This window comes from Pseudomonas sp. Pse79 (genome assembly GCF_024519615.1).
In the GTDB taxonomy this organism is placed as follows: Bacteria; Pseudomonadota; Gammaproteobacteria; order Pseudomonadales; family Pseudomonadaceae; genus Aquipseudomonas; species Aquipseudomonas veronii.
The window spans coordinates 57,672-115,342 of sequence record NZ_JALJRR010000016.1; the positions used below are offsets into that span (position 1 = coordinate 57,672).

General features: G+C 61.4%; 50 protein-coding genes and 1 pseudogene (1 of these 51 only partly in view). 19 read left to right on the forward strand and 32 right to left on the reverse strand.

The features are described from left to right. Positions 1-244 precede the first annotated feature (244 nt). From tcyN to NR164_RS20150, 4 genes are all read right to left on the reverse strand, one after another. Positions 245-991 (reverse strand): L-cystine ABC transporter ATP-binding protein TcyN, encoded by a 747-nt coding sequence (gene tcyN / locus NR164_RS20135; protein WP_046385059.1) that lies wholly within the window; start codon positions 989-991, stop codon positions 245-247. A gap of 3 nt (positions 992-994) precedes the next feature. Continuing rightward, on the reverse strand, positions 995-1,660 hold the full coding sequence (gene tcyL / locus NR164_RS20140; protein ID WP_017848588.1) for a cystine ABC transporter permease: 666 nt from the start codon (positions 1,658-1,660) through the stop codon (positions 995-997). Next, on the reverse strand, positions 1,660-2,454 hold the full coding sequence (tcyJ, locus tag NR164_RS20145; protein WP_017848587.1) for a cystine ABC transporter substrate-binding protein: 795 nt from the start codon (positions 2,452-2,454) through the stop codon (positions 1,660-1,662). Before tcyJ ends, tcyL begins: the two co-directional genes overlap by 1 nt. 280 nt (positions 2,455-2,734) lie before the next feature. Continuing rightward, positions 2,735-3,730, reverse strand: a complete 996-nt coding sequence (locus NR164_RS20150) for a D-cysteine desulfhydrase (RefSeq protein WP_177033071.1) — start codon at positions 3,728-3,730, stop codon at positions 2,735-2,737. 166 nt (positions 3,731-3,896) lie between these two features. Here NR164_RS20150 and epsC point away from each other — a divergent pair, with 166 nt between their 5' ends. The 4 genes from epsC to mgrA all read left to right on the forward strand — a co-directional run bounded on the left by epsC (position 3,897) and on the right by mgrA (position 10,572). After that, complete coding sequence (gene epsC / locus NR164_RS20155) at positions 3,897-4,823, forward strand: serine O-acetyltransferase EpsC (RefSeq protein ID WP_079442627.1); 927 nt, start codon at positions 3,897-3,899, stop codon at positions 4,821-4,823. 1,100 nt (positions 4,824-5,923) lie between these two features. Next, positions 5,924-7,885, forward strand: a complete 1,962-nt coding sequence (gene betT / locus NR164_RS20160; protein ID WP_017848584.1) for a choline transporter BetT — start codon at positions 5,924-5,926, stop codon at positions 7,883-7,885. A gap of 212 nt (positions 7,886-8,097) precedes the next feature. After that, positions 8,098-9,426 carry an OprD family outer membrane porin gene (locus NR164_RS20165; RefSeq protein WP_082107807.1) on the forward strand — a complete coding sequence of 443 codons (1,329 nt, stop codon included), beginning with the start codon at positions 8,098-8,100 and terminating at the stop codon, positions 9,424-9,426. 108 nt (positions 9,427-9,534) lie between these two features. Continuing rightward, positions 9,535-10,572: an L-glyceraldehyde 3-phosphate reductase gene (mgrA, locus tag NR164_RS20170; protein ID WP_017848582.1), complete on the forward strand. Its 1,038-nt coding sequence runs from the start codon at positions 9,535-9,537 to the stop codon at positions 10,570-10,572. A gap of 133 nt (positions 10,573-10,705) precedes the next feature. Here the strand turns inward: mgrA and tauD are convergent, their stop codons facing one another. The 7 genes from tauD to NR164_RS20205 all read right to left on the reverse strand — a co-directional run bounded on the left by tauD (position 10,706) and on the right by NR164_RS20205 (position 18,931). After that, positions 10,706-11,542: a taurine dioxygenase gene (tauD, locus tag NR164_RS20175; RefSeq protein WP_079442629.1), complete on the reverse strand. Its 837-nt coding sequence runs from the start codon at positions 11,540-11,542 to the stop codon at positions 10,706-10,708. Positions 11,543-11,556: 14 nt separating this feature from the next. Then, positions 11,557-12,393: a taurine ABC transporter permease TauC gene (gene tauC, locus NR164_RS20180; RefSeq protein WP_017848580.1), complete on the reverse strand. Its 837-nt coding sequence runs from the start codon at positions 12,391-12,393 to the stop codon at positions 11,557-11,559. Beyond that, the gene (tauB, locus tag NR164_RS20185; RefSeq protein ID WP_017848579.1) at positions 12,390-13,169 is read right to left on the reverse strand and encodes a taurine ABC transporter ATP-binding subunit; all 780 of its coding nucleotides are present in this window, start codon (positions 13,167-13,169) and stop codon (positions 12,390-12,392) included. The genes tauC and tauB overlap by 4 nt, the downstream gene beginning before the upstream one ends. A gap of 16 nt (positions 13,170-13,185) precedes the next feature. Further along, positions 13,186-14,163 (reverse strand): taurine ABC transporter substrate-binding protein, encoded by a 978-nt coding sequence (gene tauA / locus NR164_RS20190; protein WP_079442631.1) that lies wholly within the window; start codon positions 14,161-14,163, stop codon positions 13,186-13,188. A gap of 262 nt (positions 14,164-14,425) precedes the next feature. Continuing rightward, on the reverse strand, positions 14,426-16,009 hold the full coding sequence (gene gshA / locus NR164_RS20195; protein WP_256823178.1) for a glutamate--cysteine ligase: 1,584 nt from the start codon (positions 16,007-16,009) through the stop codon (positions 14,426-14,428). 214 nt (positions 16,010-16,223) lie between these two features. Then, positions 16,224-16,607 carry a PaaI family thioesterase gene (locus tag NR164_RS20200; protein WP_017848576.1) on the reverse strand — a complete coding sequence of 128 codons (384 nt, stop codon included), beginning with the start codon at positions 16,605-16,607 and terminating at the stop codon, positions 16,224-16,226. Continuing rightward, positions 16,607-18,931 carry a Tex family protein gene (locus tag NR164_RS20205; RefSeq protein ID WP_046385051.1) on the reverse strand — a complete coding sequence of 775 codons (2,325 nt, stop codon included), beginning with the start codon at positions 18,929-18,931 and terminating at the stop codon, positions 16,607-16,609. The genes NR164_RS20200 and NR164_RS20205 overlap by 1 nt, the downstream gene beginning before the upstream one ends. Positions 18,932-19,288: 357 nt before the next feature. Between NR164_RS20205 and ompR the strand changes: the two genes are divergently transcribed. Both ompR and NR164_RS20215 read left to right on the forward strand, forming a co-directional pair. Continuing rightward, positions 19,289-20,029 carry a two-component system response regulator OmpR gene (gene ompR, locus NR164_RS20210; protein ID WP_003213175.1) on the forward strand — a complete coding sequence of 247 codons (741 nt, stop codon included), beginning with the start codon at positions 19,289-19,291 and terminating at the stop codon, positions 20,027-20,029. 117 nt (positions 20,030-20,146) lie between these two features. After that, positions 20,147-21,460 carry an ATP-binding protein gene (locus tag NR164_RS20215; RefSeq protein WP_017848574.1) on the forward strand — a complete coding sequence of 438 codons (1,314 nt, stop codon included), beginning with the start codon at positions 20,147-20,149 and terminating at the stop codon, positions 21,458-21,460. Between the two features lie 97 nt (positions 21,461-21,557). On the opposite strand, the gene rimK is transcribed toward NR164_RS20215, so the two are convergent. From rimK to NR164_RS20230, 3 genes are read right to left on the reverse strand one after another with little or no spacing between them, the layout of a single operon-like run. Continuing rightward, the gene (gene rimK / locus NR164_RS20220) at positions 21,558-22,463 is read right to left on the reverse strand and encodes a 30S ribosomal protein S6--L-glutamate ligase (RefSeq protein WP_003213178.1); all 906 of its coding nucleotides are present in this window, start codon (positions 22,461-22,463) and stop codon (positions 21,558-21,560) included. Next, complete coding sequence (locus NR164_RS20225) at positions 22,460-22,924, reverse strand: ATP-dependent zinc protease (RefSeq protein WP_372340295.1); 465 nt, start codon at positions 22,922-22,924, stop codon at positions 22,460-22,462. The genes rimK and NR164_RS20225 overlap by 4 nt, the downstream gene beginning before the upstream one ends. Before the next feature lie 31 nt (positions 22,925-22,955). After that, complete coding sequence (locus NR164_RS20230) at positions 22,956-23,735, reverse strand: EAL domain-containing protein (RefSeq protein WP_017848572.1); 780 nt, start codon at positions 23,733-23,735, stop codon at positions 22,956-22,958. 116 nt (positions 23,736-23,851) lie between these two features. Here NR164_RS20230 and NR164_RS20235 point away from each other — a divergent pair, with 116 nt between their 5' ends. Further along, complete coding sequence (locus tag NR164_RS20235) at positions 23,852-24,259, forward strand: RNA-binding S4 domain-containing protein (RefSeq protein WP_017848571.1); 408 nt, start codon at positions 23,852-23,854, stop codon at positions 24,257-24,259. 45 nt (positions 24,260-24,304) lie between these two features. On the opposite strand, the gene NR164_RS20240 is transcribed toward NR164_RS20235, so the two are convergent. After that, on the reverse strand, positions 24,305-25,108 hold the full coding sequence (locus NR164_RS20240; protein ID WP_017848570.1) for a phosphatase PAP2 family protein: 804 nt from the start codon (positions 25,106-25,108) through the stop codon (positions 24,305-24,307). 126 nt (positions 25,109-25,234) lie between these two features. On the opposite strand from NR164_RS20240, the gene hslO reads away from it, so the two are divergent. Next, complete coding sequence (hslO, locus tag NR164_RS20245) at positions 25,235-26,137, forward strand: Hsp33 family molecular chaperone HslO (protein ID WP_017848569.1); 903 nt, start codon at positions 25,235-25,237, stop codon at positions 26,135-26,137. A 179-nt stretch (positions 26,138-26,316) separates the two neighbouring features. After that, positions 26,317-27,858 (forward strand): phosphoenolpyruvate carboxykinase, encoded by a 1,542-nt coding sequence (locus tag NR164_RS20250; protein WP_017848568.1) that lies wholly within the window; start codon positions 26,317-26,319, stop codon positions 27,856-27,858. Between the two features lie 86 nt (positions 27,859-27,944). Here NR164_RS20250 and NR164_RS20255 read toward each other — a convergent pair whose 3' ends face one another. The 4 genes and pseudogenes from NR164_RS20255 to NR164_RS20270 all read right to left on the reverse strand — a co-directional run. After that, positions 27,945-28,301 (reverse strand): DUF1493 family protein, encoded by a 357-nt coding sequence (locus tag NR164_RS20255; protein ID WP_017848567.1) that lies wholly within the window; start codon positions 28,299-28,301, stop codon positions 27,945-27,947. Between the two features lie 269 nt (positions 28,302-28,570). Then, positions 28,571-28,999 (reverse strand): DUF1493 family protein, encoded by a 429-nt coding sequence (locus NR164_RS20260; protein ID WP_231590006.1) that lies wholly within the window; start codon positions 28,997-28,999, stop codon positions 28,571-28,573. Positions 29,000-29,211: 212 nt separating this feature from the next. Continuing rightward, complete coding sequence (locus tag NR164_RS20265; protein WP_079442635.1) at positions 29,212-29,694, reverse strand: hypothetical protein; 483 nt, start codon at positions 29,692-29,694, stop codon at positions 29,212-29,214. Positions 29,695-30,059: 365 nt separating this feature from the next. Continuing rightward, positions 30,060-30,218: pseudogene (locus tag NR164_RS20270) on the reverse strand (Fic family protein); the annotation flags it as partial. A 160-nt stretch (positions 30,219-30,378) separates the two neighbouring features. Here NR164_RS20270 and NR164_RS20275 point away from each other — a divergent pair. From NR164_RS20275 to NR164_RS20285, 3 genes are all read left to right on the forward strand, one after another. Further along, positions 30,379-31,554, forward strand: coding sequence for a tetratricopeptide repeat protein (locus NR164_RS20275; RefSeq protein WP_017848566.1), 1,176 nt, complete (start codon positions 30,379-30,381; stop codon positions 31,552-31,554). Between the two features lie 286 nt (positions 31,555-31,840). Continuing rightward, positions 31,841-33,778 (forward strand): ATP-dependent DNA helicase RecQ, encoded by a 1,938-nt coding sequence (locus tag NR164_RS20280; RefSeq protein ID WP_256823179.1) that lies wholly within the window; start codon positions 31,841-31,843, stop codon positions 33,776-33,778. A gap of 23 nt (positions 33,779-33,801) precedes the next feature. Continuing rightward, positions 33,802-34,233 carry a thioesterase family protein gene (locus tag NR164_RS20285; RefSeq protein WP_102617764.1) on the forward strand — a complete coding sequence of 144 codons (432 nt, stop codon included), beginning with the start codon at positions 33,802-33,804 and terminating at the stop codon, positions 34,231-34,233. Positions 34,234-34,351: 118 nt separating this feature from the next. On the opposite strand, the gene NR164_RS20290 is transcribed toward NR164_RS20285, so the two are convergent. From NR164_RS20290 to NR164_RS20305, 4 genes are all read right to left on the reverse strand, one after another. Next, entirely contained in the window at positions 34,352-34,828 is a 477-nt protein-coding gene (locus NR164_RS20290; protein WP_017848563.1) for a glycine zipper domain-containing protein, read from the reverse strand. 199 nt (positions 34,829-35,027) lie between these two features. After that, positions 35,028-37,376, reverse strand: coding sequence for an FdhF/YdeP family oxidoreductase (locus NR164_RS20295; protein ID WP_256823180.1), 2,349 nt, complete (start codon positions 37,374-37,376; stop codon positions 35,028-35,030). Continuing rightward, positions 37,373-38,212: a formate dehydrogenase accessory sulfurtransferase FdhD gene (gene fdhD / locus NR164_RS20300; RefSeq protein WP_046385046.1), complete on the reverse strand. Its 840-nt coding sequence runs from the start codon at positions 38,210-38,212 to the stop codon at positions 37,373-37,375. Before fdhD ends, NR164_RS20295 begins: the two co-directional genes overlap by 4 nt. A 97-nt stretch (positions 38,213-38,309) precedes the next feature. Beyond that, positions 38,310-39,197 (reverse strand): LysR family transcriptional regulator, encoded by an 888-nt coding sequence (locus tag NR164_RS20305; RefSeq protein WP_017848560.1) that lies wholly within the window; start codon positions 39,195-39,197, stop codon positions 38,310-38,312. A 131-nt stretch (positions 39,198-39,328) separates the two neighbouring features. Here NR164_RS20305 and lysM point away from each other — a divergent pair, with 131 nt between their 5' ends. Beyond that, positions 39,329-39,772: a peptidoglycan-binding protein LysM gene (gene lysM, locus NR164_RS20310; RefSeq protein WP_046385045.1), complete on the forward strand. Its 444-nt coding sequence runs from the start codon at positions 39,329-39,331 to the stop codon at positions 39,770-39,772. A 42-nt stretch (positions 39,773-39,814) separates the two neighbouring features. Here the strand turns inward: lysM and yrfG are convergent, their stop codons facing one another. Beyond that, a complete protein-coding gene (yrfG, locus tag NR164_RS20315; RefSeq protein WP_046385044.1) occupies positions 39,815-40,477 on the reverse strand; it encodes a GMP/IMP nucleotidase in 663 nt (220 codons plus the stop codon). Between the two features lie 87 nt (positions 40,478-40,564). Between yrfG and nudE the strand changes: the two genes are divergently transcribed. Together nudE and cysQ are read left to right on the forward strand one after the other, a co-directional pair. Further along, positions 40,565-41,131: an ADP compounds hydrolase NudE gene (gene nudE / locus NR164_RS20320; RefSeq protein WP_017848557.1), complete on the forward strand. Its 567-nt coding sequence runs from the start codon at positions 40,565-40,567 to the stop codon at positions 41,129-41,131. Further along, positions 41,128-41,964 carry a 3'(2'),5'-bisphosphate nucleotidase CysQ gene (gene cysQ / locus NR164_RS20325; RefSeq protein WP_256823181.1) on the forward strand — a complete coding sequence of 279 codons (837 nt, stop codon included), beginning with the start codon at positions 41,128-41,130 and terminating at the stop codon, positions 41,962-41,964. Before nudE ends, cysQ begins: the two co-directional genes overlap by 4 nt. Before the next feature lie 60 nt (positions 41,965-42,024). On the opposite strand, the gene NR164_RS20330 is transcribed toward cysQ, so the two are convergent. From NR164_RS20330 to rfbB, 7 genes are read right to left on the reverse strand one after another with little or no spacing between them, the layout of a single operon-like run. Further along, positions 42,025-42,480 (reverse strand): thioesterase domain-containing protein, encoded by a 456-nt coding sequence (locus NR164_RS20330; RefSeq protein ID WP_079442638.1) that lies wholly within the window; start codon positions 42,478-42,480, stop codon positions 42,025-42,027. A 26-nt stretch (positions 42,481-42,506) separates the two neighbouring features. Then, positions 42,507-43,892, reverse strand: coding sequence for a sigma-54 dependent transcriptional regulator (locus NR164_RS20335; RefSeq protein WP_046385041.1), 1,386 nt, complete (start codon positions 43,890-43,892; stop codon positions 42,507-42,509). Next, positions 43,889-45,697 carry an ATP-binding protein gene (locus NR164_RS20340; protein ID WP_046385040.1) on the reverse strand — a complete coding sequence of 603 codons (1,809 nt, stop codon included), beginning with the start codon at positions 45,695-45,697 and terminating at the stop codon, positions 43,889-43,891. The genes NR164_RS20335 and NR164_RS20340 overlap by 4 nt, the downstream gene beginning before the upstream one ends. Positions 45,698-45,733: 36 nt before the next feature. Next, positions 45,734-46,603: a dTDP-4-dehydrorhamnose reductase gene (gene rfbD / locus NR164_RS20345; RefSeq protein ID WP_079442639.1), complete on the reverse strand. Its 870-nt coding sequence runs from the start codon at positions 46,601-46,603 to the stop codon at positions 45,734-45,736. Beyond that, on the reverse strand, positions 46,600-47,145 hold the full coding sequence (rfbC, locus tag NR164_RS20350; protein ID WP_046385038.1) for a dTDP-4-dehydrorhamnose 3,5-epimerase: 546 nt from the start codon (positions 47,143-47,145) through the stop codon (positions 46,600-46,602). The genes rfbD and rfbC overlap by 4 nt, the downstream gene beginning before the upstream one ends. After that, positions 47,142-48,017, reverse strand: a complete 876-nt coding sequence (rfbA, locus tag NR164_RS20355; RefSeq protein ID WP_256823182.1) for a glucose-1-phosphate thymidylyltransferase RfbA — start codon at positions 48,015-48,017, stop codon at positions 47,142-47,144. The genes rfbC and rfbA overlap by 4 nt, the downstream gene beginning before the upstream one ends. After that, positions 48,014-49,096: a dTDP-glucose 4,6-dehydratase gene (gene rfbB, locus NR164_RS20360; RefSeq protein WP_046488737.1), complete on the reverse strand. Its 1,083-nt coding sequence runs from the start codon at positions 49,094-49,096 to the stop codon at positions 48,014-48,016. Before rfbB ends, rfbA begins: the two co-directional genes overlap by 4 nt. Positions 49,097-49,250: 154 nt before the next feature. Here rfbB and NR164_RS20365 point away from each other — a divergent pair, with 154 nt between their 5' ends. From NR164_RS20365 to NR164_RS20380, 4 genes are all read left to right on the forward strand, one after another. Beyond that, a complete protein-coding gene (locus tag NR164_RS20365; protein WP_256823183.1) occupies positions 49,251-52,160 on the forward strand; it encodes an aminotransferase in 2,910 nt (969 codons plus the stop codon). Between the two features lie 120 nt (positions 52,161-52,280). Next, entirely contained in the window at positions 52,281-53,387 is a 1,107-nt protein-coding gene (gene aguA / locus NR164_RS20370; RefSeq protein WP_079442641.1) for an agmatine deiminase, read from the forward strand. A 234-nt stretch (positions 53,388-53,621) separates the two neighbouring features. After that, positions 53,622-53,837, forward strand: coding sequence for a hypothetical protein (locus NR164_RS20375; RefSeq protein ID WP_017848546.1), 216 nt, complete (start codon positions 53,622-53,624; stop codon positions 53,835-53,837). A 587-nt stretch (positions 53,838-54,424) separates the two neighbouring features. Then, positions 54,425-55,711 carry an OprD family porin gene (locus NR164_RS20380; RefSeq protein WP_256823184.1) on the forward strand — a complete coding sequence of 429 codons (1,287 nt, stop codon included), beginning with the start codon at positions 54,425-54,427 and terminating at the stop codon, positions 55,709-55,711. Between the two features lie 73 nt (positions 55,712-55,784). Here NR164_RS20380 and NR164_RS20385 read toward each other — a convergent pair whose 3' ends face one another. Further along, positions 55,785-57,671 carry the 3' portion of a M48 family metallopeptidase gene (locus NR164_RS20385; protein ID WP_256823185.1) on the reverse strand. The gene runs 243 nt beyond the window's last position, so the window shows 1,887 of its 2,130 coding nt (coding positions 244-2,130); the start codon falls outside the window, past its right edge — the gene reads right to left on this strand; it ends in the stop codon at positions 55,785-55,787.

Genomic DNA, 57,671 nt, shown 5'->3' on the forward strand with positions numbered 1-57,671 from the left:
GGGCCGAAAGGAACGATTCAGTGAAAAGCCGGGATAGGATCCAATCCTCTGGGCGCTAGATAAGAGCGTTGGCCGGAGGGCGTCAATGGCGGCAAAAGGCTAAACGGCGGGTTTTGGACGATTCAGAACGGTCTGACTGGGCGCGGGAATTTCGGGGGTGGCGCGGGGGCTGTTTTACTCAGGCAGGCCGGGCGTGTGCGGGAGCGGGCTCCCCCACACGCGTTGTGCTGCCGGTGGGCGCGCGTCAATGCGCGAGAAACTTGCTCAGGAACTGTTTCGTGCGTTCTTCCCTGGGGTTGGCGAACAACGCCTTGGCCTCGCCTTGCTCAACGATCACCCCTTTGTCGAAGAAGATCACCCGGTTGGCGACATCCCGGGCAAAGCTCATTTCGTGGGTGACGATCACCATGGTGCGGTTTTCTTCGGCCAGGCTGCGAATGGTCGCCAGCACTTCGCCCACCAGTTCCGGGTCGAGGGCCGAGGTGGGTTCGTCGAACAGGATCACCTCCGGCTCCATGGCCAACGCCCGGGCAATCGCCACGCGCTGTTGCTGGCCGCCGGAGAGGCGCCGAGGGTAGGCGTCTTCCTTGCCGGCCAGGCCGACCCGCGCCAACAGCGTGCGGCCCAGGGCGGTCGCGGCCTCACGGGGCATCTTCTTGACCACGGTCGGGCCTTCGATGACGTTTTCCAGCGCGGTGCGGTGCGGGAACAGGTTGAAGTTCTGGAACACAAAACCCACGTGCTGGCGCAGGCGCCGCACCAGGCCCTGTTGCTGGTTGAGCGGTTTGCTGCTGTCGATCTCGATGTCACCGACCTTGATGCGACCGCTGGTGGGGGTTTCGAGGAAGTTCAGGCAGCGCAGGAACGTGGTCTTGCCGGAGCCGCTGGGGCCGATGATGGCGACGACTTCGCCTTCCTTGACCTCCAGGTCGATGCCGTTGAGCACCACCTGGCCGTTGAATTGTTTGGTCAGTTTTTCAACCACGATCATGCTTCAAGACTCCAGGTCATGCCGGTTGACCCGGTCTTCCAGACGATTTTGAAAATGCGCCAGGATGCTTGCCAGGACCCAGTAGATCAGGGCGGCGGACAGATACATGGTGAAGATTTCGAAGGTGCGCGCCGACACCAGTTGCGCCTGGCGGAACAGCTCGGGCACCTGGATGGTGGCCGCCAGCGCGGTGTCCTTGACCAGCGAAATAAAGCTGTTGCCCAGCGGCGGCAACGCGGTACGCATCGCTTGCGGCAGGATGGCCCGACGCAGGGTCTGCGCGCGGGTCATGCCGATACTGGCCGCGGCTTCCCACTGGCCGCGCTCGATGGACGCGATGGCGGCACGCAGGATTTCACAGGCGTAGGCGGCCATGTTCAGCGAGAAGCCGATCATGGCGGCCGGGATCGGGTCCAGCTCGATGCCCACTTGCGGCAAGCCGTAGTAGATCAGGAACAGTTGCACCAGCAGGGGCGTGCCGCGAAAGAACGACACGTAGACGCGAGCGACCCCGCGCAGCAGCATGAAGCGCGACAGGCGCATCAAGGCCAGGCCGAAGCCCAGCAGCAAGCCGAAAAACATCCCGCCGAGGCTGAGGATTACCGTGAAATACGCGCCCTTGAGCAGAAAGGGCGCGGAGTCCAGCGCGAGTTGGAAACCTGCTTCCATTATTGAGTGACGTCAGCGTTGAAGTACTTCTCGGACAGCTTCTTCAAGGTGCCGTCGGCGCGCAGTTTGTCGAGCGCCTTGTTCACGGCCTCGAGCAATTCCGGCTCGCCTTTGCGCAGGGCAATACCGGCTTCCTGGCGGGAGAAGGCGTCGCCGGCGGCGGCAGTGTCCTTGGCTTTCTTGGCGTATTCGAGTGCGGCGAGGCGGTCGATCAGAATCGCGTCGATGCGGCCGATGCGCAGGTCCTGGAACTTGGTAGGGTCATCGTTGTAGGTCTTGATGATGGCTTTGGGCTGATTGTCCTTGAGCCATTGTTCGTAGTTGGTGCCCAGGCCCACGCCGACTTTCTTGCCGGCCAGGTCATCGGCGGTCTTGATGGTGTCGACGTTTTTGGCCAGGGTCAGGGCCTGGATGCCGGAGACGGTATAAGGCTTGGAGAAGTCGTACTTCTTCTTGCGCTCTTCGGAGATGGTCACTTGGTTGACGACCGCATCCAGGCGCTTGGATTCCAGGGCGGCGAGGATGCCGTCCCATGGCGTGGCCTGCAGTTTGACCTTGACGCCCAGCTCCTTGGCCAGCGCCTCCGACAGCTCGACCTCGAAACCGCTGAGCTTGCCGCTTTCGTCGACAAAGCTGAACGGTGGGTAAGTGCCTTCGAGACCGATCTTGATCTCACCGGCTTTCTTGATGTTGCCCAACTGTTCGCCGGCCACGGCCTGGCCCAACCAACCAGCGCCGAGGGCCAGGCCCAGAGTGCCGACCAGCAATGTGCGACGGAATACAGAAATAGTCATGAAGAGCCCCTGTGTTGTTATGTTGAGCGAAGCAGGTGACGCGGTAGACGTATCCTGCCTTAAAGCGCGTAGCGCGTCTTCGCCTACGGCGCGATGATAAAGCCGGTTTTTAAGACTTGAAAATAATATAAATCTAAATTGATATTCTATTTTTGAACATGCACTCAATCCAATTGTGGGAGGGGGCTTGCCCCCGATAGGGCCGTGTCAGCTTATGCATGTATCACTGACCCACCGCTATCGTGGGCAAGCCCCCTCCCACATGTTGATCCCTGTTTATTCAGTTAAATACGGCGTTGTAAGCAAACAACGCCGGCGCCCCACCGGTATGCAGGAAAATGATCGGGCCATCCTCAAAGCGCTGACGCCCGATACCGTCCAGCAAGCCGGCCATGGCCTTGCCAGTGTAGACCGGGTCCAGCAGCAAGCCTTCCTGGCTCGCCAATAGCTTGACCGCTGAAAGGGTGCCGGCGTTCGGTTCACCATAACGCGGGCCGAAGTATTCGTCCCACAGGATCACCTTGAAGGCCTCGGGGATGTCCACACCGAGCAACGCGGCGGTGCGTTCGGCCAGACCCTGCACTTTCGGGCGTTGGGCTTCGTCGGTGCGCGACACGGTAACGCCGACGACCGGCAAGTTCGGCAGCCCTTCGCTCAACGCCAGGGCCAGGCCACTGTGGGTGCCCGCACTGCCCGAGGCCAAGACCACGGCGGCGAATTCCAGACCGCTGTCTTCGATCTGCGCGGCCAGTTCCAGCCCGGCCCGCACATAACCCAGGGCGCCGAGCGCGTTGGAGCCGCCGATGGGCACCAGGTACGGCTTCTTGCCGTTGCTGCGCAGGCGATCGGCGAGGGCGTTGAGCTGGTCGTCGGCGTTGTCGAGGTTCTCTACCAACTCGACCTTGGCGTCGAACAGGTCCAGCAGCAGACGGTTGCCGTTGCCGAGGTAGTTGGGGTCTTCGGTGCCGGTGGGGTTCTCCAGCAGGGCGACGCAGCCCAGGCCCAGCTTGGCGGCCAGCGCGGCGGTCTGGCGCACGTGGTTGGACTGGATGGCCCCGGCGGTCACCAGGGTATCGGCACCCTGGGCGATGGCATCGGCCGCCAGGTATTCGAGTTTGCGCAGCTTGTTGCCACCCATGGCCAGCGGTGTGGTGTCGTCGCGCTTGACGTAGATGTCCCTGCCCAGCCAGGTCGACAGCCGCTCGAGTTTTTCCAGGGCAGTGGCGCCGCCCAGCAGTTCCAGGCGGTTAAAACGGTCGAGCTGTTGTTTGATCATGGCTACGCACGGTTGCTAAGTGATGGGGCGACTATAGGCAGGCACTTTTCATCGGGCAACCGCCAATCGTTTATGCTTGATGGTTCTTAGCATTGCACCATTGGTTCTTAAGAGCAGCCGGGGTGCCTATCGTAAAGTGATGGCCATTTTGTCAGGAGTGAATACCGTGAGTGAGCGTTCCAGTCATTGGCAATTACCCACCATTGTCAGCCAACTGCGCAGCGCGCGGGACCAGTGGCGAGCACGCAATGGCCGCATGAGTGGCGAGCATGGCGGTCGCGAGCTGCCTTCGCGCGAGGCCGTGGCGCAGATCCTCGAAGCGCTGTGCGGCGCGCTGTTTCCGATGCGCCTGGGGCCGGTGGACTTGCGTGAGGAAAGTGAAGATTTCTACGTCGGCCACACCCTCGACGTCGCCTTGAATGCCTTGCTCGGCCAAGCGCGCCTGGAACTGCGCTACGCCGCGCGCCAGAGCGGCCAGGATGACAGTGATGTCGACGCCCGCGCCATCCGCCTGATCCAGGATTTCGCCCTGGCCTTGCCGTCCCTGCGCAGCCTGTTGGACACCGATGTGCTGGCCGCCTACCACGGCGACCCGGCTGCGCGCAGTGTGGATGAAGTGCTGCTGTGCTATCCGGGGATACTGGCGGTGATTCACCATCGCCTGGCCCACCATCTGTACCGCGCCGGCCTGCCGTTGTTGGCGCGTATCAGCGCGGAGATCGCCCACTCGGCCACCGGCATCGACATACACCCCGGCGCGCAGATCGGCCCGAGTTTCTTTATCGATCACGGCACGGGTGTGGTGATTGGCGAAACCGCGATCATCGGCGAGCGCGTGCGTATCTACCAGGCGGTGACGTTGGGCGCCAAGCGCTTCCCGGCGGATGAGGACGGGCAGTTGCAGAAAGGCCATCCACGCCATCCGATCGTCGAGGACGACGTGGTGATCTATGCCGGGGCGACGATCCTCGGGCGGATCACCATCGGCAAGGGCTCGACCATTGGCGGCAACGTGTGGCTGACCCGCAGCGTACCGGTGGGGGCGAACATCACGCAGGCGAATCTGCAGCATGACGACGGCACCCAAAAGTAGCGCACGCCCTTAAACATCACACACAAACCTGTGGGAGGGAGCTTGCTCCCGATAGCGGTGGGCCGCTCAATGCATGTGCTGGCTGACCCACCGCAATCGGGGGCAAGCCCCCTCCCACAGGTTGACTGTATTTCAAATGTGAGCAGTATTTCAGTCGGCAACCGCTGGATGATTTGCCTCGTTCAATCATCTACCCCTCAGCCTTGCGGCCAATCGATCACACAAAACCCTGTGGGAGGGAGCTTGCTCCCGATAGCGGTGGGCCGCCCAATGCATGTGCTGGCTGACCCACCGCAATCGGGGGTAAGCCCCCTCCCACAGGTTGACTGGGTTTCAAATGTGAACCGTATTTGAGCCTGCAACCGCTGGATGATTTGCCTCGTTCAATCACCTACCCCTCAGCCTGCGGCCTATCCATGTTCAATTTATCAGCATGACGACGGCACCCAAAAGATCACACAAAACCCTGTGGGAGGGAGCTTGCTCCCGATAGCGGTGGGCCGCTCAATGCCTGTGCTGGCTGACCCACCGTAATCGGGGGCAAGCCCCCTCCCACAGGTTGACTGCGTTTCAAATGTGAGCGGTGTTTGAGTCGGCAACCGCTGGATGATTTGCCTCGTTCAATCACCTACCCCTCAGCCTTGCGGCTCATCCATGTTCAATTTATCAGCATGACGACGGCACCCAAAAGATCACACAAAACCCTGTGGGAGGGAGCTTGCTCCCGATAGCGGTGGGCCGCTCAATGCCTGTGCTGGCTGACCCACCGCAATCGGGGGCAAGCCCCCTCCCACAGGGTGACTGTATTTCAAATGTGAGCGGTATTTCAGTCGGCAACCGCTGAACGATTTGCCTCGCCCAGGCGTCATACCAGTCCTTGAGCTAGTGTAGGAATCACCTACCACTCAGCCCTGCGATTAGTCCAAAACCGCCTATCCATGTTTAACTTGAACGTTCGTTCAAGTTAAATCGGTGGTTCGCTGCCCGCTCACAACAGGAGGCTTACCTTTGCTGAGTCCGTTATTCACAGCCACATCTCACACCTCAGGGGTGCATCGTTCATGAGTGCATCGACCACCCCACCCAGCGGTCTGGTGCGTATGAATGCGCCCGTGTTCTATTTCGCCGCAAGCTTCATCCTGCTGTTTGGCATCACCGTCATCGCCATCCCGCAACAGGCCGGTGCCTGGTTGCTGGCGGCGCAAAACTGGGCGGCCAATACGGTCGGCTGGTACTACATGCTCGCGATGACTCTGTATCTGGTCTTCGTGGTGGTCACCGCGCTATCGGGCTACGGCAAGATAAAACTCGGTGCCGACCACGACGAGCCCGAGTTCAGTTACCTGTCCTGGGCCGGCATGCTGTTCGCCGCAGGGATCAGCATCACGCTGTTTTTCTTTTGCGTCTCCGAGCCGCTGACGCACCTGGTGCAACCGCCCCAGGGCGCGGCGATGAACGCCGATGCCGCGCGCCAGGCCATGCAGATCCTGTTTCTGCACTGGGGCCTGCATGGCTGGGGCGTGTTCGCCTTTGTCGGCATGGCCCTCGCGTACTTCGCCTACCGGCATAACCTGCCGCTGGCGTTGCGTTCGGCGCTGTACCCGCTGATCGGCAAGCGCATCAACGGCCCGATCGGCTACGCGGTGGACGGCTTCGGCATCATCGCCACGGTGTTCGGCCTCGGTGCCGACATGGGCTTCGGTGTGCTGCACCTCAACGCCGGGTTGGATTACCTGTTTGGCATTGCCCACACCCAGTGGATCCAGGTCGGCCTGATCACCCTGATGATGGGTGCGGCGATCCTGGTGGCGGTGGCTGGCGTGGACAAGGGCGTGCGCGTGATGTCCGACATCAACATGCTGCTGGCCTGTGCGCTGCTGCTGTTCGTGTTGTTCGCCGGGCCCACCCAGCACTTGCTCAACACCCTGATCCAGAACATCGGCGACTACCTCGGCGCACTGCCGACCAAGAGTTTCGACGTCTACGCCTACGACAAGCCAAGCGACTGGCTGGGTGGCTGGACCGTGTTCTACTGGGCCTGGTGGATTGCCTGGTCGCCGTTCGTGGGCCTGTTTATCGCGCGTATTTCCCGTGGCCGCACCATCCGCGAATTCGTGTTTGGCGTGCTGCTGATCCCGCTGGGTTTCACCCTGGCGTGGATGTCGATCTTCGGCAACAGCGCCATCGACCAGGTGCTCAATCACGGGATGACGGCGCTCGGCCAGTCGGCCATCGATGACCCGTCGATGAGCCTCTACCTGCTGCTGGAAACCTACCCGTGGAGCAAGACGGTGATCGCGGTCACGGTGTTTATCAGCTTCGTGTTCTTCGTCACCTCCGCCGACTCCGGCACCGTGGTGCTGTCCACGCTGTCATCCAAAGGCGGCAACGCCGATGAAGACGGGCCGAAGTGGCTGCGGGTGTTCTGGGGCGCGATGACCGCGCTGGTGACCAGTGCCTTGCTGTTTGCCGGCAGTATCGATTCGCTGAAATCGGCGGTGGTACTGACCTCGTTGCCGTTCTCGTTGATCCTGCTGCTGATGATGTGGGGGCTGCACAAAGCCTTCTACCTCGAATCGCAGAAGCAGATCGCCCAACTGCATTCGTTGGCCCCGGTGTCCGCGGCGCGCAAGGGCCGTGGCGGTTGGCGCCAGCGTTTGAGCCAGGCGGTGCATTTCCCGTCGCGCGACGAGGTGTACCGCTTCCTTGAGTCGACGGTACGCCCGGCGATTGAAGAAGTGACCGCTGTGTTCGTCGAGAAGGGCCTGAATGTGGTGACCCAGCCTGACCCGTCCAACGACAGCGTCAGCCTGGAAATCGGCCATGGCGAAGAGCATCCGTTCGTTTATCAGGTACAAATGCGCGGGTACTTCACACCGTCGTTTGCCCGTGGCGGCATGGGTTCCAAGGAGCTCAACAACCGTCGCTACTACCGGGCCGAAGTCCACTTGAGCGAGGGCAGCCAGGACTACGATCTGGTGGGCTATACCAAGGAGCAGGTCATCAACGATATTCTCGACCAGTACGAGCGCCACCTGCAGTTCCTGCACTTGGTGCGTTGATGTTCCAGGCCCTGCTCCCGCGTGGGCAGGGCGCGCTTTACCCCCACGCAAGGCCTCTATTACGGGGCTTTCTTAAACTTAATTTCATGTGCCCCCGCCGCGTTTTGACGCGCAACTGTCATCTAGCCACTGCGTAATTGTGTGAAGCGTTTGACGCTTTCATTTCAGAACAGTGACGGAGACCGGTAACAATGAAGACGTTATTAAGCCCCATGGTCGGTGTCGCCATGGCGAGCTTTATGCTGTCCGCCCATGCCGATTTTATCGATGACAGCCACGCCGATGTGACCCTGCTCAACCGCTATCTCAACCAGCAGGGGCGTGACGTGGTCGGCAGCAATGCCAAGGCCCACAGCATTCGCGATTGGGGCCAGGGTTTCGAGTTCAACTTCAAGTCCGGCTACACCGAAGGCCCCGTGGGTTTCGGCCTCGACTTGCAGGCGTTCTACGGTTTGAAACTGGACTCCGGCGGCGACCTCAATGACAAGAATCACCAGGGCCGCTACCCCGGCAGCATGTTCCCGCTGGACGACGGTAAATCCGCTGACCAGTTCGGCGTGCTGAGCCCAACGTTCAAAATGCGCTTCGCCAAGGATGAACTGCGGGTCGGTACGCTGTATGGCAACAACCCGGTGCTGGCCAACACCGACGGCCGCCTGTACCAGCAGACCAACACCGGTGTGCAACTGGTCTCCAAGGACCTCAGCGACTTCACCTTCACCGGTGGCGATATCTTCAAGACCAAGATCCGCAATGAAACCGGCGACCAGGGCATGATCACCGCGGGCGGCACCAAGGAAAGCGACCGCTTCCTCTTCGGCGGTGCCGACTACACCGGCTTGCCGGGCACCACCGTCAGCCTGTGGTATTCCAACCTTGAGGATTACTACCAACAGTTCTTCCTCGGTGCCAAGCGCCATGACGCGTTGTCGGTCGGTGCGATCGACACCGATGTGCGTATGTTCCGCAGCCTGGGGGTGGGCGGTAACGCCGATGGCGACAAGGATTATGCCGCGGCAGGGGTCTATGGCGATGGCGTGAACAAGGGCCGCATCAACCAGTCCACCGTCAGCCTGTTGGAAAGCTACAGCCTGGAAGGTCATACCGTCGGCCTCGGCATCCAGAAAAACAGCGGCAGCAGCGACTTCCCCTACCTGGATTCCGGCCTGAACAGCGGCGACAGCCGCCAGGGCCCCGGCTCGGGTGCCGACACCCCGGCGCTGACCAACATGCAGTTGAACAAATTCCAGCACGCCGGCGAACGCACCTGGCTGGCGCAATACAAATATGACTTCGGCAAACTGGGCCTCAACGGCCTGACGTTCTCCGCCGCCTATGCCCACGGCGATGACATCCGCACCGCACAGGGCACTACCAGCGAATGGGAACGCAACGTTGCCGTGGCCTACCAAGTGCCGACCGGCACCCTCAAGGGCCTGGGCGTGACCTGGAAAAACGCCCACGCCAGCCCAGACATTACCGGTGCCACTGTGCAGGATGAAAACCGCTTTTATGTCAGCTATGTCGTTCCACTCTGGTAGGAGTTTGCTGTAAAACGGAAAGGCAACGTTAAGCGATTCAGCTGCTTAAAAGGCCTGGGAATAGGCTTATTCCCAGGCCTTATTTGCCCCCGTCCAAGAGAGGATTCGATGACTTATATCGCTGCCGAAAACCGCTACGAATCTATTCCGTATCGCCGCGTCGGCCGCAGTGGCTTGGTGCTGCCGGCACTGTCCCTGGGGCTGTGGCACAACTTTGGCGACAGCACCCCGATCGACACCCAGCGCGCCCTGCTGCGCACTGCGTTCGACCTGGGGATCAACCACTTCGACCTGGCCAACAACTACGGCCCACCCTATGGCAGCGCCGAGATCAACTTCGGGCGTTTGCTGCGCGAAGACTTCAAGCATTACCGCGACGAATTGATCATCTCCAGCAAGGCCGGTTGGGACATGTGGCCCGGCCCTTATGGCCAGGGCGGCGGTTCGCGCAAATACATCCTGGCGAGCCTGGACCAGAGCCTGCAGCGCCTGGGCGTCGACTATGTGGATATTTTCTACTCGCACCGCTTCGACGCCGACACTCCCCTGGAAGAAACCGCCAGCGCCCTCGCCACCGCCGTGCAGCAAGGCAAGGCGTTGTACATCGGTATTTCTTCCTACTCCGGGGTGAAAACCCGCGAAATCGCCGCCTTGCTCAACGAGTGGAAAGTCCCGCTGCTGATCCATCAGCCGGCCTACAACCTGCTCAACCGCTGGGTGGAAAAAGACCTGCTCGACACCACCGAAGCCCTCGGCGCCGGGGTGATCGCGTTCACGCCGTTGGCCCAGGGGCTGCTGACCGACAAGTACCTCAATGGCGTGCCGGCCGATGCACGGGTCAATCGCCCCGGTGGCGGTTCGTTGCAGGCCAAGCACTTGTCCGAAGCCAACCTCGCTCACGTGCGCGCGCTGAATGAAATCGCCAAGCGCCGTGGCCAAAGCCTGGCCCAACTGGCGCTGGCCTGGACCCTGCGTGACCCACGGGTAACCAGTGCGCTGATCGGCGCGAGCCGGCCGGAGCAGATCATTGAAAACGTCGGGGCGCTGAAGAACTTGAGCTTTACCGCCGAAGAACTGGCGGAGATCGATCGGTTTGCGCTGGAAGGCGGGATCAACTTGTGGGAAAAGCCATCGACGGCTGAATAATCCGGTCAATGTGGGAGGGGGCTTGCCCCCGATGGCGGTGGGTCAGTCAGTACATGCATTGACTGATACAGCGCAATCGGGGGCAAGCCCCCTCCCACATTTTGTCTTCAGTGTGGCGACTGTCGTGTTCGGCTCAGAACGGCACATCGCCAAGAATCGTCGCCCGATGCATCACCCGCCGCTGTGGCCGGTAGTCGTCCACCGCGTAATGCTGGGTGACGCGGTTATCCCAGAAGGCCACGTCATTCTCCTGCCAGCGCCAGCGAATCGTGAACTCCGGGCGTGTCGCGTGGGCGAACAGCAGTTTCAAGATCGCCTCGCTCTCCGCCGCTTCCAGCTCGTTGATTCTGGTGGTGAAGCCCTCGCTGACAAACAGCGACTTGCGCCCACTCACCGGGTGGGTGCGTACCACCGGGTGCGACAGCGGCGGGTTCTTCTTGCGGGTTTCTTCCCAGCGCGCCAGATCTTCGGCAGTGTTGCCAAAACGCTCCAGCGGGAAGGACTTGGTGAAGTCGTGCGTGGCGGTGAGCCCGTCGAGCAGCCTCTTCAGCGGCTCGGACAGGGCCGCATACGCAGCAATCCCGCTGGCCCACAGCGTGTCGCCGCCAAACGCCGGCAGTTGCTTGGCACTCAGCACCGCGCCGAGGGCCGGGGTGGGCAGGAAGGTCACGTCGGTGTGCCACACGGCGTTGTCGCGCACGTCGGTGACGGCGGTGTCGAGGATCAGCACTTCAGGCTGTTCCGGTACGTTGGGGTAGATCGGATGAATGTGCAGATCGCCGAAGTTCGCCGCGAAGCGTGCTTGTTGCTGCGGGGTGAGCGGCTGGTCGCGGAAAAACACCACCGAATGAGTGAGCAACGCCTGTTCGATGGCGTCGCGCTGTTCGGGGCTCAGCGGTTGAGTGATATCGACGCCACTGATCTGCGCGCCGAGGGCGGTGCTTAATGGGGTAACGGTCAGGCTGCTCATTGGGTTCTCATCACTCAGTGTGCCTGGCCATGCCACGGCACCCATTTACGCTGCAGGGCCCGCAGGCCCATTTCCATGGCGAAGGCGATCAGTGCGATCACCAGAATCCCCAGCACCACGACATCGGTGACCAGGAACTGCGCCGCCGACTGCACCATGAAGCCCAGGCCGCTGGTGGCGGCGATCAGCTCGGCGGCGACCAAGGTCGACCAGCCAACTCCCAGCCCGATACGCACGCCGGTGAGGATGTCGGGCAGCGCGCTCGGCAGGATCACGTGGCGAATCAACTGGGCGCGCGTGGCCCCCAGCGACTGCGCGGCACGCAGCTTGGCCGGGTCGACGGTACGCACGCCGGTCGCGGTCGCGATGGCAATCGGGGCAAAGATCGCCAGGTAGATCAGCAGCACTTTGGACAGCTCACCGATGCCGCACCAGATCACGATCAGCGGCAGGTAGGCCAGGGGTGGAATCGGCCGGTAGAACTCGATCAGCGGGTCGAGAATGCCCCGCGCGATACGGTTCGAGCCGATGGCAATCCCCACCGGGACCGCGGTCAGCACCGCAAAGCCCAGGCCCAGGCCGATGCGTTCGAGGCTCGCGCCGAGGTGCTGCCACAAGGTGGAATCCATATAGCCCGTGGTCGCCAGCAACCAGCCTTTTTGCAGCACGGCGGACGGTGGCGGCAGGAACAATGGTTCGATCAGTCCGCTGGCGGTCACCGCCCACCAGATCACCAGCAAGGCAACCAGCGTCAACAGGCTGATCCAACGCGTACTCAGGCTGCGCCGCAGCGGGATAACGGTGCGCGCCACCGGCTTGGCGACCGTGGCGGGAAGTTCGTAGCTGCTCATGCGGACACCTGCCGTTGGGAGAACACTTTGCCCAGCACGTGTTCGCGGGTTTCGATAAAGCGCGGGTCGGATTTGATCGCTCGCGCCGACTCGCCGGCCGCATAACGTTGACCGAAATCCAGGTGCAGGCGCTCGACGATCTGACCGGGGTTGGGCGCCAGCAGGATCAGATCGGTGGCAAGGAACACCGCTTCTTCGATGTCATGGGTAATCAGGAATACCGGCTTGGCCGTGCGCCGCCAGACTTGCAGCAGCAGCTCCTGCATCTGTTCGCGGGTGAATGCATCGAGGGCGCCGAAGGGTTCGTCCATCAGCAGTACACGCGGGTCCGCCGCCAGGGCGCGGGCCAGGCCGACGCGTTGCTTCTGGCCGCCGGACAGTTGCCAGATGCGCCGGCTGTCGAAACCGGCCAGGTCCACCAGCGCGAGCATTTCCCGGGCGCGCACTTCGCGTTGCGCTTTGCTCACGCCGGCCAGCTCCAGGCCGAAGCCGACATTGGCCAGCACGTCCTGCCAGGGCAGCAGGGCATCGTCCTGGAACACCACGCCGCGTTCGGCGCTCGGGCCTTTGACTGGCACGCCATCGAGGCTGATGCGCCCGGCAGAGGGCTCGACAAAACCGGCAATCAGGTTCAACAGCGAAGTCTTGCCACTGCCGGACGGGCCGAGGGCCACCAGCAATTGCCGGGGCCCAAGTTCGAGTGAAATATCAGACAGTACCGGTTCTGTGGCGCCTGGGTACCGTGCGCTGATGCGCTCCAGTTGTAGCAAGGCCATCGCGATGAACTCCTGATCAGTGGGTGATGAACTTGGCGCTGATGTAAGGGGCGTAATCCGGCAGCACCGCCTCGACCTTGCCTTGTTCCTTGAGGAATGCGGCGGTGTCGGTCACCGCCTTGATGGTCGGCGCGCCCAGCAGGGTCACCTGCTCAGCGGCCAGCGGGTAGACGTTGCCTTGCAGCAGCGCGGGGATGTCGCTGGCCTTGGCCCCGGAGAGTTTCACCAGCTTGTCGACGTTGCTTTTGTCGGCGAGCCAGGCTTGTGGGTCTTTGCGGTACGCGGCGTAGGCATCCAGGGTGACTTTGGCGAAAGCGCTGACGATTTCCGGGTGCTTCTCGGCGAAGTCCTTACGCACGATCCACGCGTCGAAGGTCGGCGCGCCGAACGTGGCCAGCTCGCCGGAAGTGATCAGCACCTTGCCGTTTTCCTTGGCCACGCCCAGGGCCGGGTCCCATACGTAGGTGGCGTCGATATCGCCGCGCTTCCAGGCGGCGATGATGGCCGGCGGCGCGAGGTTGAGGATGGTCACTTTCGCCGGGTCGATGTTCCAGTGCTTCAGCGCGGCCAGCAGGCTGTAGTGGCCGGTGGATACGAAGGGCACGGCGACTTTTTTGCCGATCAGGTCCTGCGGGCCGTTGATCCCCGAACCGTTGCGCGCCACCAGGGCTTCGGCACCGCCGATCTGGGTGGCGACGAGGAAGGTCTGCACCGGCACTTTACGGGTGATGGCGGCGGTCAGCGGGCTGGAACCGAGGTAGCCGATCTGCACATCGCCGGACGCGATGGCGGCGATGATGTCGGAACCGTTGTCGAATTTGCGCCAGTCGATCTTGGCGTTCGTGGCTTTTTCATACGCGCCGTCGGCCTGGGCGACTTTCGCCGGGTCCACGGTGGTCTGGTAGGCGATGGTCACATCCGCCGCCTGGGCGAACAGGCTGGCACCGGCCAGGGACAATGCCGCCAAGAGGCGGAGAGGGGAATGCAGTTTCAAGGGGAAGCTCCTCAATCAGGCGGCCGAGTGTCGGCGTGTGAGGAGACTAAATGATCTAAGAATACGAAAATAAATAACTTTTTCGAATTAGCTTATGAGAAGAAGGGTGGGCGGGATTCTTCATCCCAGTGAAGGCAAATGTGGGAGGGAGCTTGCTCCCGATAGCGGTGGTTCAGTCACTGATCAGTTAACTGAGGACCGCCATCGGGGGCAAGCCCCCTCCCACATGAAGCTCATTTCCCTGGGGGAGTGAGTTCGGTTTTTAGTTGCTGATGGCCAGGATGCTAGCCTGGTACGAGCCGACGAACACATCGAAATCGCCCACTTCGTTCTGCTCCAGCTCCACCTGTTGCGCCAGCGACTTGCGTGCCAGTTCTTCAAAGTGCACCTGCTCTTCGGCGGGCAACGGTTCGCTGCGGAAATACTCGGCATGCACCTCGCTCTGGTGCAGGGAGAACTGGGCGAAACTTTCCTTGCGCTCGGCCATCGCGGCCAGCACCTGGGCCGATGGCGTCAGGGACGGGTCGTTGACCTTGGCCAACTGGGCGTCCAGTGCCTGGCGGTGTTCCTCGATGCCGTGGCTCTGATCGAGCAGGGCCGCCAGCGGCGCGATCTGCTCCAGCAGCTCGGTGGCCCATTCCTTCATGTCCACCGCCTGGCCCTTGCGCTGCAGTTGCAGGCCCGGACGCCGGCCTTCCTTGACCACGCTGAGGAAGTTCGAGGTGGCGTTGCCGCACTCGTTGTCGGCGAACAGCGGGCTGTCGTTCATCGCGCAATACAGCAGGAACGCATCGAGGAAGCGCGACTCTTGCAGGTCGATGCCCATCGGCAGGAACGGGTTGATGTCCAGGCAGCGCACTTCGATGTACTGGATGCCACGGGCCATCAGCGCCTGGATCGGCCGCTCGCCGGTGTAGGTCACGCGCTTGGGGCGGATGTTGGAGTAGTACTCGTTTTCGATCTGCAGGATGTTGGTGTTGAGCTGCACCCACTCTCCATCCTTGTGGGTGCCAACTTCGACATAAGGCGCGTAGGGCGTTGCTACCGCTTCGCGCAGGCTGTCGGTGTAGCTGGCCAAATCGTTGTAGCACGGCGTCAGGCCGGCCTGGGCGTTGCTCTGGTAACCCAGGTCGCTCATGCGCAGGCTGGTGGCATACGGCAGGTACAAGGTGTCGGCATCCAGCACGTCCAACTGGTGCGAACGGCCGCGCAGGAAGCCTGCGTCCAGCGCTGGCGAGGCACCGAACAGGTACATCAGCAGCCAGCTGTTGCGGCGGAAGTTACGGATCAGGGCGATATAGGCGTCGGACTGATAGTCGCGGTCGGTGCCGACGAAGCCTTCGCTTTCCTTGAGCAGCGGCCACAATTTTTCCGGCAGGGAAAAGTTGTAGTGGATGCCGGCAATGCACTGCATGGTCTTGCCGTAACGCAGGGCCAGGCCCTTGCGATACACGTACTTGAGCTGTCCGATATTGGAGGTGCCGTAGTAGGCAATCGGAATGTCTTCCTCGGCCGGCAACGGGCACGGCATCGAGGGGCTCCACAGGTATTCGCTGCCGAGCTTGCTGTAGGCAAAGCGATGGATCTTGTCCAGGCTGCTCAGGGTATCGGCCGGGTTGGGCAGGGCTGGGGTGATGAACTCCAGCAACGATTCCGAGTAGTCGGTGGTGATCTGTTCGTGGGTCAGCGCGGCGCCCAGGGCTTCGGGATGCGGCGTCTGCGCCAGGCGACCTTCATGGGTGACACGCAGGCATTCGCGCTCGATGCCGTGCAAGCAATGCTCCAGCAGGGAGAGGTGTTCGCGCTTGCCGAGCAGGGCCAGGCGGCGGTTGAGAAGTTCGCTCAAGTTGGATTCCTTCACGCGTCAGTCGCCCCAATATGGGGGTGGGCAGGACGGTCTACAAGGGTGAAGTTAAAACTGGCGTGATCGCCTGGTTTTGAGTCGATTTGACCCGCTTTGAAAAAGCCTACATCACTCCATGAATTGGGCTGTAGCGCAGCAAGAAAATTCCGACGCTGTTATCGCAGCGCCGAAATTAACCCAAATCGAGGGCGGGGAGCTATAGGACAGCGAAGGTGCCCTGCGCTTTTGCGACAAGTCTTTCACCCTGGTACACGTCGGCTTCGACCACCAACGTGCGCCGCCCGGGGTGAATCACTCGCGCGGTACACAGCACCTCGCCGTTTTCCACCGCGCGGATGTAGTTGATTTTGCATTCGATGGTCGCGCTCTGCTGGTCGAACCCGTGGGCGCTGGAACAGGCCAGCCCCATGGTGATGTCGACCAGGCTGAAAATCGCCCCGCCATGCAGCTTGCCTGCGCGGTTACGCAGTTGCGGCTCCAGGCTCAGGGCCACCTCGGCAACGCCCTGCTCCAGGCGTTGCAGGCGGCAGCCGATCAGTTCGCTGAACGCGCTTTGGGTCAAGCCGGCCGGAATCTCCATCAGCGTTTCTTCAACTGTTTGGCGTTGGCGAACAGCGAGGCCATGGCGTTGTTGCTCGGCGCTGCGGTCGCGGTTTCCTTGCGCGGCGCGTTGTTTTGCGACTGACGCGGCGCCGAGCCTGGGCGGGCGCCACGGGCACCGTCGATTTTCTCGCCGGGAGTGTCGCTCATACGCATCGACAGGCCGACGCGCTTGCGCGGGATGTCGACTTCCATGACCTTGACCTTGACCACATCACCGGCCTTCACCGCTTCGCGCGGGTCTTTGATGAACTTCTCCGAAAGCGCGGAGATATGCACCAAACCGTCCTGATGCACGCCGATGTCCACAAAGGCGCCGAAGTTGGTCACGTTGGTCACCACGCCTTCGAGGATCATGCCCAGTTGCAGGTCCTTGAGGTCTTCGACGCCGTCCTGGAACTCGGCGGTCTTGAACTCGGGACGCGGGTCGCGCCCGGGTTTTTCCAGCTCTTGCAGGATGTCGGTGATGGTCGGCACGCCGAAGGTCTCGTCGGTGTACTTCTTCGGGTCCAGGCGCTTGAGGAACGCGGCGTCGCCGATCAGCGAGCGGATGTCGCGGTCGGTCTCGGCGGCGATGCGTTGCACCAGCGGGTAGGCTTCCGGGTGGACCGCCGAGGCGTCCAGCGGGTTGTCGCCGTTCATCACACGCAGGAAGCCGGCGGCCTGTTCGAAGGTTTTTTCACCCAGGCGTGCGACTTTTTTCAGCGCGGCGCGGGTCTTGAACGCACCGTTTTCGTCGCGGTGGGTCACGATGTTCTGCGCCAGGGTCGCGTTGAGGCCGGAGATCCGCGCCAGCAGCGCGACGGAGGCGGTGTTCACGTCCACGCCCACGGCGTTCACGCAGTCTTCCACCACCGCATCCAGGCCGCGTGCCAGTTTCAGCTGCGACACATCGTGCTGGTATTGGCCGACGCCGATGGATTTCGGGTCGATTTTCACCAGTTCGGCCAGCGGGTCTTGCAGGCGACGGGCGATGGACACCGCGCCACGGATCGACACGTCGAGGTCCGGGAATTCCTTGGAAGCCAGTTCCGACGCCGAGTACACCGAAGCGCCCGCCTCGGAGACCATGACCTTGGTCATCTTCATGGCTGGGTATTTTTTGATCAGTTCGGCGGCCAGTTTGTCGGTTTCACGGCTGGCGGTGCCGTTGCCGATGGCGATCAGGTCCACCGCGTGCTTGGCGCACAGGGCCGCGAGGATCGCGAGGGTCTGGTCCCACTTGTTGTGGGGCACGTGCGGATACACGGTGGCGTGGTCCAGCAGCTTGCCGGTCGAGTCGACCACGGCGACCTTGCAGCCGGTGCGCAGGCCCGGGTCGAGGCCCAGGGTGGCACGCGGGCCGGCCGGTGCGGCCAGCAGCAGGTCGTGCAGGTTGTGGGCGAAGACGTTGATTGCTTCGGTTTCGGCGCCGTCGCGCAACTCGCCGAGCAGGTCGGTTTCCAGGTGGGTGTAGAGCTTGACCTTCCAGGTCCAGCGCACGACTTCACCGAGCCACTTGTCCGCAGGACGGTTCTGATTCTGGATGCCGAATTGTTGACCGATCATGCCTTCGCACGGGTGCATGGTGCCCGGCAGTTCGTCGCCGACTTTCAGCGCGGAGCTGAGAATACCTTCGTTGCGGCCGCGGAAAATCGCCAGGGCGCGGTGGGACGGCATGCTCTTGAGCGGTTCGTCGTGTTCGAAGTAGTCGCGGAACTTGGCGCCTTCTTCCTCTTTGCCGGCGATCACGCGGGCGCTGAGGATGGCTTCCTGCTTCAGGTAGGTGCGCAGCTTTTCCAGCAGGCTGGCGTCTTCGGCGAAGCGTTCCATCAGGATGTATTTGGCGCCTTCGAGGGCGGCCTTGACGTCGGCGACGCCTTTTTCAGCGTTGATGAAGCGCGCGGCTTCGGTATCCGGGTTCAGCGATGGGTCGTTGAACAGGCCGTCGGCCAGGTCGCCGAGGCCGGCTTCCAGGGCGATCTGGCCCTTGGTGCGGCGCTTCTGTTTGTACGGCAGGTAGAGGTCTTCGAGACGGGTCTTGGTATCGGCGAGTTTGATGTCGCGTTCCAATTGTGGGGTCAGCTTGCCCTGTTCCGCGATGCTGGCGAGGATGCTGATGCGCCGTTCGTCGAGTTCTCGCAGGTAGCGCAGGCGCTCTTCCAGGTGCCGCAGTTGAATGTCGTCGAGGCTGCCGGTCACTTCTTTTCGGTAACGGGCGATGAAGGGCACCGTGGAGCCCTCATCCAGTAGAGCGACGGCCGCTTCGACCTGTTGGGGGCGTACGCCGAGTTCCTCGGCGATGCGGCTGTTGATGCTGTCCATAAAACCACCTGAAATTCTTAAAAGCAGCTCGCAAGCCCGGAAAACAAGGCCCGACGAGGCTGGTTGAGCGGCCCGACTGGCGCCGCTGCCTGGGTCAAGAGGCTGCCTATTGACCCTCGAAATCGTAAAAAACACGACAAGCGGGTGAAAAAAAGCCCGGCAGTAAACGGTAACGATCTGACGTTGCCCTGCACGAAGGCGCCGCATTATAACCAGCGTTCTGTCCTTGGGGGGGACTGCGCCACAGGTTGTAGGGCGTGGGTTCGCTGGCAGTAGAGGAAAAATCTGCTAACAATGCACACGGTGCGTATAACGGCAGCTAGGCCATAATGCGCGCCGAGATAAGAGGAGCATCCAATGAGCAGCACTGCACAAACTGCTGAAGGCGAAAAAATTCTCATCGTTGATGACGATCCGGGGCTGAGCAGCCTGCTGGAGCGTTTTTTCAACTCCAAGGGTTATCGTGCCCGCGCGGTGCCGAACACCGAGCAGATGGACCGCCTGTTGGGGCGGGAAGTGTTCAACCTGGTCGTGCTCGACCTGATGCTACCCGGCGAAGACGGCCTCACCGCCTGCAAACGCCTGCGCGGCGCGAACAACCAGATTCCGATCATCATGCTCACCGCCAAGGGCGATGAGCTGAGCCGCATCAAGGGCCTCGAACTGGGCGCTGATGATTACCTGGCCAAGCCGTTCAACCCGGACGAGCTGATGGCGCGGGTCAAGGCCGTATTGCGTCGCCAGGCGGCGCCGGTGCCGGGCGCACCGGGCAGTGAAGACGAAAGCGTCACCTTCGGCGATTACGAACTGTCATTGGCCACCCGTGAGCTCAAGCGTGGCGATGAAGTCCACATGCTCACCACCGGCGAGTTCGCCGTGCTCAAGGCGCTGGTGATGAACGCGCGCCAGCCGCTGACCCGCGACAAACTGATGAACCTGGCCCGTGGTCGGGAATGGGACGCTCTGGAGCGCTCCATCGACGTGCAGATTTCCCGTCTGCGCCGAATGATCGAGCCGGACCCGTCCAAGCCGCGTTATATCCAGACGGTGTGGGGCGTGGGGTATGTGTTTGTGCCGGATGGCACTGCAACCAAGTGACCGATGATTTGCAGGGGCGGGCATCCTGGCGTTTGGCTCCATGAGGGGCGACGGGATGTCCGGCGTCTGCAATTCTGCGAGCGCCGCTCGTTCCTGCAAGGTGTCTAGCTGTCTCCTATGAAAACCCCGCTGTGGTTCCCGCAAAGTTTCTTCTCCCGCACCCTTTGGCTGGTGCTCATCGTCGTTCTGTTTTCCAAGGCACTCACGCTGGTTTATCTGTTGATGAACGAAGACGTGCTGGTGGATCGACAGTACAGCCACGGTGTCGCCCTGACCTTGCGCGCCTATTGGGCGGCCGACCCCGAGAACCGCGAGAAAATCGCCAAGGCGGCGACACTGGTGCGCGTGGCGGGTGCAGGTGTGCCGGAAGGCGAGCAGCATTGGCCCTACAGTGAGATTTACCAGCGCCAGATGCAGGCGGAACTGGGCGACGACACCGAAGTTCGGCTGCGTATGCATGTGTCACCCGCGCTGTGGGTGCGCGCGCCGAGCCTGGGGGAAGATTGGCTGAAGGTGCCGCTGTATCCGCACCCTTTGCGAGGGCAGAAGATCTGGAATGTACTGGGCTGGTTCCTGGCTATCGGCTTGCTTTCGACGGCGTCCGCGTGGATTTTCGTGCGCCAGCTCAATCAACCGCTTAAACGCCTGGTGTTCGCCGCCCGCCAGCTGGGACAGGGGCGCAGTGTGCGCCTGCCGGTCAGCGACACGCCCAGCGAGATGACCGAGGTCTACAGCGCGTTCAACCAGATGGCCGAGGACGTCGAACAGGCCGGGCGCGAGCGCGAGCTGATGCTTGCGGGCGTGTCCCATGACTTGCGCACGCCATTGACGCGTTTGCGGCTGTCCCTGGAGCTGATGGGCAACCATACCGATCTCACGGACGACATGGTGCGTGATATCGAGGACATGGACGCGATTCTCGACCAGTTCCTGGCCTTTATCCGCGATGGTCGCGACGAGGTGGTGGAAGTCGTCGACCTGACGGACCTGGTGCGCGAGGTGGTAGCGCCCTACAACCAGAATGGCGAGCAGGTGCGGATGCGCCTGGAGCCGATCCAGCCGTTTGCGTTGCGTCGGGTCTCGATGAAGCGCCTGCTGAACAACCTGATCGGCAACGCCTTGCACCACGCCGGTTCGGATGTGGAAGTGGCGGCGTATGTTTCCGGTGACAGTGCTGCGCCCTATGTGGTGCTGAGCGTGATGGATCGCGGGGCCGGTATCGACCCGGCCGAGCTGGAAGGCATCTTCAACCCCTTCACCCGTGGCGACCGTGCTCGGGGTGGCAAGGGCACCGGTTTGGGGCTGGCGATTGTGCGGCGGATTGCCTCGATGCATGGCGGCAATGTTGAGCTGCGCAACCGCGAGGGCGGTGGGCTGGAAGCGCGGGTGCGCTTGCCGTTGGGTTTGATGTTGCCCCGAGACGCGGTGTAGCTGCAGCGGCAAGCTGCACGTTTAGAGCTGCAAGAGAAAAGCAAACGGCTTCTGCCCGTCTCTTGCAGCCTGAAGCTTCAAGCTGAAGACTGCTCCTCTAGCCCTTGCCCTTGGTCCGGGTCATGTTCGGCCCGCCACTCTTTTCCAGATGTTGAATGATGATCCCCGCCACATCCTTGCCGGTGGTGGTCTCGATGCCTTCCAGGCCAGGTGATGAATTGACTTCCATCACCAGCGGGCCATGGTTGGAACGCAGGATGTCCACGCCCGCGACGCTCAACCCCATGACCTTGGCCGCCCGTAGCGCGGTCATGCGCTCTTCGGGGGTGATCTTGATCAGGCTGGCACTGCCGCCACGGTGCAGGTTGGAGCGGAATTCCCCAGGCTTGGCCTGGCGTTTCATCGCGGCAATCACCTTGTCGCCGACCACGAAGCAGCGGATATCCGCACCGCCGGCTTCCTTGATGTATTCCTGCACCATGATGTTCTGCTTGAGGCCCATGAATGCCTCGATCACCGACTCCGCCGCCGTGGCGGTTTCGCACAGCACCACGCCGATGCCCTGGGTGCCTTCCAGCACCTTGATCACCAGCGGCGCGCCGTTGACCATTTCGATCAGGTCGGGAATGTCGTCGGGGGAGTGGGCAAAGCCGGTGACCGGCAGGCCGATACCCCGGCGCGACAGCAATTGCAGCGAGCGCAGCTTGTCCCGCGAGCGCGCGATCGCGACGGATTCATTCAGCGGGGAGACGCCCATCATTTCAAACTGGCGCAACACCGCGCAGCCATAAAAGGTCACCGAGGCGCCGATACGCGGGATCACCGCATCAAAGCCTTCCAGTGGTTTGCCGCGGTAATGGATCTGCGGCTTATGGCTGGCAATGTTCATATAGGCACGCAACGTGTCGATCACCACCATTTCGTGGCCACGTTCGGTGCCGGCCTCGACCAGGCGGCGGGTGGAATACAGACGCGGGTTTCGCGACAGCACAGCAATCTTCATGCAGCACCTGGGGCAGAAATAGTGGAGACCGGGAACACCGGCTTGTCTTGAACGTACTTGACGCCGGGATTGACCACCAACTGGCCGTCAATCAGCGCCTTGGAACCGAGGAGCAGGCGGTAGCGCATGGCCTTGCGGCAGGCGAGGGTGAATTCCCCCCGCCATACCCGGTCGCCCAGCGCCAGGGTGGTGCTGATCACATAGCGCACCTGCGCATGACCATTGGAGCTCTTGATGGTTTTCATCGCCACCAGCGGCGCTTCGCAGCGGCGGTGACGCAACTGCACAACGCTGCCCAGGTGTGCGGTAAAGCGCACCCATTTCTCACCGTCGCGCTCAAAGGGTTCGATATCGGTGGCGTGCAGGCTCGAAGTGCTGGCACCGGTGTCGATCTTCGCGCGCAGGCCTGCCACTCCCAAGTCGGGAAGTGCCACCCACTCACGCAGACCGACAACGGTCAAATGGTCAAATGTCTTCAATATGGGTAACCGGTCAATTCGCCCAGGCTTGAGGGGAAACCTCGGCCAGCGCGTTGAATGCGGGCTTGGCGAACCAGTAGCCCTGCATCAGAAATATTCCACAGTCGGACAGGAAGTCGCGCTCACCGGCACTTTCAATGCCTTCAGCGATGACAGTAACGCCCAACTGCTCACAGATTGTGACAATCCCCTGGACGATGACCTGGCGGACACGATCCTGGTCGACATCGCGAATCAGCGCCATGTCGAGTTTGATCAAGTCAGGTTGGAAATCGGCCAGCAGGTTCAGCCCCGAATAGCCCGCGCCGAAATCGTCGATGGCAGTTTTGAAGCCGAATTCGCGGTATTCACGCAGAATATTCGTCAAATGGCGATGGTTATCTATGTGTTCGCTTTCCAGCGTCTCGAAAATCAGCTGGTCAAGCGGAAAATTGTGCGTGCGGGCGGCCTCCAGGGTGCTGCGAATGCACAGCTCGGGTCGATACACCGCGTTGGGCATGAAATTGATGGAAAGACAGGTTTGCATCCCCAGGGCCGCGGCGCCGGCGATTGCCTGGGTACGGCAACGCTGGTCGAAACGGTAGCGGTTGCTATCGTTGACCTGGGCCAGCACCGACAACGCCCCTTCGCCCTGTGAACCCCGCACCAAGGCTTCGTGGGCAAAAACCGAATGGTCGCGAAGGTCTACGATCGGTTGGTAGGCGAATGCAAAATCAAAACCCAAGGGCTCGCTTTGCTGGCAGCCCACGCAATGCTGGTTGGGCGAGGTGAGTGAAGTCGGGAAGTCGGTCACAGGGTATCCTCGCGAAAACAGGGGGCTACCTGGCGTATCTTAGGTGAGCCTTGGGGTTTATGCGTCGAAGGGTTTCAACAGTAAAGTTGCGACATTTTTCAGAACGAGGAATTCAAGTGGCTCAGAAGCAGGCAGAGGAAGAAAAAATCCGTTTGGACAAGTGGCTGTGGGCGGCGCGTTTCTATAAGACCCGTGCCTTGGCCAAGGCCGCTATCGAGAGTGGCAAGGTGCATCATCGCGGCGAACGCTGCAAGCCGGGCAAAGAGCCGCGCGTGGGTGATGAGTTGCAGATTCGCATAGGGTTTGACGAAAAAACTGTCGTGGTCCAGGCGCTTTCCAGCGTGCGCCGTGGCGCGCCCGAAGCGCAGGCGCTGTATGCCGAGACCGAAGCCAGCGTCGCCAAGCGCGAAAACGCAGCGGCGATGCGTAAGGCCGGCGCCACAGGCATGACCACCGATGGCAAACCGAGCAAGAAGCAGCGCCGCGACCTGTTCAAGTTTCGCGGCAGCGGTAATGACGATTGACCGCGCACATCGTCAGCGCAAAGCAGATCGATAGATGTGGGAGCGTCAGCAGGATGCGCGCATGACGCTCAATCGCCCGATCACCGGCAGCTTGGCGAGTAACCCGAACACCGGCGCGGTCAGCCGTAGCAACACCTGCGACACCTTTGCCGCAAACGGTGTGTAATAGCCCCATCCCAATGCCAGCAGTGCCAGCAACACTCCGCCGATATAATCGTCCTGCGCCCAATGTGCGCCCGCCACCAGCCGCGGCATCATGAACAACAACGCCAGGCCCCAGATCACCAGCACCTGGCCCAGCCGCTGGGCGAATACCGTCATGAACATTCCCCAGATCAGCAGCACCGAAGCATGATCCCCAGGGAAACTCTGGCTCGAACGGTCTTTCAACTCCCAGGTTTTCTCCAGCCCCGGGAAATAGTCGCTCATCTGAATCGCGCCGCTGAGCACCATCGAAGGGCTGCTGTGTTGCCAACCCATCTGCGCCGCGAGTTTGGAAAACAGCATGCGGATAAACAGCAACAGCAGCAGAATCCCGAAGAAGCCAAGAAACGCCTGGCGCACCTGCGCCGCCTTGAACACCCAATCGCCGCGAATCAACAGCGTCAGCAGAATCACGCCGACCACCGCATCAAACGGCCGCAGGCTGGCCGCGGCCCACACATGCAGCCAGGTCGGATTGCTCGCCAGGGGGGCATTGAACAGGTGAAACAGCCACTCGTCGAAAAACACGCATAGCATCTGGCCTGCGGGCCACAGCCAAAAACACAGCAGCCCGAATGCGAGTAGATTGCAAAAAGCCCATCGCCGGAGGTTCCACTTGGCTTGGAACAAACCCGGATTGTTCATAAACTGTCCCTCTTTGCTCTATATAAGCTCTCTGTTTCCTGGAGAAAGTTGCACTAAAATGGTGCGCAAGCGTTCAATCTTATAAATATTGTAATAATTTTGTCATCAATTCAGATACCCAGACCTATGACTGATTTACCGGATACCGACTTCACCCAACGCTTTATCTTCGACGAGAACGACGCCCGCGGCGAACTGGTCTCGTTGGAGCGCAGCTATGCCGAAGTCCTCGCCAAGCACCCCTATCCGGAGCCGGTCGCGCAACTGCTCGGTGAATTGATGGCGGCGGCGGCGCTGTTGGTCGGCACCATGAAATTCGACGGGTTGCTGATCCTGCAGGCGCGGTCCGAAGGTCCGGTCCCGTTGCTGATGATCGAGTGCTCCAGCGAGCGTGAGATCCGTGGCCTGGCCCGGTATGAGGCTGACCTGATCGCCCCGGACGCGACCCTGGCCGACCTGATGCCCAACGGCGTGCTGGCGCTCACCGTCGACCCGACCGACGGCCAGCGTTACCAGGGCATCGTCGACCTCGACGGCGAAAACCTGTCGGACTGCTTCACCAACTATTTCGTTATGTCCCAGCAGATCGGCACGCGCTTCTGGCTCAACGCCGACGGCAAGCGCGCCCGTGGCCTGTTGCTGCAACAGCTGCCCGCCGACCGCATCAAGGACGACGACGAACGCGCCGAAAGCTGGCGCAACCTCACCGCCCTGGCTGGCACCCTGACCGCCGAAGAATTGCTGGCCCTGGACAACGAAACCATCCTGCATCGCCTGTACCACGAAGAGACTGTGCGCCTGTTCGACGCGCAGGGTTTGCGCTTCCATTGCAGTTGCTCTCGCGAGCGTTCGGCGAACGCGCTGGTCAGTCTCGGCCTGGAAGATGCGCAAAATCTGGTGGTGGAACATGGTGGTCAGATCGAAATCGACTGCCAGTTCTGCAACCAGCGCTACCTGTTCGACGCCGCCGATATCGCCCAATTGTTCGCCGGCGCCGGTATCGGTACCCCCTCCGATACCCGCCACTAAAACGTTTAAGCACAGGTAAATCACCTGACAAATGCCGGATTAGCGCTGTTCTGACGGGAGGGCCCTACTTTTTTTGGGCTTTTCTGGCATAATCCGGCCCACTTTTTTCGCGGTAGTAGTGCGCAACTTTCTACTACAAAACGTTTGGAGCACTCGGCCACAGGCCGACGGGGAACCTCATGACGCAAGCCAATAACGCCGTATACACCGATCTGAGTGTTGACGATCTGGTCAAAGAAGCCCTGCAGCGCGGTGAAGGCGTGCTTGCCGATACTGGCGCACTGGTCGTAGAAACCGGTCACCGTACCGGCCGTTCGCCAGTCGACCGTTTCATCGTTGAAGAGCCTTCGACCCAGGACGCCATTGCCTGGGGCCCGATCAATCGCAAGTTCCCGGCCGACAAGTTCGATGCCTTGTGGGCTCGCGTCGAGGCGTTCAACAACGCGCAAGAACATTTTGTTTCCCACGTGCATGTAGGGGCCTCCGAAGACCACTACCTGGCCGTGAAGATGACCACCCAGACTGCCTGGCATAACCTGTTCGGTCGTTGCCTGTTCATCAACCCGGCCCAGTACAACCCGGCCGGCCGTGACGAGTGGCAAGTGCTCAACGTGGCCAACTTCGAGTGCGTGCCTGAGCGTGACGGCACCAACTCCGACGGTTGCGTGATTCTCAACTTCGCCCAGAAAAAAGTGCTGATCGCCGGCATGCTTTACGCTGGTGAAATGAAGAAAGCCATGTTCTCGGTGCAGAACTTCCTGCTACCGGCCGCCGACGTACTGCCGATGCACTGCGCCGCCAACATTGGCGAAGCAGGCGACGTGACCCTGTTCTTCGGCCTGTCCGGCACCGGCAAGACCACCCTGTCCGCCGACGAAAGCCGTTACCTGATCGGTGACGACGAACACGGCTGGGGCAAGGGCGTGGTGTTCAACATCGAAGGCGGTTGCTATGCCAAGTGCATCGACCTGTCGGAGAAGAACGAGCCGGTTATCTGGAAAGCCATCAAGCACGGCGCGGTGCTGGAAAACGTCGTCATCGACGAGGCCAAGCATGCTGACTACAGCGATGTCAGCCTGACCCAGAACAGCCGTGCCGCCTACCCGCTCGAGCACGTGGCCAAGCGTTCCGAGAAGAACCTCGGCGGCGAGCCAAATGCTGTGATCTTCCTGACCTGCGACCTGACCGGCGTACTGCCGCCTGTGTCGATCCTCAGCGAAGAACAAGCGGCCTACCACTTCCTGTCCGGCTACACCGCACTGGTGGGCTCGACTGAAATGGGTTCGGGCAGCGGCATCAAGTCGACTTTCTCGACTTGCTTCGGTGCGCCATTCTTCCCACGCCCGGCCGGTGAATACGCCGAGCTGCTGATCAAGCGCATCCGCGGCTTCGGCTCCAAGGTCTACCTGGTCAACACCGGCTGGACCGGCGGCGGCTACGGCGTCGGCCAACGCTTCAACATCCCGACCACCCGCGGCGTGATCGCAGCGATCCAGAGCGGCGCATTGATCGGCGTTGAAACGCAACACCTCGACACCATCAACCTGGACGTGCCATTGGCTGTACCGGGCGTTGAGACCGGCCTGTTGAACCCACGTAACACCTGGGCTGACAAGGCTGCCTACGACGAAGCGGCGAAGGCGCTGGCGGGTCTGTTCATCGAGAACTTCAAGAAGTTTGACGTGAGCGATGCGATCAAGGCAGCGGGTCCGAAGTTGTAAGATTCGGTCGTTGTGAAAAAGCCGCCCCCTGTGGGCGGCTTTTTTGTGCGCGAACGGTCAGTTGGCGCCTGCCGCTGTTTTGCCGGTTAGCTCAAGTTTTCCAGCGTCTGCGTGTCCCAGCTGTGGGTTTTGATCGCCAGATAAAGCATGCCGATGGTCAGCGGCACCTTTTCGCCACGCCCCTTGGCCCGCCGCTTGAGGAACACATCAAACACCGGTGGGTTGAAGTAACGATAAGTGTCGTAGTCGCCCAGATCGAGGGCGAATTCCTGCTCCAGTGCTTCCATGAGTTGCTTGGCTTCACTGCCGTCGCAGCCCAGGTCGAAGTTGAGTGAGGTCTGCAGGCGAATGGTCTTGTGTTTGGGCAGGCCGATTTCTTCGTGCAGCAGTTGCAGGAGTTGCTGCATGACCGGGTCTTCGGGGAAGTTGGGGGCGAGGTTCATGGTGGGAGCACGCAGGAGTGGGTGAGGGGGACGGTCGCGTTTGAGGCGAAATTTGTTTCGGGTGATGAAGAGTGCCAAGCCTATCAAGAATAGAAGAACAGGCAGGAAGGGCATTCTAAGGATTACTGCTACGTAGGGTAGTAGGAAGGTGAAAATCAGGCCGGTTGCGAGAAATGTGATTGCCAAGCGCTTTCTGAGCGTGCAGTCGGTTATTTGGTAGTGCAGCACAAGGTAGAACCCGAGGAAACACATTAATTGCAGGTAGAAATTCATCGCTTCTGAGGTCCCGTCGCTTCGAGTGTTCGGGTATCCCAGCGTTTGGCTTTGACGGCTTGATAGAGCATGTGGATGGTTAGCGGGATCTTTCCCTCGCAGCCTCTTTCCACGAGTCGTAAGTACGCATCAAAACCTCGGTGCTTGAAGTAGCGGTTGTTTTTATAGTCGCCGAGGTTTATGCCGAAATATTGTTTCAGCGCTGCCATCAGTTGTTTTGCCTCGACGCCGTTACAGCCGAGATCATGGTTGATTGAGGTATTGATGGTTATGATTTGGTGTTTGGGCAGACCTACATCTTCATGAATTAGCTGCAGAAGATGGAGCATGACAGGATCGTCAGGAAAACCGGGGGCCAGGTTCAACGTTGGGGCGACGAGTAGCGGGTGAGTTGACCTGATTCGACTGTAGCGGTCGCGGTCCAAGAACAATCCTGAGCCTATTAGGATAGCGCCTATCGGGATGCTGGGAAGTTGGATTTCAGTTATCCAGTAAGGGAGCCATATTGAACAGATCAGCCCCGCAGCCAGTAGGGACAGGCCTGCGTATTTCCTGAGGTTATGGGATCTGATTTTTTTGACAAGGACAATGTCCAAAACGATAAAAACGATCCATTGAAGATATTCAATCATTGGGCTTAACCGCCTAGGAACGGGACGACAATGGCAGACATGGAGCGTTGAGGGCCTATCCCGCCTTCGACCTGGGCTTCAATTCCAATGACCATGTCGCCAGCGTGGTAGCTACGGATGATGCTTTTGATGATTAAGCCCACCGTGGTGCCAACGACGCGTGCTACAGGTTTTGAAAGCGGGTGAATGGGCGCACCGAAGGCCCCTGCCAATAATAAGGCGACGATGGTCCCGCGTTCGTTAAGCAGATCGGCTTGTTGCCGGGTCAGCGGCTTGGAAATCGCGACAGTCATCTTGCAGGGCAAATCACGAGCAAACATCTTTTCATAAAGATCCACTAGTCGATAGCGCACCTCGTTTGCTGAAGCACCGGCTTCTAACAAGCAAAGGTTTGCCAGAGCATGCTTGTGAGTGGGGAGAACGGTAAGGCGAATGACCGTGAAGGTGACGCCGTAGTGGCCGATGTGTTGAGTCCTTTCGATGTCCATGGATTTTTGCCGAGGCAGTTGAGAGATCAATAGTTTCGGCCATGCGAAGGGGGGTTATGTAGAGGATTGGGCGGGTGTTTTAAGCAGTTTGGGAAGGGGACTACGCAGTAATAGATAGTTTCTTACGGAGGATTCCCGCATTTTCAATTTCACCGAGATTTGCAGGGCAAAGCCAATCAATTGTGGGAGTCGGGCTTACCCGCGATGGCGGTGGGTCAGGTATAGAAATATAGCCTGAAGTTTCGCCGTCGCAGGCAGGCCCACTCCCACAGTTTTAGCTGTGTGGCTGGCTTGGTTGTGTTTGCTTAATAGCTGGTTTAGCCGTTCGTGGTTCGATCAGGCACTGACAGGCCTACTGATACACCCTGGATGATTTTCGCCGCTTCCGGCGGGATGCGTTCCGGGGTGCAGAACAGTGTGCTGCCTTTCTGGATGTTGACGCTGCGCAACTCGCCAGCCCAGTCGTAGATGTCGTCGAACAGCGTGCGGTGGATGTGTTGCAGGCGGTCGAGGTCGTAGGGCGGTTACGCAGGACGCCGCTACCGGGGTAGCAAGGCTTGATTGTAGCGAAATAAAATCACGTCACATTTTGTATAAAAAGTCCGCAAGGGCTCTAAATTCAGCGTATGTTTCACCGCAAAATCTTGTAGGACGATCCCGTCCACTACTTAAAGGGAGTTAAGCATGGGTTTGCTTCGTGTCGCTTCGGCGATGTCATTGTGTGCAGTGGCTTTTTCGATCCAGGCCGAGCAGTTGCCGATCGAGGTGCTCAGTGCGGTGGTCAAGGACCAGAAAATCGCCGACGCCGAAGTCCTGCTGCAACGTAACGGCGCACAGAACGTAGTGGGCCGCACCAACGCCCAAGGCCAGGTGACCCTCACCAGCGAAGCGGCCGATGATGCCAGCAACCTGTTGATCATCAAGAAGCCCGGCTATTCCAACCTGGTAGTGAAGTGCCCCTGTGCCGGCATGACCTACGCCATCAGCCCGGTGATGGAAAACCTCGACGGCCTGCGTGTGGTGCTGACCTGGGGCAAGACCCCGCGCGACCTCGACTCGCATATGATTTTCCCCGGCAATAACATCTTCTTCCGTAACAAAAAGGGCACCGACGCTGAGTTGGATGTGGACGACACCGACAGCTATGGCCCGGAAACCATTACCCTGCAGAAGAAGCACTACGGCGAAAGCTACGTGTATGCCGTGCATGACTACTCCAACAGTGGTTATCCAAACTCGAACGAGTTGTCCAACAGTGAGGCCAAGGTGTTTGTGTACATGGGGCAATCCCTGGTACGCACCTACTACGTGCCGCAGAACCGCGCGGGCAACCTGTGGACCGTATTCCGCATGACCGGTAGTGGCGACTTCCAGGACATCAACACGTTCACCGGTGTGAGAGTCGGTGCCGAAGACGTACTCAATGAGGTCAAGCCGCTGCTGGACGACAGCGTGGCCGTCACCGCAGTGGCTGTCAGCTCGTCGGTACAAGCGGATGCGAAGAAGCTGAACCTGAAGGGCGAAGCAGCCTACCAGGCAGGTAACCTGGACCAGGCCATCGACCTGTTCCGTCAGGCCATCGACCTGGACAATAGCTTCGGCAAAGCCTACGGCAACCTGGGCCTGGCGTATCAGAAGGCCGGCAACACCGCCGAGTCGATCTGGGCCAACCGCAAGGCCATCGCCCTGGCGAACGGTGCCACTGCCGCGACCGTGCGTGCCGGCGCCTACTACAATATTGCGCGGATCTACGAAGCGGCGGGGCAGTTCGCGGATGCGTTGCGTCACTACCAGTTGGCCAAGGAACAGAAGGCCAATCCGGTGTATGACACGGCGATCGAGCGTGTGCAGAACCGCTGATTTAGCTGTAGGGCCGTTCTAAGGTGTGGGAAGGGGGTTGCTCCCGATGGCGGTAATTCAGTCGGTTGATTTCTGACTGATACACCGCCATCGGGAGCAATCCCCTTCCCACATTTGGTTTGTGATGTTCCTACTTACACAGTCGAACTTGTCACATTTGGCCCAAGGCCATTGCCCCAGCCTGTGTATCATCCTGTCTCTTTTTTCCTTGCGACCTATCTCGATTCGCTGAGCGTCCCAGGCTATGTTTTTGAGCCACCTTCAGCGGTCAATGGAGTGACAGCTTATGCACGACACCCTCCAGCAGGTCTTTGGTTATCCACAATTTCGTTTGGGCCAGGAAGCCGCGGTCAGCGCCGTACTGGCCGGTCGTTCGGCGGCAGCGATTTTTCCGACCGGGTCGGGCAAGTCCCTGTGTTACCAGCTGTCGGCGGTGTTGCTACCGCACCTGACGCTGGTGGTGTCGCCGTTGCTGGCGCTGATGCAGGACCAGTTGGGTTTCCTGCAACGCCATGGCATCTCGGCCGGCAGTATCGATTCGGCGCAAAGCCGCGATGAGGCCAATGAGGTGATGGCGCGCGCGCGCTCGGGCGAGTTGAAAATCCTGATGATTTCCGTGGAGCGCTTGAAGAACGAGCGCTTTCGCAACTTCCTGCAGAGCGTGCCCATTTCATTGCTGGTGGTGGATGAGGCGCACTGTATTTCCGAATGGGGCCACAACTTCCGTCCGGATTATTTGAAGCTGCCGGACTACCAGCATCAGTTCAATATCCCACAAGCGCTGCTGCTGACGGCTACAGCGACGCCCAAGGTGATTGCCGACATGCAGGCCAAGTTCGCCATTGCACCTGACGACGTGATCACCACGGGCTTCTACCGGCCGAACCTCAACCTGTTGGTAGAACCGGTGAGCGGCGCGGACAAGCGTCGGCGGCTGGTCCAATGGATGAACGAGCGGCCCGGCCAGCCGAGCATCGTCTACGTCACCTTGCAGAAAACCGCCGAGCAGATCGCCGAGCACCTGAATCGCCATGGCATCCAGGCCGAGGCGTATCACGCCGGCTTGCCCCACGATAAACGCGAGGGCATCCAGCAGCGTTTCATGGGTGGGCGCTCCAATTGCATCGTCGCCACCATCGCGTTTGGCATGGGCATCGACAAGAGCGATATCCGCAACGTGGTGCATTTCGACCTGCCCAAATCCATCGAAAACTACAGCCAGGAAATCGGCCGCGCCGGGCGTGACGGGCAACCCTCGGATTGCCTGGTGCTCGCCAACCGAGACAGCCTCAATGTGCTGGAAAACTTCGTGTACGGCGACACGCCCGAGCAGGAGGGCATTCGCCGTGTGCTGGACGAGTTGCAGGCCGCGCGAGGGGACGGGCAGTGGGAGTTTCTGCTGCGCTCGCTGTCGGACCACAGCAACATCCGCGAGCTGCCCCTCAAGACGCTGCTGGTGCAGTTGGAACTCAAAGGCGTGATTGCGCCGCGCTACGCGTTTTACGCCGAATACCGGTTCAAGTACCTGATCGAGCCCGAGGCCTTGTTGGCGCGGTTTTCCGGGGAGCGGCAGGCGTTTGTCGCAGCGATCGTCCAGGTGTGCAAGCGGGCCAAGACCTGGGCGACAGTGGATTTCGACACGCTTTATCAACAGCACCAGGCCGAGCGCAATCGCGTGGTGAAAGCGCTGGATTACTTCCAGGAGCAGGGCCTGATCGAGCTGGAAAGCAAGCAGATGACGGAGGTCTACAGCCTGCTGAAGACCGATTTCGATCCGCAGGTGTTGAGCGCCGAGTTATACACAGGCTTCAAGCAACACGAGGTCACGGAAGTGGCACGGATTCACGCCATGCTCGACCTGTTCGCCACCGAACACTGCCTGGGCCAGCGCCTGGCCCGCTATTTCGGTGATGAACATGCACCGCAGCGCTGCGGGCATTGTTCGGTGTGCCACGGCCATGTCGCGCATTTGCCGGCGCCGCCGAGCCTGGCGCCGCTTGTGGATAAAAACTTCATGGGGCTGTGCGGTGATTTTATCCACAGGCATCATGAGTACTGCGGCCAACTGCCCGGCGCCGAGCGGCTGACGCGGTTCCTGGGCGGTATCAGCGTGCCGCTGTTCACCAAGTTGAAGGCACGCGGCATCCCTGGTTTTGCTGCGCTGGAGGACTACCCCTACGCCGAGGTACGCGAGTGGGCCGAAACCCATTTGAATAACCTGTAAACCCACTTTGACGAGACGCGCCGATGCCTGACTCCATGCCCCAACGCGCCGATTACCGGCACTTCCAGCCGATCATTACGCGCTGGCACGACAATGATGTGTATGGTCATGTGAACAACGTGACCTACTACAGCTTCTTCGACACTGCGGTGAATACCTACCTGATCGAACACGGTGGCTTGGATATTCATGACGGCGAGGTGGTGGGGTTTGTGGTGAGTTCGGCGTGTGATTACTTTGCTTCCGTCGCCTTTCCCGAACGCATCGAAATAGGCCTGCGGGTCGGCAAGTTGGGCAACAGCTCGGTGCAGTATGAGTTGGCGGTGTTCAAGGCAGGCGAGGAGGACGCCTGTGCGGCAGGGCGCTTTGTGCATGTGTTCGTGGATCGGGGGACGAACCAGCCGGTGACGATTCCGGGGATGTTGCGCGAGGCGTTGCAGCGGTTGGTGGCCTGACTGTGGGAGGGGGCTTGCCCCCGATAGCGGTGTATCAGCCAGCACATGGGTGACTGAAACTCGGCTATCGGGAGCAAGCTCCCTCCCACAGTGTTTCTTCAGTGTTCTTTAGATCTGATCAATCACGGTAGTGATGCTTGTTCTTGCGATGGCCATAGGCATGGCCACGGCCAGGGTGACCATCCCGGTAGTAGCGACGGTCGTCACGGCCACGGTAACGACGGTCGTCGTCATCGCTCTTGTTGCCCATGTAGTTGCCCAGCGCGCCGCCCGCGCCGCCGCCAGCGGCTGCGCCGATCAGGCTGCCGGTGGTGCCGCCCATGCTGCGGCCTACCACGTTGCCGCCCGCTGCGCCCAGGGCGCCGCCAATGGCTGCTTCGCCGCGGCTGCGCTTGTCAGCGCCGACCGCACTGCCGCCCGCGCCGCCCAGGGCTGCACCGATGGCTGAACCGGTATTACCGCCGACCTGCTGGCCGACAACCGAACCGAGTACCCCGCCCAATGCGCCGCCTACACCGGCTTCGGTGGTGCCACCGGCCATGGCTGCGCCACTGACCAGGCCAAGGGACAACAAGAGAATCGAGGAGAACTTCATAGAGAGACCTCAAGAGGATGACGGCGCGATCCTGAGGCTGTGTCGACATTGTGACAATAGAAATCCGACCAGTAACACGACTTGTACACAATTCTCTAACTTACTGTTTTAGCTAGGGAACTTAAGTAATTTTGGCGGGTCTGTAATTACTTCGGAACGGCCGCTTTTATGCAAAAGCGGCCTTTTTTGTGCCTGGAATTTACGCCGAGCGCGCCATGATCAGGCCATTGTCGCTCGCCGCTTCCAGACGGATCGCCACAAATTTCGACGTCGGCGTATGGCTGCCATCCCCGGTGCTTTCCAAGGGCACCAGCGGGTTCACTTCCGGGTAGTAAGCCGCTGCCTGCCCCGCCGGAATATCGAACGCGAGCAAGGTGAAGCCTTTTACGCGGCGCTCACGGCCGTCTTCCCACAGCGACACGATGTCGGCCTTTTGCCCCGGCTTGAAGCCCAGGCGGATGATGTCGGCTTCGTTGACGAACAACACGTCGCGTTGACCTTTGACCCCGCGATAGCGGTCGTCCAGGCCATAAATGGTGGTGTTGTACTGATCGTGGGAGCGCATCGACTGCATGATCAGGTCCGGCACGTGCCCGGTGGCGTGGGTGCGTTCGTGGATCAGGTCCTTGGGCAGGACGTTCGGGCGGAAGTTGGCGCGGCCCGAAGGCGTGTTCCAGCGACGTGCCCCGGCGGCGTTGCCCAGGTAGAAACCGCCCGGGTTTTTGATCCGCTCGTTGAAGTCCTTGAAGCCTGGGATGGTGTCGGCGATCAGCTCGCGAATACGTCCGTAGTCGCCCACCAGCCAGTTCCAGTCCACCGGTTGGCTGCCCAGGGTGGCGGCGGCGATGCCGGCGAGAATGGCCGGCTCGGATTTCATCCGGCTCGACAGCGGTTGCAGCTGGCCGTTGGAGCCGTGGACCATGCTGAACGAGTCTTCCACCGTCACCGCCTGCGGGCCTTCGGCCTGGATGTCGATGTCGGTGCGGCCTAGGCACGGCAGGATCAGCGCGTCTTTGCCGTGCATCAGGTGGCTGCGGTTGAGCTTGGTGCTGATCTGCACGGTCAGGTCGCAATTGCGCAGGGCTTCGAAGGTGCGCGGGCTGTCCGGGGTGGCTTGGGCGAAGTTGCCGCCCAGGCCGATAAATACTTTGGCGCGGCCTTCCAGCATGGCGTGGATCGCCTCGACCACGTTGTGCCCGTTGGTGCGCGGCACCTGGAACTGGAAGCGCCGCTCCAGGGCGTCGAGGAACGCCACCGGCGGCCGTTCGTTGATGCCCATGGTGCGGTCGCCCTGCACGTTACTGTGGCCGCGCACCGGGCACAGGCCGGCGCCCGGGCGGCCGATATTGCCGCGCAGCAGCATCAGGTTGGCGATTTCCTGGATGGTCGGCACCGAGTGACGATGCTGGGTGATGCCCATCGCCCAACACATGATCACGTTCTTGCCTTTGGCGTACATGCGCGCCGCTTGCTCGATTTCCACCAGGGGCAGGCCGGACTGCGCGACGATTTCTTCCCAGGAGGTGTCGTCGATCTGGCCGAGGTAATCGAGCACGTGGGTGGTGTGTTCGTTGAGGAAGTCGTGGTCGAACACCGCTGCCTTGCCTTCGGCCTGGGCCTGGCGCTCCCACAACAGCAGGAACTTGGCCATGCCGCGCAGGATGGCCATGTCGCCCCCCAGCGCCGGGCGGAAGTACGCGGTGTTGGTCGGCTTGTCGCCGTTGGTGAGCATTTCCAGCGGGTGTTGTGGGTGCTGGAAGCGTTCCAGGCCGCGCTCTTTCAGCGGGTTGATGCACACCACCTGAGCGCCGCGTTTCACCGCTTCGCGCAGCGGTTCGAGCATGCGCGGGTGGTTGGTGCCGGGGTTCTGGCCCCAGACGAAAATCGCGTCGGCGTGTTCGAAGTCGTCAAAGGTCACGGTGCCTTTGCCGACGCCGACACTTTGCGCCAGGGCCACGCCACTGGCTTCGTGGCACATGTTCGAGCAATCCGGGAAGTTGTTGGTGCCGTAGGCGCGCACGAACAACTGGTACAGGTACGCCGCTTCGTTGCTGGCGCGGCCCGAGGTGTAGAACTCGGCCATGTCCGGGCTCGGCAGGGCGTTGAGGTGCTGGCCGATCAGCTCGAACGCCGCCTCCCAACTGATGGGCTGGTAACGGTCGGTCTGTGCGTCGTAGCGCATCGGCTCGGTCAGGCGGCCCTGGTATTCCAGCCAATAGTCACTTTGCTCCAGCAACGCGGTGACGCTGTGCTTGGCGAAGAACGCGGCATCGACGCGGCGTTTGGTGGCTTCCCAGTTGACTGCCTTGGCACCGTTTTCGCAGAACTTGACCATGCCGCTTTCCGGCGAGTCGCCCCAGGCGCAGCCCGGGCAGTCGAAGCCGCCGTTCTGGTTGGTCTTGAGCATCATGCGCAGGTTTTTCAGCGCGTTGTCGCTGGTCAGCCATGCCTGTGCCACGCTGATCAGCGCGCCCCAGCCGCCCGCCGCACCCTTGTAAGGCTTGTAGCGCGGGGTTGGGGTTTGGTCGGCTTGGTGGTGATTGCTCATGGCTGTTTCTCCATCGCAGGGCTGTAGACCCGCGGCGCACTTTTCTGCGGCAGGTGGATGAGATTGAGGTTGTGCCGGCGTGCCCATTGCAGGGCCAGGCCGGTGGGCGACGACAGGCTGACCAGGGTCTGGATGCCCGCGCGCAGGACTTTCTGGATCAACTCAAGGCTGCAACGGCTGGTGACAATGGCCAGGCCGCCTTCGCTTGGAATCCGTTGGCGGATCAGCGCGCCGATCAATTTATCGAGGGCGTTGTGTCGGCCGATGTCTTCGCGGCCCAGCAGCAGTTCGCCCTGGTTGTTCATGAACACCGCCGCATGCACCGCGCCGCTGTGCTGGCCCAGAGGCTGGAACGCGCTGATGCGCTGGCGCAGGCCGTCGAGCCACTCGGCCGGCGGCAGGGGCGCGCCGGGCAGTACCTCAAGGTCCGGCAGGGCGTGTTCCAGCGCTTCCACGCCGCACAACCCGCAACCGCTGGTACCGGCCAGTTGGCGGCGCTGCTGCTTGAGGTTCCAGAACGCGCGGCTGGAAATCTGCACCTGAGCGTACTGGGCAGAGCCCGTGCCGCTGAGTTTCAGGTCATAAATGTCGCTAACGTCGGCGATAATGCCGCTGCCGATACTGAAGCCTACAATGAAGTCTTCGAGGTCCGTCGGCGTCACCAGCATCACGGCCTGGCTGATGTCGTTATAGGCAATCGCCAACGCCACTTCTTCCGCCAACGCGGTGCTGGCGACTTCCGTGTGTTCGAGCGTGCAAAACTGGTAGCTCTGGCTGGCGGCGGGCGCGGGCGTTTGAACAGCGGGCGCCGCGCAGACTGGGCGCTTGGCGTTCATGAGGCAGTACCGACGGCGGATGGGTCAGTGTTTAGACTAGGCGCGACAAAGCGTCGCGTCTAATTGCCAGTACTGATCTACCGATAGATGACGTCGATCAAGACTCGGTTTGCGATTTCTGAAACAGCGCGAAACACGCTTCCGCCAACGCAGAGCGCGGGGCGCTGCGGCGCATGATCAGCCCCAGGCGCGCCAGGGTGTGGGCGTCTTCGATCGGTTGCAGGCGCAGATGCTCGGTCAGCGCGTCCAGGCCACCGTCCAAGGGCATCACCGCACAGCACAGCCCGCCGTGGACCGCTTGTAACAACTGATGGACCGCGTCGGTCTGCAACAACGGTTGCGGGTGCAGGCCCCGGCTATGGAAGTTGTGATCGATGGACTGCCGGAAGTGCATGCCGCTGGTGAGCATGCCCAGCGGCAGTTCGATCAGGGCTTCCCAGCTCAGGGGCTTTTCGCCGAAGCTGAAATAGCGTTGGTCGTACAGCAGGCCCATGCGGGTTTCGCCGAGGGCCAGGGAGTCGAAGCGCTCGTTGTCCAGGCGGTCGAGGTAGGACACGCCGAGGTCCAGGCGATTGCTCGCCAATTGTTCGAGGATCTGTTCGGAGCTGAGGGCCGACAGCTCAAAGCGCAGACTTGGGTGTTCTGTGTGCAGTTGTTGCATCAGCGCCAACGGATCGAAACTCGACAGCGGCACCACGCCCAGGCGCAACGTCCCCACCAGGTTGCCGCGGCAGGCTGCGGCTTCGGCCAGCAGGCCGTCATACGCCGCCAGCACCGTGCGCGCCCAGGCCAGCACGCGCTCACCTGGGGCGGTGAAGCCTTCGAAGCGCTGGCCACGGTTGACCAGTGGCAGATCGAGTTCTTCTTCGAGGCTGCGCAGGCGCATCGACAGGGTCGGCTGGGTGATATGGCAACGCGCGGCCGCCTGGCCGAAGTGGCGCGTCTCGTCGAGGGCGATGAGGAATTTCAGTTGCTTGATGTCCATCTTCGCTCCAGGGCTTATTCCAATGGCGGGGGGATTCTAGCGTGTTTGGGTCTTTAGGCGGCTGGGAACCCAGATCTGTTGGGCTGGTCTAGTCTTTGGCATCTGGAACTCAAACCCAAGGAGAGAGCAGCATGAGTATTTTTAGCTTTGTTAAGGAAGCCGGCGAAAAGTTGATCGACCTGTTGACGCCGGGTAATGCGAACGCCAGCGAGCAGTTGAAAGAGCATGTGGCCAAGGTCGGTCTGGGTAATCCGAACGTACAGACCACGGTTGACGGCGACAAGGTGACCGTGACCGGCGAAGTTGCCAGCCAGGAAGAGAAAGAGAAGATCCTGCTGGCGCTGGGCAATATTGCCGGGGTCGCGAGTGTGGATGACCAGATCAAGGTCACCGACCCCGCACCGATTGTGGCGGCGCGTTTTGTCGTGGTGAAAAAGGGCGACACCCTCAGCGCGATTTCCCTGGCGGTGTATGGCAACGCCAATCTGTACAACAAGATCTTTGAGGCCAACAAGCCGATGTTGTCGCATCCGGACAAGATCTACCCGGGGCAGACGCTGCGCATTCCCGAGTAGTACACGCGGTAAACCTGTGTGGGGGCTTGCTCCCACATGGGTTCAGAGTCCGACAATGAGATCCCGATAATCCTCGACTGCCGCAAATTCCCCGGTGTCCTTTGGCCCTTTTTTGCTGTCCGGCTCTTTCACCGCCAGCAAATGCCCCACGCCGAAGTCCCTGGCGCTGCGCAGGATCGGCAAGGTGTCGTCGATAAACAGGCTGCGCGCCGGGTCGAAGTCGATATCGGCCTGCAGGGCGTCCCAGAACTGTGGGTTTTCCTTGGCGAAACCGTAGTCGTGGGAACTGATCATCCGCTCGAAATACGGCGCCAGCTCGATGCGTTCCATCTTCAATGACAGTGAATCACGGTGCGCGTTGGTGATCAGGATCACGCGCTTGCCGGCCTGTCGGATCGCCGCCAGAAACGTATCGGCATCCGCACGCAGGGCGATCAGGTGGGCGGTTTCCTGCTTGAGTTCGCGCACCGGGATTTTCAGCTCGGTACTCCAGAAATCCAGGCAATACCATTGCAACTGGCCGGCGTTACGCTCGAACAGAGGCTGCAACTCCATTTCGGCCATGGCACGGCTCACCCCGTGCAACTCGGCGTAGCGTTGGGGCAGGTGTTCCATCCAGAAGTGGTTGTCGTAATGCAGGTCGAGCAGGGTGCCGTCCATGTCCAGCAGAACGGTGTCGATGGCGTGCCAGGGCAAAGAGGGCATGGGGCGTTCTCACGTAAGTAAAGATATCCGACACAGACAATCGGAAAAGCCACGGTATAGTAACCCGATCACCCCAAGGAGCCGCTTATGCGCCAGAAACCCACCGTCCTCTCCCGCGAAATAGTCGCCAGTAGCCGTTTGTTCCGCGTGGAAGCAGTGCAATTGCGCTTTTCCAACGGCGTAGAACGGACCTACGAGCGCCTGGTGGGGCGCGGTGCCGGCTACGGCGCGGTGATGATCGTGGCGATGATCGACGCCGAGCATGCGTTGCTGGTGGAGGAATACTGCGGCGGGACCGACGAATACGAGCTTTCGCTGCCCAAGGGTTTGATCGAGCCGGGCGAGGATGTGCTGGCGGCGGCGGACCGTGAACTCAAGGAAGAAGCCGGCTATGGCGCACGCCAGTTGGAGCACCTCACCGAGCTTTCGCTGTCGCCTGGCTACATGAGCCAGAAAATCCAGGTGGTACTGGCCACCGATCTGTATGAAGAACGCTTGGAAGGCGATGAACCCGAGCCGATGCGTGTAGACCGGGTCAACCTGCGCGAGCTGGCGCAACTGGCGCAAAACGAGCAGTTCAGCGAAGGCCGTGCCCTGGCCGCGCTGTACCTGGTACGAGACCTGTTGACCCAGCGTGGAGTGTTCAGCGCATGAGCGAATTGTTTTTAGGCCACCCATTCATTGCCCCGGTGATCGAGCTGGCGCGCCAGGCCGGTGAAGTCATCATGCCGTTCTGGCGCGCCAATGTGGCCGTGACGTCCAAGTCCGATAATTCACCCGTGACGGCGGCCGACCTTGCCGCTCATCATCTGATTCTCGCCGGCCTTACCGCGCTGGACCCGAGCATCCCGGTGCTTTCTGAAGAAGACGCCGATATCGACCAGAACGTGCGTGCCGGCTGGCAGCGCTGGTGGTTGGTGGACCCGTTGGATGGCACCAAGGAATTCATTTCCGGCAGCGATGAATTCACTGTCAACGTCGCGTTGATCGAACAGGGCCGCGTGGTGTTTGGCGTGGTGTCGATGCCCACCAGCGGCCGTTGCTACTTTGGCGGCGCGGGCCTGGGGGCGTGGCGCTCCGATGTGAACGAAGCGCCCAGGCCGATCCAGGTGCGCCTGGCCCCGGCCGCCGGCGAGGCGTTTACCGTGGTTGCCAGCCGCCGGCACAGCAGCCCTGAGCAGGAGCGTTTGCTCCAGGGCTTGAGCGAAGGCTTGGGTGAGTTGAAGCTGGCGAATATCGGCAGCTCGTTGAAGTTTTGCCTGTTGGCCGAAGGCAGTGCCGATTGCTACCCGCGCCTGGCGCCGACCTCCCAGTGGGATACCGCCGCAGCCCAGGGCGTGCTCGAAGGTGCGGGCGGCGAAGTGCTGGAGTTGAGCGGCGAGCCGTTCAGCTATCCGGCGCGGGAATCGTTGCTGAACCCGTTCTTCCTGGCGCTGCCGGCCAAAGCCGCGTGGCGCGAACGCCTGCTCACCCTGGCCCGCACTTAAGGCCTCAGCAGATCAAAATGTAGGGGGTGCTTGCACCCACTTTGTTTTGTGGCGCGGCGGCTAGCGGTGCAGGACGTACTGGCCGCTGAAAACCACCGCCCGCTCGTCACTGCCGTCATTCACAATCCACGTTTCCAGGGTCAACCGTGCGCGGCCATGGCGCTTGTACGTCGCCACAAAGCGCTTCCACACGTTCTCCTCCGGCGCCTGGCAGATCACGGTCGCGTCTCGTGTGACCGGCAGCGGGTAACTGATCTGCCCTTCCTGGATCACGATATGCCCGTCTTCAATGCCTTCTTCACGCAACTGCAAGTGCAGCCAACCCCAACCCGCCAAGACCGCGCCGCAATACAGGCTGCCGCCGAACATGGTGCTCTTGTGGTTGATATTGGCTTGCAGGGGCAAGTGCAGTTGCAATTGGCCGTGTTGCCAGTCGAGCACCTTGAGGCCCATTTCCCGGGTGAGGGGGATGTCGTGGTGGAGGATAGATTCCAGGTAACGGCTGTCGCGGCTCATGGCGGCCTCTTGGCGGATAGGGTGGGTCATTCGTCGTCGCTGCTGTGGCTGGCGCTGTCGGCAAAGTTGAGGCCGTGCTTGCGCAGTTTGTCATGCAGGGTCTTGCGCGGTACGCCGAGGGCTTCGGCGAGGCTGCGCAGGGAACTGTGGGGGCGGCTCAGTTCGGCGGCGATCAGGCTTTTTTCGAACTGTTCGACTTGTTCGCTCAGGCCGCCGGGGGTGGAGGTCAGCAGGCCGGCGGAGAGATTGTCCGGGGTGTTGTCCAGCGCCAACTCCAGGCCCAGGGCGAAGCGCTCGGCGGCGTTCTGCAATTCCCGCACATTGCCCGGCCAACTGTGGCGCAGCAGCAGTGCGCGCTGGCCCGGCTGCAATTCGTGCAGCGGCAGGCCATGGCGGCTGCTGGCTTCGTCGGCAAAGTGCTGGAACAGCATCAGCGCATCTTCACCGCGCTCACGCAGCGGCGGAATGCGCAACGGTGCGACGTTGAGGCGGTAATACAAGTCGGCGCGGAAGCGGCCCTGGTCGGCGGACTGGCGCAGGTCTTCCTTGGTGGCGGCGATGATGCGGATATCCAGCGGGATCAGTTGATTGCCGCCCAGGCGCTCGACCACGCGCTCCTGCAGCAGGCGCAGCAGCTTGACCTGCACATCCAGGCTCATGCTTTCGATTTCGTCGAGGAACAATGTGCCGCCGTTGGCGAATTCGAATTTGCCGATGCGGCGTTTTTGCGCGCCGGTAAAGGCGCCCGGCTCGTGGCCGAACAGCTCGCTTTCGACCACCGACTCGGCGAGCGCCCCGGCGTTGATCGCCACGAAAGGCCCGCTGCGCCGGCTCGACAAGTCGTGCAGTGCGCGGGCGACCACCTCTTTGCCGGCGCCGGTTTCGCCGAGGATCAGTACATCGGCCTTGGTTGCCGCCAGCGCGCCGATCTGCTCGCGCAGGCGCAGCATTTGCGGGGAATGCCCGACCAGGCGCGTGCTCAATTGCTGGCGATCGCTGAGGGCCAGGCGCAGGCTGCGGTTATCCAGCACCAGCCGGCGCAGGGCCAGGGCGCGGCGCACGCTGTCGAGCAGGGCGTCGCTGGCGAACGGCTTTTCGAGGAAGTCATACGCACCGGCACGCATGGCCTGCACCGCCAGCGGTACATCGCCGTGGCCGGTGATCAGCAGCACCGGCAGCTCCGGGTCCTGGCCGTGCAGCTCGGCCAGCAACTCCAGGCCGTCCATGCCGGGCATGCGGATATCGCTGACCACCACGCCCGGCCAATCCCGCGACAGCTGCGCGGTGAGGCCGGTGGCTTCGCCCAGGGGCAGGACTTTCAGCCCGGCCAGGTCCAGGGTCTGGCACAGGGCCTGACGCAAGTGTGGATCGTCGTCGATCAACACCACCTGAATCTGGTTATCGATACTCATACACTGCGGTCCTCGGACGGTTGCAGACTGACGCCCGGCGAGCCGGCACGCAATTTCAAGGTTAACAGCGCGCCGCCTTGCTTGTGGTTGGCAAACAGCAGTTCGCCACCAAAGGCACGCATCAAGGTGTCACAGATCGCCAGGCCCAGCCCGAGGCCCTGGGTGCGGGTCTTGGTGGTATAGAACGGCTCGCTGGCGCGTCCCAGGGCTTCCATGCAAAACCCCGGGCCGTTGTCGCGAATGTACAGGTTGACGCCCTGCTCGGTGGTTTCGGCACTCAGCCAGAGTTTGCGCGGCGGGCCTTTTTCGGTGAGGGCGTCGAGGGCATTGGCCAGCAGGTTGCCCAGCACTTGGCGTAGGCGGGTTTCACCGGCCTCGACCCACAAGGTCGCCTCGGGCAAATCGCGGATCAGCTCGACTTCCATCGCGCGCCGCCGCTTGGCCAGCAACGCCAGCGCGTCGTCCAGCGCCGGTTGCAGGGCGACGCTTTCCGGCGCATGCCGATCGCGGCGGGCGAACGCGCGCAAGTGGGCGATGATCGAGGCCATGCGCCCGGTCAGCTCGCTGATCAGTTTGAGATTGCCGCGCGCGTCGTCGGTTCGCTCGTGGTCGAGCAGGATTTCGGCGTTTTCCGCGTAGCTGCGAATCGCCGCCAGGGGTTGATTGAGCTCGTGGCTGATGCTCGCCGACATGGTGCCCAGCGCCGACAGTTTGCCCGCCTGCACCAGGTCGTCCTGGGCGCGCACCAGTTCCTGCTGCGCATGTTCGCGCTCCAGCACTTCCTGTTTCAGGCGCCGGTTGAGCCCTTCCAGGTCGCTGGTACGCTCGGCCACGCGCATTTCCAGTTCGCGTCGGGCCTTGGCTTCGAAGGCGATGCGGTCCAGGTAGTGTCGACGGCGCTGCATCATCAGGCCCAGCAGCAACATCAGCACCAACAGCGTGGCGCCGCCCACCGCGACCACGGTGCGTACCGGGCGGTTGATCAACGATTGTGGCGCGAGGATCTCCACGTTCCAGCCGGTTTCGGCGATGGCCGTGGATTGGCGCAGCCAGGCCGTCGGGCTCAAGGCCAGCGGTTGCGGATCGCGGGTCGGGTAGGGCTGGATCGCGATGATCGCCTGGCGCTCTTCGTCTGTCAGTGGCCGGGTGGCGCGGAACCGCCATTGCGGGCGCGAGGTCAGGATCACGACGCCGTTGTGGTCGGTGACCAGCAGTTGCTCGGGGGTGTTGCCCCACAGGCTTTCGGTGTGGTCCAGGTCGACCTTGACCACCAGCACACCGATGACTTTCTCGCCATCGCGCACCGCGGCGGCGAAGAAGTAGCCGCGTTTGGCCGAGGTAGTGCCCAAGCCGAAGAACCGGCCCAGGCGCCCGGCCATGGCTTCGCTGAAATACGGGCGGAACGAGAAATTGCGCCCGACGAAGCTGTCTTGCTTGTCCCAGTTGGACGCAGCGAGGGTCTTGCCGGTGGTGTCCATCAGGTACATCACTTCGACCCCGGCCTGGGCGGCGACGTCCTTGAGCAACAGGTTGGCGTTGGCCAGGTTGGTACTGACCTGCGGTGCCGCCAGCGCAGTGCGCAGGGCTGGCAAGTCGCCGAGGATCTGCGGCAGCACTTCATAGCGGTGCAGGGTGCCCAGCAGGTTGGCGACGTACAGGTCGAGGGTCTGGCGGTTCTGCCCGGCCAGTTCGCTGCGGTAGTAGCGCTCGGCCAGGTGCTCCAGCGGCCACAGCAGCGGCGCCAGGCACAGCGCCAACAGGGCGAGGCTGCGCCAGCGGGGTCTTCGCGGGAGGGGTGGGGTCATGGGAGTCATGCGCCTGAGGGTACAGGCGCATTATGCCTAGTGCTGCTGTGCAAGACACTCGCGCAATGCGTCTTGCCACAGCGGCTGGCTGACCTGCCACTGCTGTTGCAGGCGGCTGCAATCGAGGCGCGAGTTCAGTGGGCGCCTGGCCGGCGTCGGGTAGGCGCTGGACGGGATCGCTTCCAGGTCGGCGCAGGGTTTGCCTGTGGCGCGCAGGTGCTCGCCAATCGCCTGGGCGAAGCCGAACCACGACGTTTCGCCTTGGGCGGTCAGGTGATAGATACCCCAGTCGCCCGCTTGCCCGGCCTGCCAGCGCTCGATCAACGCGCGGGTGCTGTTGGCGATGGTGCCGGCCCAGGTCGGCGCGCCGATCTGGTCGGCGACGATCCGCATCTGCGGTTTTTCTTGCAGCAGACGCTGCATGGTCAACAGGAAGTTCTTGCCGTGAAGGGAGTAGACCCAACTGGTGCGCAGGATCAGGTATTCGCCCCCCACTGCCACGATCGCCTGCTCACCGGCGAGCTTGCTCTGGCCGTAGACGCCCAGCGGGTTGGGTGTGTCGGCTTCGGTGTAGGGCGCAGGTTTACTGCCGTCGAACACGTAGTCGGTGGAGTAATGGATCAGCGGCACGCCCAAGGCCTTGGCTTCTTCGGCGAGAACGCCGGGCGCGGTGGCGTTGATCGCGAAGGCCGCGTCCGGCTCGCTTTCGGCCTGATCGACCGCGGTGTGGGCCGCGGCGTTGATGATCAGGTCGGGGCGATGGGCGCGCACTTGCTGGCGGATCTGGTCGACGTGAGCCAGGTCCAGTCTGTCGCGGCCCAGCACGATGAGTTCGCCCAGGCCCAGGAGTCGTTGTTGCAGCTCTTGGGAGAGTTGGCCGTGTTGGCCGGTGATCAGGATCTTCATGGGAACAGGTCGGCTTCCATCAGCAGTTTGCCGGCCTGGTCCTTGGAGGACAGTTGCGGCGGTTCGGTCAGTTCCCAGTCGATGGCCAGCGTAGGGTCATTCCAGAGGATGCTACGCTCGGCGCTCGGTTGGTAGTAATCGGTGGTCTTGTAGAGGAATTCTGCGTAGTCGCTCAACACCACGAAACCATGGGCGAAGCCTTCCGGCACCCACAGTTGGCGGTTGTTCTGTGCCGACAGGCGCACGCCGACCCATTGACCGAAGTTCGGCGAGCTGCGACGAATGTCGACGGCTACGTCGAGTACTTCGCCGGCAATGACACGCACCAGTTTGCCCTGGGTATGTTCAAGCTGATAGTGCAGACCCCGCAGCACGCCTTTTTGCGAGCGTGAGTGGTTGTCCTGCACGAAGTCGCGCTGCAGCCCGGTGGCCGCTTCAAAGGCACGGGCATTGAAGCTTTCGTAGAAAAAACCGCGCTCATCACCAAACACTTTCGGTTCGAGGATCAGTACGCCGGGCAGTGAAGTTTGCACTACATTCACGGGTGTTCTCCGGCCAGCGAGTACAGGTATTGGCCATAACCGGTCTTGCCGAAGTACTTGGCGCGTTCCAGCAGATGGTCACGATCGATCCAGCCATTTTCGTAGGCGATTTCTTCGAGGCAGGCGACTTTCAGCCCTTGGCGGTGCTCGATGGTCTGCACATAGGTCGAGGCTTCAAGCAGGCTGTCGTGGGTGCCGGTGTCGAGCCAGGCAAAGCCACGTCCAAAACGCTCCACATGCAAGTCGCCGCGCTTGAGGTAAGCGTTGTTCACGTCGGTGATCTCCAGTTCGCCACGGGGCGAGGGCTTGACCGACTTGGCGATCTTGATCACGTCGTTATCGTAGAAATACAGGCCGGTGACGGCATAGGGCGACTTGGGCTTGGCTGGTTTTTCTTCGATGGACAGGGCGCGGCCTTCCTTGTCGAAGTCGATCACCCCAAAACGCTCCGGGTCCTTGACCCAGTAGCCGAATACTGTCGCCCCGGACGGGCGTTCGGCCGCGGTGCGCAGTTGATCACCGAAGTGTTGGCCATGGAAAATATTGTCGCCCAGGATCAGGCACACCGGATCGTCGCCAATGAATGCTTCGCCAATGATGAAGGCTTGAGCCAAACCGTCCGGCGACGGCTGCTCTGCATAGCTGAAACGCACACCGAACTGGCTGCCATCCCCCAGCAGATTGCGGTATTGCGGCAAGTCCACCGGCGTGGAGATCACCAGGATGTCCTTGATTCCCGCGAGCATCAGCACCGAGATCGGGTAGTAGATCATCGGCTTGTCATACACCGGCAACAGTTGTTTGGACACGCCCAGGGTGATGGGGTGCAAACGGGTGCCGGAGCCGCCGGCCAATACGATTCCCTTCATCATGCAAGCAGATCCTTCATGTCGGTATTGCCCAATCGTTCGCCCTGATAACTGCCGTCCTGGACCCTGCGGCACCATTCCAGGTTATCGAGGTACCACTGCACGGTTTTGCGCAGCCCGGTTTCAAAGGTTTCTTGCGGGACCCAGCCCAACTCGCGTTCGATCTTGCTGGCATCAATGGCGTAGCGCTGGTCGTGGCCGGGGCGGTCCTTGACGAAGGTGATCAGGTCGGCAAAGTGCGCGACACCGGCCGGGTGTTGCGGTGCCAGCTCTTCCAGCAGGGCGCAGATGCTGCGTACCACGTCGATATTCTTCTGCTCGTTGTGGCCGCCGATGTTGTAGGTCTCGCCGACCACGCCTTCGGTCACCACCTTGAGCAACGCACGGGCGTGGTCTTCGACGAACAGCCAGTCGCGGACCTGCAAGCCGTCGCCGTAGACTGGCAACGGCTTGCCAGCGAGGGCGTTGAGGATCACCAGGGGGATCAGCTTCTCGGGGAAATGAAACGGCCCGTAGTTGTTCGAGCAGTTGGTCAGCAATACCGGCAGGCCATACGTGCGCTGCCAGGCGCGAACCAGGTGGTCGGACGCGGCCTTGCTGGCCGAGTAGGGCGAGCTGGGGGCGTAGGGCGTGGTTTCAGTGAACAGATCGTCCACGCCGTGCAGGTCGCCGTACACCTCGTCGGTGGAGATGTGGTGGAAGCGGAACGCGCTCCTGGCCGGCTCTGCGAGCGTTTGCCAATACGCGCGGGCGGCTTCCAGCAGGCTGTAGGTGCCGACAATGTTGGTCTGGATAAAATCCGACGGGCCGTCGATGGAACGGTCGACATGGGACTCGGCCGCCAGGTGCATGATCGCCTGGGGCTCGAAGCGCGCGAGCACGGCGCTGACGGTGGCCTGGTCGACGATATCGGCCTGGACGAACTCATAGCGGCTGTTGGACGCGATGCTGGTCAGCGACTCCAGGTTGCCGGCGTAGGTCAGTTTGTCCAGGTTGAGCACTTCGTGCTCGGTGTGTTGAATCAGGTGGCGGATCAGGGCAGAGCCGATGAAACCAGCGCCGCCAGTGACAAGAATGCGCATGTTCGGAGGGCCTTTTCCTTGGACGGACGTTAAGCGGATGGAGCATAGCTTGAGTTGTGCGGCAGGGTCGCGCAAGCACGGTATGCGAAGGGGTTGCCTAACCCCCCTCAATAATGGCGATATAAGCGCCTGACAAAAAAGCCGAGGTCGCCCCATGTTGCTCGCTACGTTGATCCATCGCGCCAGCCTACCCTGCCCGCAAGTGGGGCCCGACCAGGCGATTCGGTTACTTGAGCAGCATTACGGCCTCACTGGCACCTTACGGTCCCTGGGCAGCCAACAAGACCTCAACTACAGCATCGACACCAACCATGGCCGCTTTGTTCTGAAAATCTGCCTGGGCGACTACGCCGCCGTCGAATTGCACGCCCAGCATGCCGCGCTCCACGCCTTGCAGACGCAGGACGGGTTGCGCGTCCCCCGAGTCATCAAGGCCCTGACCGGTGAGGACCTGCTGACCGTGACCGTCGACGGGCAAACCCTGCACCTGCGGCTGTTGGATTACATCGACGGCCAGCCCTTGACCCACCTGCCTCACGTGGGCCGCGAGGTCATCGCAGGCTTCGGTGACTTGTGCGGGCGGATGAGCCAGGCGCTGGCCGATTTTGCGCATCCGGGCCTGGAGCGGACCCTGCAATGGGACCCGCGCCACGCGCAGGAACTGATCAGCCACCTGCTGGCGACCCTGCCAGACCTGCCCCACCGCGCGGCATTGGAGCAAGTCGCCGAGCAGGTCGGTGAGCGCATTCGGCCCCTGGCGGATCACTTGCCGTGGCAAGCGGTACACATGGACATTACCGATGACAATGTGGTCTGGCAGCGCGATGCCCTGCGTCATTGGCAGATCCAGGGGGTGATCGATTTCGGCGATCTGGTGCACACCTGGCGCATCGCCGACCTGTCGGTGACCTGCGCCGCCTTGCTGCACCATGCCCAGGGCGATCCCTTTGCCATTTTGCCGGCAATCCAGGCCTGTCATGCCGTTACGCCGTTGCAGCGCGAAGAACTGCAGGCGCTATGGCCACTGATCGTCGCCCGTGCGGCGGTGCTGGTGCTCAGCAGCGAACAGCAGCAACGCCTGGACCCCGATAACGACTACCTGTTGAAAAACGCCGAGCATGAGTGGGAAATTTTCCAGGTTGCAACGTCGGTGCCGTTTGAATTGATGGAGGCGGCGATCCTGCTCTGTGTCGGGCAGACGCTGCCACCGATCGCCAGCGAGGGGTTCGCGCCGCTCTTGCCGGGGCTGGTGGGACGCGAGTTCGCGCTGATCGACCTGGGAGTGCTCAGCCCACACTTCGAAGCGGGTAATTGGGAACAGCCGGGGATTGACCGGCGCTTACTGGACGAGGCTGCGGCGGTTCACGGGTTGGCCGCCAGTCGCTACGGCCAATACCGTTTGTCGCGCACCTGCCCGGACAGCGCCACGGAACCGCAGACGTTCCCGCTGCATGTCGAGTTGCACCTGCCCCACGGTACAGCGGTGGAGGCGCCCTTCGCTGGGGTGCTGCGTGTCGGTGCCGGTGGCTTGCTGTGCGTGCAGGATGGTCCGTTGAGCCTGCGCTTGTGGGGCGTAAGCACCTCGTTGAGCGCGGGAGCGGCGGTGGTGGAAGGGCAAATACTGGGCGAGGTCCATGCCCCCCTGACCGTGCAATGGTGCCGCGCCGACGTTGAGCCACCGCTGTTCTGCATGCCGAGCCGGGCGTCGGCGTGGCAAGCACTATGCCCGTCACCCTCGGCGCTGCTGGGGCTGGCCTGCGATGCCGAACCCGAGCTCGACCCCCAAGCCCTGCTGGCGCGACGCGATGCCAGCTTCGCGCGCTCGCAGAAGCATTATTACGTCGATCCGCCGCGCATTGAACGAGGCTGGCGCAACCATCTGATCGACATGCAGGGCCGCTCCTATCTGGACATGCTCAACAACGTCGCCGTGCTCGGCCATGGTCACCCCCGCATGGCAGCGGTGGCGGCGCGGCAGTGGTCGCTGCTCAACACCAACTCGCGCTTTCACTATGCGGCGATTGCCGAATTCTCCGAGCGCTTGCTGGCGCTGGCGCCGGACGGCATGGACCGGGTCTTCCTGGTCAACAGCGGCACCGAGGCCAATGACCTGGCCATCCGCCTGGCCTGGGCCTACAGCGGCGGGCGCGACATGCTCAGTGTGCTGGAGGCCTACCACGGTTGGTCGGTGGCGGCGGATGCGGTGTCCACGTCGATTGCCGATAACCCCAAGGCCCTGAGCAGTCGTCCGGACTGGGTTCACCCGGTGACCGCGCCCAATACCTATCGCGGTGAGTTCCGCGGGCAGGACAGCGCGCCGGATTACGTGCGAAGTGTGGAACACAACCTGGCGAAAATCGCCGCTAGCCAGCGCCAACTGGCCGGCTTCATCTGTGAGCCGGTGTATGGCAATGCCGGGGGCATCTCCCTGCCACCGGGCTATTTGCAGCAGGTGTATGCGTTGGTGCGCGCCCAAGGTGGCGTGTGCATCGCCGATGAGGTTCAGGTGGGTTATGGCCGCATGGGGCATTTCTTCTGGGGCTTTGAAGAGCAGGGCGTGGTGCCCGATATCATTACCATGGCCAAGGGCATGGGCAACGGTCAGCCGTTGGGGGCGGTGATCACCCGTCGCGAGATTGCCGAGGCGCTGGAGGCCGAGGGGTATTTCTTCTCGTCATCGGGGGGCAGCCCGGTCAGTTGCCGGATCGGCATGGCGGTGCTGGATGTGATGGAGGAAGAAAAGCTCTGGGAAAACGCCCAAGTGGTCGGCGCGCATTTCAAGGCGCGGCTGGAAGCCCTGATCGACCGTCACCCGTTGGTCGGCGCGGTTCATGGGTCCGGCTTCTATCTGGGCCTGGAGCTGGTGCGCGACCGGCATACCCTGGAACCCGCCACCGAAGAGACCACACTGCTGTGCGACCGCTTGCGTGAGCTGGGGATTTTCATGCAGCCGACCGGTGATTACCTGAACATTCTCAAGATCAAGCCGCCGATGGTCACCTCCAGACGCAGTGTGGATTTCTTTGTCGACATGCTGTCGAAGGTGCTGGACGAACAGTTGTAAATAATCGATTGTTATCGATTAAATGCTGTCATATTTATCGGCTATGTTGTTTTGATGCTTTTAAGGCCGATTTTTATCGGTTATAAAGTCGGCCTTCACCCTTTCGGAGCCCTGATCGCCATGACCACCCTGCACAGCACACCTCGCGCCGATGGCTTTCATATGCCTGCCGAATGGGCGCCACAGACCCAGGCCTGGATGATCTGGCCCGAGCGCCCGGACAACTGGCGCCTGGGTGGCAAGCCGGCGCAGGCCGCGCATGTGGCGGTGGCCAAGGCTATCGCGCGTTTCGAGCCGGTCACCGTGGCGGTTTCCGCCGGCCAGTACGAAAACGCCCGTGCCCGCCTCGACGTGCCCAATATCCGCGTGGTGGAAATGTCCAGCGACGACGCCTGGGTGCGCGACACCGGCCCGACTTTCGTGATCGACAACCGTGGTGAAGTGCGCGGCGTGAACTGGGATTTCAACGCCTGGGGCGGTTTTGACGGCGGCCTGTATGCGCCGTGGAACCGTGACGCGCAGGTTGGCGGCAAGATCCTCGAGATCGAGCGTGCGCCGCGCTACCGCACCGAAGGGTTTGTGCTGGAAGGCGGCTCGATTCATGTCGACGGCGAAGGCACCCTGATCACCACCGAAGAATGCCTGCTCAACCGCAATCGCAACCCGCATCTCGACCGTGCAGCCATCGAGGCGGTGCTGAGCGCCAACCTGGCTGTGGATAAGATCATCTGGTTGCCCGACGGCCTGTTCAACGACGAAACCGACGGCCATGTGGATAACTTCTGCTGCTATGTACGCCCGGGCGAAGTGCTGCTGGCCTGGACCGACGACCCGCAAGACCCGAACTACTCACGCTGCCATGCCGCCATGGACGTGCTGCAAAGCAGCACCGATGCCCGGGGCCGCTCGTTCACAGTGCATAAAATGCCGATTCCGGGGCCGCTTTATGCCACCGAAGCAGAGTGCGCGGGTGTGGACCCGGTGGACGGCAGCCAGGAGCGCAACCCTTCCGTGCGTCTGGCCGGTTCCTACGTCAACTTCCTGATCGTCAACGGCGGCATCATCGCGCCGAGCTTCGACGACCCGCTGGACAACCAGGCCCGCGAAATCCTGCAGAACCTGTTCCCGCAGCACGAAGTAGTGATGGTGCCGGGCCGCGAACTGTTACTGGGTGGGGGCAATATCCATTGCCTGACCCAACAACAGCCTGCCCCGCAGAAAAACTGAGTGCGGTTGTAACAACGTCGGAGCGACGACCGGGCGCCACTCGGTTCTAGCGTTCACAGCAAGCCCGCGGCCCCGTAAGGCCGTGGGCTTTTTTGTGTCCAACTGCCTATAAATACTGCACATTGGCATAGCTCTTGTATTGGTATTGTCACAGTGGCCCACGGTGATGACTGCGCAGTTCTGTCATAAACCTTGAGTAAGTTAGCCGCTCATGCAGTAGGAGAGAGCGCTGAAATGAATGTCGATATCAACTTGATGCACACGCGCACGTTCCACCCCGTGCGAGTCAACAGTGACGAAATCCATGCGCTGGCGCTCTGGTTGAAGGCACATGGCTCACGGCAGGTCAGGCAGCCGCCTGATTTATTCAGTGTGATGAGTGAGCGCTACCCGGCAGGCTTGTTCAGCGACGAAGAAATGCACGCATTGTGCGAATTGATGAATAACTGAGAACTCGCCGATCAACCATCGGCGAGGGAGCATGTTCGCCATTGCGGTGTGCCCTTCACTGAATAAGTGATTGAGCTATACCTGTCGCGAGCAGGCTCTCATTTAAAGTCGGTTCAGTCTTAGAAACAGCAGGTTCCCCTCACCATGATGTGACGACAGATCTTCGGGCTGAATCTGCGTCACATGGTTCGCTTAAGCGCATAAGACCTTACTTGGAAATAATGACAATTATTTGCATTTGTGCGCGTGCCTGTTCCCACGCGTTCGACTTATAAAATATGTTAGTGGGTCCGTATTTTTTCTGTATGGATAAGATTTCTAGGTGATGGCCGAAGCGCTGTAGGCCGTGGCTTAGAATTTTTTTGCCTAAATACAGACGATTCGCGAAATTGACACATAGTTCAACGCAAGACTAGCATTGCGTCCAACGCCTGTGGCTAACAGCCATGACTCAACCAATAAGAAAAGGCCTGCGGCAGTTCAGTCGTCCGCGGGCTTTGTTTTTTTCGGAAAAAGTCGACACCAAAACAGCAATATGGAGCCTGGTGTCATAGCGCGTACTCAACCAGTAATAAGGAATATAAGAAATGTTGAAACAACGGATGAGTCTGATCGCTCTGGGGATTTTGAGCGCATCGACAGCCATGGCAAACGACCAGGAGCAATCCAAGGGTTTCGTTGAAGACAGCCACCTGAACATCGCCGCACGTAACGCTTACATCAGCCGTGACTACAAGAACGGCAAGCAAGACAAGGCCGAATGGGGCCAAGGCTTCATCGGCAAGTTCGAGTCCGGTTTCACCCAAGGCACCGTCGGTGTGGGTGTGGACGTGATTGGCCAGTACGCCATTCGCCTGGACGGCGGTAAAGGCCGCAGCGGCGCGGGCGGTATCGACTTCTTCAAGCAAGGCGACAGCGGCTCGGCCGCCAACGACCTGGCCAAAGGCGGCGCGGCGGTGAAGTTCCGCCTGTCCAACACTGTGCTCAAGTACGGCGACCAGTTCCCGAACGTGCCCGTGCTGGCTTACGACAACTCTCGTCTGTTGTCGGAAACCTACACCGGTACCTCGATCGTTTCCAAAGAGATCGAAGGTCTGCAACTGGACGCGGGTCACTTCACCAAGGAAGCGCGTAAGAGCGCTGAAGGTACCGACAGCGGCCGTCTGAAAAGCATCGATTACATCGGTGGTAGCTACAAATTCACCGAAAGCCTGTCGGCAGCGCTGTACGCCTCCGACATGCAGGACGTGCTGAAGAAGCAATACGTCAACGTCAACTACGTACTGGCCCTGCCGGAAAAGCAGTCGCTGACGTTTGACTTCAACGGCTACAAGACCAAGCTGGATCGCAGCTTCGCCCTGGAAAACCAAGGTGATGCAGACGCGCGCGACAACAAAATCTGGAGCCTGGGCGCCACGTGGGCTGTTGGTCCGCACAGCTTCACCGTCGCTCACCAGCGCAGCACCGGCGACACCGGCTACCTGTACGGCGGCTACCGCAACGATGGCGGTATCGGCGACGGCGGCAACACCATCCTGCTGGCCAACTCCTACTGGTCCGACTTCAACGGTAAGGATGAGCGTTCGTGGCAAGCGGCCTACGGCATCGACTTCGCTACCTTCGGCATGCCTGGCCTGACCTACAACGTGGCCTACGTGCGCGGTACCAATATCGACGACGGCAGCGGTCGTGGCGATGGCACCGAGCGTGAAATCTGGAACCAGTTCAAGTACGTCGTTCAGAGCGGCCCGGTCAAAGACCTGAGCCTGCGTGCTCGTGCCTCGTGGTTGCGCGTTTCCAACAACGCCAGCAACTACAACGTAGGCGGTAACGAAGTGCGCCTGTTCGCCGACTACCCGATCAACGTTTTCTAATTGATCCGGCGTCGCGCCTGATTGCAGGCGATAAAAAACCCCGACTGGTTCGGGGTTTTTTTATGTCGCGGGTTCAGTCCTGCCGGTTTTGCAGAATCTTGCGGGCGAGGGATGCGTTGACGTAGTCGGTCATCAGCGTCAGGCCTTCATAGGGTTCGATCTTCTTGTTGTCGATGCACAGCTGCGCCATCTGCAACAGCACCTGACGTTTCTTGCGGTTGACCCGAGCACCGGGTACGCCGAATGCGGTTTTGCGCAGTTCGGGCAACGGCGCCTCGGGCGTCAGTTCGACGGTCACCCAGATGCCTTGGACAAACTGCAGCGTGACAGTGGCGATGTGTTCGATGGGCAGCGGTTGCGCCAGATTGGCGAACACGAAATGTTCCGGTGTCAGGCGCAACGCGGTCTGCGGCGCGCGTTTGAACCGGCGGATGCCCAGCCACAGAAATATCAGCGCAATGCTGGCAATCCCCGCCCCGGCACCCACGGCGGACAGCACCGTGCCTTTCAAGCGTTCCGGGGCAAGCCAGGGCTCGCTCATCATCGCCAGCCCTAGCAACATAAACGGCAGCGCCAACACCGCCATTAACACGGCACGTCGGCGACCGCCTTCGTGCAGGGCATGTTCACCTTGCGCCGAGGCGGCCAGGGTTTCCAGCAGATGAGTGTGAGCTGTTTGTTCGCAGGCCGCTGCGGCGATCAGGTCGTGGGACAGTTGCTCACGCAGCGGGTGCGCCGCGCTGAAAAGGGCATCGATTTGCCGGCTCGCAGCCTCTGCGTCCACGCCACGGGTGGCGCTGTGCATGGCGTCGGCCCAGGGCACACGCAATGCGTGCAAGCGCTCGCCGTTGGAGGGGTGGGAATCGGTCGGGTGGGGTTGATGCGTTTCCAGCGCTTCGTCGGGTGCCTGCAATTCTTGGCTTTGCAACGCGGCGAGGGCGGCGTTCAGCACATCGCCCTCAACGGGGGTGTCGCAATGGGCCAGTAGCACGTTTTCCACAGGCGTCTGCAACACCGATATGCGCAACAGCGCCGAGGCTACTGCCGCATTGCCTGCCAAGCGGCCACCGGCGGCGTCGGCCAGCAACTCGCGCTCACGGCTCCAGCGGTTCACCGCATGATCGAAGCGCTGCATGAAAAACACCCCGAACAGGAACGACGGGCGCATCAACCAACCCTGGATCAGATCGCTGTTCATCATGGTCTGCGCCAGCGTCTCCAGGCTGCGGCTGACGCCATCGTAGATCGGCACAAAGCGCAGGCTGTACTCGGTGTCTTCGCCGACAAAATGCGCCAGCTCATGGCCGATCACGGCGTCGACTTCCTCGCGGCTCAGCAACCCGAGGTACAGCAGCGGCACATGCAGGGTGCGCCCGTGCAGCGGCGTTTCAGCGGGCCGCACCGTGGCGGGGCTGGAGGTCACGTAAAAGCCCAGGGCGAGGCTGACCACAATATGATCCGGCGGCAACGCGCCCAGTCTGTCGGCCAACTCGCGCACCTGGCGCCATAACCCGGGCGCCTGTTCAGCCGTCACCACCCGGCCGAACATCTCGAGCGGCGTGGGCTCGAACATCACCAGCATGTGCCGCAGTTGTTTGAGCAGCAGCCAGATCGAATACAGGCAGATTACCGCGATTACCCCCAGCCACCCCATCAGCTTGACTTCGCCCCGGCCCAACCGGCCGATATGCCACAGCGCCAGGCCCTCATAACTCAGCACCAAGGCGAGCGTCGCGGCCATCGCCACCACCTGGCTTACCAGCACGTAGGGCAACAACCGGCTGCCCAGGGAAAATACCTGCAGCAACTGTTCTCGCGACTGCTGCGCGCGCCGCCCCGCCCATTGCGTACCGGCCAGCGCGGCCACGCCGATCAGCGCGGCGAGCAGTCCGAGCCCCATCACCCAGGGTGCCAGCGTGCGCAAGACGCGATTGAGTTGGCGCGCGGTGGGCAGCTCGGC

Coding starts and splice junctions, on each gene's coding strand:
- tcyN (WP_046385059.1), bottom strand. CDS start 991: ATGATCGTGGTTGAAAAACTGACCAAACAATTCAACGGCCAGGTGGTG.
- tcyL (WP_017848588.1), bottom strand. CDS start 1,660: ATGGAAGCAGGTTTCCAACTCGCGCTGGACTCCGCGCCCTTTCTGCTC.
- tcyJ (WP_017848587.1), bottom strand. CDS start 2,454: ATGACTATTTCTGTATTCCGTCGCACATTGCTGGTCGGCACTCTGGGC.
- NR164_RS20150 (WP_177033071.1), bottom strand. CDS start 3,730: ATGATCAAACAACAGCTCGACCGTTTTAACCGCCTGGAACTGCTGGGC.
- betT (WP_017848584.1), top strand. CDS start 5,924: ATGAATGCGCCCGTGTTCTATTTCGCCGCAAGCTTCATCCTGCTGTTT.
- NR164_RS20165 (WP_082107807.1), top strand. CDS start 8,098: ATGGTCGGTGTCGCCATGGCGAGCTTTATGCTGTCCGCCCATGCCGAT.
- mgrA (WP_017848582.1), top strand. CDS start 9,535: ATGACTTATATCGCTGCCGAAAACCGCTACGAATCTATTCCGTATCGC.
- tauD (WP_079442629.1), bottom strand. CDS start 11,542: ATGAGCAGCCTGACCGTTACCCCATTAAGCACCGCCCTCGGCGCGCAG.
- tauC (WP_017848580.1), bottom strand. CDS start 12,393: ATGAGCAGCTACGAACTTCCCGCCACGGTCGCCAAGCCGGTGGCGCGC.
- tauB (WP_017848579.1), bottom strand. CDS start 13,169: ATGGCCTTGCTACAACTGGAGCGCATCAGCGCACGGTACCCAGGCGCC.
- NR164_RS20200 (WP_017848576.1), bottom strand. CDS start 16,607: ATGGAGATTCCGGCCGGCTTGACCCAAAGCGCGTTCAGCGAACTGATC.
- NR164_RS20205 (WP_046385051.1), bottom strand. CDS start 18,931: ATGGACAGCATCAACAGCCGCATCGCCGAGGAACTCGGCGTACGCCCC.
- ompR (WP_003213175.1), top strand. CDS start 19,289: ATGAGCAGCACTGCACAAACTGCTGAAGGCGAAAAAATTCTCATCGTT.
- NR164_RS20215 (WP_017848574.1), top strand. CDS start 20,147: ATGAAAACCCCGCTGTGGTTCCCGCAAAGTTTCTTCTCCCGCACCCTT.
- rimK (WP_003213178.1), bottom strand. CDS start 22,463: ATGAAGATTGCTGTGCTGTCGCGAAACCCGCGTCTGTATTCCACCCGC.
- NR164_RS20240 (WP_017848570.1), bottom strand. CDS start 25,108: ATGAACAATCCGGGTTTGTTCCAAGCCAAGTGGAACCTCCGGCGATGG.
- hslO (WP_017848569.1), top strand. CDS start 25,235: ATGACTGATTTACCGGATACCGACTTCACCCAACGCTTTATCTTCGAC.
- NR164_RS20250 (WP_017848568.1), top strand. CDS start 26,317: ATGACGCAAGCCAATAACGCCGTATACACCGATCTGAGTGTTGACGAT.
- NR164_RS20255 (WP_017848567.1), bottom strand. CDS start 28,301: ATGAACCTCGCCCCCAACTTCCCCGAAGACCCGGTCATGCAGCAACTC.
- NR164_RS20265 (WP_079442635.1), bottom strand. CDS start 29,694: ATGGACATCGAAAGGACTCAACACATCGGCCACTACGGCGTCACCTTC.
- NR164_RS20275 (WP_017848566.1), top strand. CDS start 30,379: ATGGGTTTGCTTCGTGTCGCTTCGGCGATGTCATTGTGTGCAGTGGCT.
- NR164_RS20280 (WP_256823179.1), top strand. CDS start 31,841: ATGCACGACACCCTCCAGCAGGTCTTTGGTTATCCACAATTTCGTTTG.
- NR164_RS20285 (WP_102617764.1), top strand. CDS start 33,802: ATGCCTGACTCCATGCCCCAACGCGCCGATTACCGGCACTTCCAGCCG.
- NR164_RS20290 (WP_017848563.1), bottom strand. CDS start 34,828: ATGAAGTTCTCCTCGATTCTCTTGTTGTCCCTTGGCCTGGTCAGTGGC.
- NR164_RS20295 (WP_256823180.1), bottom strand. CDS start 37,376: ATGAGCAATCACCACCAAGCCGACCAAACCCCAACCCCGCGCTACAAG.
- fdhD (WP_046385046.1), bottom strand. CDS start 38,212: ATGAACGCCAAGCGCCCAGTCTGCGCGGCGCCCGCTGTTCAAACGCCC.
- NR164_RS20305 (WP_017848560.1), bottom strand. CDS start 39,197: ATGGACATCAAGCAACTGAAATTCCTCATCGCCCTCGACGAGACGCGC.
- lysM (WP_046385045.1), top strand. CDS start 39,329: ATGAGTATTTTTAGCTTTGTTAAGGAAGCCGGCGAAAAGTTGATCGAC.
- yrfG (WP_046385044.1), bottom strand. CDS start 40,477: ATGCCCTCTTTGCCCTGGCACGCCATCGACACCGTTCTGCTGGACATG.
- nudE (WP_017848557.1), top strand. CDS start 40,565: ATGCGCCAGAAACCCACCGTCCTCTCCCGCGAAATAGTCGCCAGTAGC.
- cysQ (WP_256823181.1), top strand. CDS start 41,128: ATGAGCGAATTGTTTTTAGGCCACCCATTCATTGCCCCGGTGATCGAG.
- NR164_RS20330 (WP_079442638.1), bottom strand. CDS start 42,480: ATGAGCCGCGACAGCCGTTACCTGGAATCTATCCTCCACCACGACATC.
- NR164_RS20335 (WP_046385041.1), bottom strand. CDS start 43,892: ATGAGTATCGATAACCAGATTCAGGTGGTGTTGATCGACGACGATCCA.
- NR164_RS20340 (WP_046385040.1), bottom strand. CDS start 45,697: ATGACCCCACCCCTCCCGCGAAGACCCCGCTGGCGCAGCCTCGCCCTG.
- rfbD (WP_079442639.1), bottom strand. CDS start 46,603: ATGAAGATCCTGATCACCGGCCAACACGGCCAACTCTCCCAAGAGCTG.
- rfbA (WP_256823182.1), bottom strand. CDS start 48,017: ATGATGAAGGGAATCGTATTGGCCGGCGGCTCCGGCACCCGTTTGCAC.
- rfbB (WP_046488737.1), bottom strand. CDS start 49,096: ATGCGCATTCTTGTCACTGGCGGCGCTGGTTTCATCGGCTCTGCCCTG.
- NR164_RS20365 (WP_256823183.1), top strand. CDS start 49,251: ATGTTGCTCGCTACGTTGATCCATCGCGCCAGCCTACCCTGCCCGCAA.
- aguA (WP_079442641.1), top strand. CDS start 52,281: ATGACCACCCTGCACAGCACACCTCGCGCCGATGGCTTTCATATGCCT.
- NR164_RS20375 (WP_017848546.1), top strand. CDS start 53,622: ATGAATGTCGATATCAACTTGATGCACACGCGCACGTTCCACCCCGTG.
- NR164_RS20380 (WP_256823184.1), top strand. CDS start 54,425: ATGTTGAAACAACGGATGAGTCTGATCGCTCTGGGGATTTTGAGCGCA.